At 74.0% G+C, this 52,412-nt stretch carries 48 protein-coding genes and 2 pseudogenes; 33 read left to right on the plus strand and 17 right to left on the minus strand.

The features are described from left to right. Positions 1-211: 211 nt before the first annotated feature. Positions 212-1,126 (minus strand): hypothetical protein, encoded by a 915-nt coding sequence (locus J4557_RS51375; protein ID WP_307800578.1) that lies wholly within the window; start codon positions 1,124-1,126, stop codon positions 212-214. Positions 1,127-1,170: 44 nt separating this feature from the next. Here J4557_RS51375 and J4557_RS45045 point away from each other — a divergent pair, with 44 nt between their 5' ends. Beyond that, a complete protein-coding gene (locus J4557_RS45045) occupies positions 1,171-2,007 on the plus strand; it encodes a 2,3,4,5-tetrahydropyridine-2,6-dicarboxylate N-succinyltransferase (protein ID WP_208273406.1) in 837 nt (278 codons plus the stop codon). Between the two features lie 56 nt (positions 2,008-2,063). Here the strand turns inward: J4557_RS45045 and J4557_RS45050 are convergent, their stop codons facing one another. Both J4557_RS45050 and J4557_RS45055 read right to left on the minus strand, forming a co-directional pair. Beyond that, positions 2,064-3,146 carry a hypothetical protein gene (locus J4557_RS45050; protein ID WP_208273408.1) on the minus strand — a complete coding sequence of 361 codons (1,083 nt, stop codon included), beginning with the start codon at positions 3,144-3,146 and terminating at the stop codon, positions 2,064-2,066. Positions 3,147-3,233: 87 nt separating this feature from the next. After that, positions 3,234-3,920 carry a 4'-phosphopantetheinyl transferase family protein gene (locus tag J4557_RS45055; RefSeq protein ID WP_208273482.1) on the minus strand — a complete coding sequence of 229 codons (687 nt, stop codon included), beginning with the start codon at positions 3,918-3,920 and terminating at the stop codon, positions 3,234-3,236. 40 nt (positions 3,921-3,960) lie between these two features. Between J4557_RS45055 and dapE the strand changes: the two genes are divergently transcribed. Then, positions 3,961-5,025, plus strand: a complete 1,065-nt coding sequence (gene dapE, locus J4557_RS45060) for a succinyl-diaminopimelate desuccinylase (protein ID WP_208273409.1) — start codon at positions 3,961-3,963, stop codon at positions 5,023-5,025. Positions 5,026-5,095: 70 nt separating this feature from the next. Here the strand turns inward: dapE and J4557_RS45065 are convergent, their stop codons facing one another. Then, entirely contained in the window at positions 5,096-5,671 is a 576-nt protein-coding gene (locus tag J4557_RS45065; protein ID WP_208273411.1) for a TetR/AcrR family transcriptional regulator, read from the minus strand. 99 nt (positions 5,672-5,770) lie between these two features. Here J4557_RS45065 and J4557_RS45070 point away from each other — a divergent pair, with 99 nt between their 5' ends. From J4557_RS45070 to J4557_RS45080, 3 genes are all read left to right on the plus strand, one after another. Continuing rightward, positions 5,771-7,216, plus strand: coding sequence for an MFS transporter (locus tag J4557_RS45070; RefSeq protein WP_208273413.1), 1,446 nt, complete (start codon positions 5,771-5,773; stop codon positions 7,214-7,216). A 29-nt stretch (positions 7,217-7,245) separates the two neighbouring features. After that, a complete protein-coding gene (locus J4557_RS45075) occupies positions 7,246-8,052 on the plus strand; it encodes a TIGR00730 family Rossman fold protein (RefSeq protein WP_208273415.1) in 807 nt (268 codons plus the stop codon). Positions 8,053-8,170: 118 nt separating this feature from the next. Beyond that, entirely contained in the window at positions 8,171-8,377 is a 207-nt protein-coding gene (locus tag J4557_RS45080; RefSeq protein WP_208273418.1) for a hypothetical protein, read from the plus strand. 49 nt (positions 8,378-8,426) lie between these two features. On the opposite strand, the gene J4557_RS45085 is transcribed toward J4557_RS45080, so the two are convergent. After that, positions 8,427-9,188 (minus strand): SDR family NAD(P)-dependent oxidoreductase, encoded by a 762-nt coding sequence (locus J4557_RS45085; RefSeq protein ID WP_208273420.1) that lies wholly within the window; start codon positions 9,186-9,188, stop codon positions 8,427-8,429. A gap of 574 nt (positions 9,189-9,762) precedes the next feature. On the opposite strand from J4557_RS45085, the gene J4557_RS45090 reads away from it, so the two are divergent. From J4557_RS45090 to J4557_RS45110, 5 genes are all read left to right on the plus strand, one after another. Next, positions 9,763-10,995 (plus strand): DegT/DnrJ/EryC1/StrS family aminotransferase, encoded by a 1,233-nt coding sequence (locus J4557_RS45090; protein ID WP_208273422.1) that lies wholly within the window; start codon positions 9,763-9,765, stop codon positions 10,993-10,995. 73 nt (positions 10,996-11,068) lie between these two features. Beyond that, positions 11,069-12,073, plus strand: coding sequence for an NAD-dependent epimerase/dehydratase family protein (locus tag J4557_RS45095; protein ID WP_208273423.1), 1,005 nt, complete (start codon positions 11,069-11,071; stop codon positions 12,071-12,073). Between the two features lie 218 nt (positions 12,074-12,291). After that, positions 12,292-13,509, plus strand: coding sequence for an MFS transporter (locus tag J4557_RS45100; RefSeq protein WP_208273425.1), 1,218 nt, complete (start codon positions 12,292-12,294; stop codon positions 13,507-13,509). A 51-nt stretch (positions 13,510-13,560) separates the two neighbouring features. After that, the gene (locus J4557_RS45105; RefSeq protein WP_208273427.1) at positions 13,561-14,151 is read left to right on the plus strand and encodes a TIGR00730 family Rossman fold protein; all 591 of its coding nucleotides are present in this window, start codon (positions 13,561-13,563) and stop codon (positions 14,149-14,151) included. Between the two features lie 175 nt (positions 14,152-14,326). Continuing rightward, on the plus strand, positions 14,327-15,643 hold the full coding sequence (locus tag J4557_RS45110; protein WP_208273429.1) for an alkaline phosphatase PhoX: 1,317 nt from the start codon (positions 14,327-14,329) through the stop codon (positions 15,641-15,643). 99 nt (positions 15,644-15,742) lie between these two features. On the opposite strand, the gene J4557_RS45115 is transcribed toward J4557_RS45110, so the two are convergent. After that, the gene (locus J4557_RS45115; RefSeq protein WP_243777380.1) at positions 15,743-16,090 is read right to left on the minus strand and encodes a hypothetical protein; all 348 of its coding nucleotides are present in this window, start codon (positions 16,088-16,090) and stop codon (positions 15,743-15,745) included. 54 nt (positions 16,091-16,144) lie between these two features. Here J4557_RS45115 and J4557_RS45120 point away from each other — a divergent pair, with 54 nt between their 5' ends. From J4557_RS45120 to J4557_RS45130, 3 genes are all read left to right on the plus strand, one after another. Beyond that, positions 16,145-16,612 (plus strand): hypothetical protein, encoded by a 468-nt coding sequence (locus tag J4557_RS45120; protein WP_208273431.1) that lies wholly within the window; start codon positions 16,145-16,147, stop codon positions 16,610-16,612. Next, the gene (locus J4557_RS45125; RefSeq protein ID WP_208273432.1) at positions 16,597-17,043 is read left to right on the plus strand and encodes an SRPBCC family protein; all 447 of its coding nucleotides are present in this window, start codon (positions 16,597-16,599) and stop codon (positions 17,041-17,043) included. Before J4557_RS45120 ends, J4557_RS45125 begins: the two co-directional genes overlap by 16 nt. A 79-nt stretch (positions 17,044-17,122) precedes the next feature. Further along, positions 17,123-17,698: a DNA-3-methyladenine glycosylase I gene (locus J4557_RS45130; RefSeq protein WP_208273433.1), complete on the plus strand. Its 576-nt coding sequence runs from the start codon at positions 17,123-17,125 to the stop codon at positions 17,696-17,698. A gap of 3 nt (positions 17,699-17,701) precedes the next feature. Here the strand turns inward: J4557_RS45130 and J4557_RS45135 are convergent, their stop codons facing one another. The 3 genes from J4557_RS45135 to J4557_RS45145 form a co-directional block, all read right to left on the minus strand. Further along, a complete protein-coding gene (locus J4557_RS45135) occupies positions 17,702-20,281 on the minus strand; it encodes an FtsX-like permease family protein (RefSeq protein ID WP_208273434.1) in 2,580 nt (859 codons plus the stop codon). Positions 20,282-20,286: 5 nt separating this feature from the next. Continuing rightward, on the minus strand, positions 20,287-21,051 hold the full coding sequence (locus J4557_RS45140; RefSeq protein ID WP_208273435.1) for an ABC transporter ATP-binding protein: 765 nt from the start codon (positions 21,049-21,051) through the stop codon (positions 20,287-20,289). 95 nt (positions 21,052-21,146) lie between these two features. Then, complete coding sequence (locus tag J4557_RS45145) at positions 21,147-21,932, minus strand: enoyl-CoA hydratase-related protein (RefSeq protein WP_208273436.1); 786 nt, start codon at positions 21,930-21,932, stop codon at positions 21,147-21,149. A gap of 355 nt (positions 21,933-22,287) precedes the next feature. Between J4557_RS45145 and J4557_RS45150 the strand changes: the two genes are divergently transcribed. Continuing rightward, a complete protein-coding gene (locus tag J4557_RS45150) occupies positions 22,288-22,455 on the plus strand; it encodes a DUF3117 domain-containing protein (RefSeq protein WP_083946426.1) in 168 nt (55 codons plus the stop codon). 116 nt (positions 22,456-22,571) lie between these two features. Further along, positions 22,572-24,032, plus strand: coding sequence for a leucyl aminopeptidase (locus J4557_RS45155; RefSeq protein WP_208273437.1), 1,461 nt, complete (start codon positions 22,572-22,574; stop codon positions 24,030-24,032). A 57-nt stretch (positions 24,033-24,089) separates the two neighbouring features. Here J4557_RS45155 and J4557_RS45160 read toward each other — a convergent pair whose 3' ends face one another. Together J4557_RS45160 and J4557_RS45165 are read right to left on the minus strand one after the other, a co-directional pair. Next, positions 24,090-24,683, minus strand: coding sequence for a hypothetical protein (locus J4557_RS45160; protein WP_208273439.1), 594 nt, complete (start codon positions 24,681-24,683; stop codon positions 24,090-24,092). Positions 24,684-24,893: 210 nt separating this feature from the next. Then, positions 24,894-25,496 (minus strand): O-methyltransferase, encoded by a 603-nt coding sequence (locus J4557_RS45165; RefSeq protein WP_208273441.1) that lies wholly within the window; start codon positions 25,494-25,496, stop codon positions 24,894-24,896. 253 nt (positions 25,497-25,749) lie between these two features. Here J4557_RS45165 and sigE point away from each other — a divergent pair. The 5 genes and pseudogenes from sigE to J4557_RS45190 form a co-directional block, all read left to right on the plus strand. Further along, positions 25,750-26,355, plus strand: a pseudogene (gene sigE, locus J4557_RS45170) (RNA polymerase sigma factor SigE); the annotation flags it as partial. Between the two features lie 295 nt (positions 26,356-26,650). After that, positions 26,651-27,253, plus strand: coding sequence for an anti-sigma factor family protein (locus J4557_RS45175; protein WP_208273443.1), 603 nt, complete (start codon positions 26,651-26,653; stop codon positions 27,251-27,253). Next, positions 27,250-28,443 carry a sigma-E factor regulatory protein RseB domain-containing protein gene (locus J4557_RS45180; protein ID WP_208273445.1) on the plus strand — a complete coding sequence of 398 codons (1,194 nt, stop codon included), beginning with the start codon at positions 27,250-27,252 and terminating at the stop codon, positions 28,441-28,443. Before J4557_RS45175 ends, J4557_RS45180 begins: the two co-directional genes overlap by 4 nt. Before the next feature lie 143 nt (positions 28,444-28,586). Next, positions 28,587-30,335, plus strand: coding sequence for a S1C family serine protease (locus J4557_RS45185; RefSeq protein ID WP_208273446.1), 1,749 nt, complete (start codon positions 28,587-28,589; stop codon positions 30,333-30,335). Positions 30,336-30,429: 94 nt separating this feature from the next. Then, positions 30,430-30,780 (plus strand): sec-independent translocase, encoded by a 351-nt coding sequence (locus J4557_RS45190; protein ID WP_208273448.1) that lies wholly within the window; start codon positions 30,430-30,432, stop codon positions 30,778-30,780. A gap of 75 nt (positions 30,781-30,855) precedes the next feature. Here the strand turns inward: J4557_RS45190 and J4557_RS45195 are convergent, their stop codons facing one another. Continuing rightward, on the minus strand, positions 30,856-31,995 hold the full coding sequence (locus J4557_RS45195; RefSeq protein ID WP_208273450.1) for an Mrp/NBP35 family ATP-binding protein: 1,140 nt from the start codon (positions 31,993-31,995) through the stop codon (positions 30,856-30,858). A 132-nt stretch (positions 31,996-32,127) separates the two neighbouring features. Here J4557_RS45195 and J4557_RS45200 point away from each other — a divergent pair, with 132 nt between their 5' ends. Next, positions 32,128-32,583 carry a MarR family winged helix-turn-helix transcriptional regulator gene (locus tag J4557_RS45200; protein ID WP_307800579.1) on the plus strand — a complete coding sequence of 152 codons (456 nt, stop codon included), beginning with the start codon at positions 32,128-32,130 and terminating at the stop codon, positions 32,581-32,583. Between the two features lie 91 nt (positions 32,584-32,674). Here the strand turns inward: J4557_RS45200 and J4557_RS45205 are convergent, their stop codons facing one another. The 3 genes from J4557_RS45205 to J4557_RS45215 form a co-directional block, all read right to left on the minus strand. After that, positions 32,675-33,163 carry a DUF1003 domain-containing protein gene (locus tag J4557_RS45205; RefSeq protein ID WP_208273452.1) on the minus strand — a complete coding sequence of 163 codons (489 nt, stop codon included), beginning with the start codon at positions 33,161-33,163 and terminating at the stop codon, positions 32,675-32,677. Further along, entirely contained in the window at positions 33,160-34,485 is a 1,326-nt protein-coding gene (locus tag J4557_RS45210; RefSeq protein ID WP_208273454.1) for a magnesium transporter MgtE N-terminal domain-containing protein, read from the minus strand. The genes J4557_RS45205 and J4557_RS45210 overlap by 4 nt, the downstream gene beginning before the upstream one ends. 126 nt (positions 34,486-34,611) lie before the next feature. Next, the gene (locus J4557_RS45215) at positions 34,612-35,028 is read right to left on the minus strand and encodes a cold-shock protein (protein WP_307800580.1); all 417 of its coding nucleotides are present in this window, start codon (positions 35,026-35,028) and stop codon (positions 34,612-34,614) included. 131 nt (positions 35,029-35,159) lie between these two features. On the opposite strand from J4557_RS45215, the gene J4557_RS52030 reads away from it, so the two are divergent. From J4557_RS52030 to J4557_RS50460, 7 genes are all read left to right on the plus strand, one after another. Beyond that, a complete protein-coding gene (locus J4557_RS52030; protein WP_208273455.1) occupies positions 35,160-36,470 on the plus strand; it encodes a sensor histidine kinase in 1,311 nt (436 codons plus the stop codon). Continuing rightward, the gene (locus tag J4557_RS45225; RefSeq protein ID WP_208273457.1) at positions 36,467-37,150 is read left to right on the plus strand and encodes a response regulator; all 684 of its coding nucleotides are present in this window, start codon (positions 36,467-36,469) and stop codon (positions 37,148-37,150) included. The genes J4557_RS52030 and J4557_RS45225 overlap by 4 nt, the downstream gene beginning before the upstream one ends. A gap of 94 nt (positions 37,151-37,244) precedes the next feature. Then, positions 37,245-38,171, plus strand: a complete 927-nt coding sequence (locus J4557_RS45230; protein WP_208273459.1) for an ABC transporter ATP-binding protein — start codon at positions 37,245-37,247, stop codon at positions 38,169-38,171. Beyond that, positions 38,168-39,706 carry an ABC transporter permease subunit gene (locus J4557_RS45235; RefSeq protein WP_208273461.1) on the plus strand — a complete coding sequence of 513 codons (1,539 nt, stop codon included), beginning with the start codon at positions 38,168-38,170 and terminating at the stop codon, positions 39,704-39,706. Before J4557_RS45230 ends, J4557_RS45235 begins: the two co-directional genes overlap by 4 nt. Next, positions 39,703-40,497: an ABC transporter permease gene (locus J4557_RS45240; RefSeq protein WP_208273463.1), complete on the plus strand. Its 795-nt coding sequence runs from the start codon at positions 39,703-39,705 to the stop codon at positions 40,495-40,497. Before J4557_RS45235 ends, J4557_RS45240 begins: the two co-directional genes overlap by 4 nt. A 125-nt stretch (positions 40,498-40,622) precedes the next feature. Further along, positions 40,623-43,853 (plus strand): FG-GAP-like repeat-containing protein, encoded by a 3,231-nt coding sequence (locus tag J4557_RS45245; RefSeq protein WP_208273465.1) that lies wholly within the window; start codon positions 40,623-40,625, stop codon positions 43,851-43,853. 102 nt (positions 43,854-43,955) lie between these two features. Further along, complete coding sequence (locus tag J4557_RS50460; protein WP_307800581.1) at positions 43,956-44,906, plus strand: TAXI family TRAP transporter solute-binding subunit; 951 nt, start codon at positions 43,956-43,958, stop codon at positions 44,904-44,906. Between the two features lie 43 nt (positions 44,907-44,949). On the opposite strand, the pseudogene J4557_RS45250 reads toward J4557_RS50460, so the two are convergent. After that, positions 44,950-46,314: pseudogene (locus J4557_RS45250) on the minus strand (sensor histidine kinase); the annotation flags it as partial. Between the two features lie 37 nt (positions 46,315-46,351). Then, on the minus strand, positions 46,352-47,065 hold the full coding sequence (locus J4557_RS45255) for a response regulator transcription factor (RefSeq protein ID WP_208273468.1): 714 nt from the start codon (positions 47,063-47,065) through the stop codon (positions 46,352-46,354). 200 nt (positions 47,066-47,265) lie between these two features. Between J4557_RS45255 and J4557_RS45260 the strand changes: the two genes are divergently transcribed. From J4557_RS45260 to J4557_RS45280, 5 genes are read left to right on the plus strand one after another with little or no spacing between them, the layout of a single operon-like run. Continuing rightward, the gene (locus tag J4557_RS45260; RefSeq protein ID WP_208273470.1) at positions 47,266-48,498 is read left to right on the plus strand and encodes an amino acid ABC transporter substrate-binding protein; all 1,233 of its coding nucleotides are present in this window, start codon (positions 47,266-47,268) and stop codon (positions 48,496-48,498) included. Next, positions 48,495-49,382: a branched-chain amino acid ABC transporter permease gene (locus tag J4557_RS45265; RefSeq protein ID WP_208273472.1), complete on the plus strand. Its 888-nt coding sequence runs from the start codon at positions 48,495-48,497 to the stop codon at positions 49,380-49,382. Before J4557_RS45260 ends, J4557_RS45265 begins: the two co-directional genes overlap by 4 nt. Positions 49,383-49,384: 2 nt before the next feature. Beyond that, positions 49,385-50,431, plus strand: coding sequence for a branched-chain amino acid ABC transporter permease (locus J4557_RS45270; protein ID WP_208273474.1), 1,047 nt, complete (start codon positions 49,385-49,387; stop codon positions 50,429-50,431). Continuing rightward, complete coding sequence (locus J4557_RS45275) at positions 50,428-51,183, plus strand: ABC transporter ATP-binding protein (protein WP_208273476.1); 756 nt, start codon at positions 50,428-50,430, stop codon at positions 51,181-51,183. The genes J4557_RS45270 and J4557_RS45275 overlap by 4 nt, the downstream gene beginning before the upstream one ends. Next, positions 51,180-51,896, plus strand: coding sequence for an ABC transporter ATP-binding protein (locus J4557_RS45280; protein WP_208273478.1), 717 nt, complete (start codon positions 51,180-51,182; stop codon positions 51,894-51,896). Before J4557_RS45275 ends, J4557_RS45280 begins: the two co-directional genes overlap by 4 nt. Positions 51,897-52,412: the final 516 nt, after the last annotated feature.

The raw sequence follows: 52,412 nt of genomic DNA on the forward strand, positions 1-52,412 counted from the left end.
GTACCGGCGGCAATCCCCCACCGCCCGATACGACGACACACCCCGTGACAACGAGCAAGACGAAGCGTAGAGACCGGCCAATCCGCCTGTCCATCAGGAAAGTCACCTGTGGATAACTATGGTCGGCGGGACATATCGGGCTGAACAGGCGAAGTGGTCACATGCCTGTTCGGTTCCGTCCTATTTTGGCCGGAATTGGCCCTGAAAAGGATCAGTGAATGATGACGTGGTCGCCTGGGGCGTTCTTGTCCGCGGTCCAGCCGTCGTGGCCGGCGTCGGACTGCCAGTGGCGGCCCGCGTAGCGGACCTCCTTGAGGCCGTACACCTGGGCGTGGGTGACGGCCCAGGCGGCGACGGCCCAGCCGGCGCGGGCGTTGGTGACCTTGACGCCGTTCCAGGAGTCCGGACGGGACGGGGCGCCGGCGGTGAGGGGGCCCGGGCCGTCCACCTGGAGGCGGGGGCCGAACGCGCGGCGCATCTCGCGGATCGCGTCCGGGCGGCGGGACTTGGTCTGCTTGTCCGGCGGGTACCAGCAGCGGGCCCCGGCGGCCTGGCGGCCGGTGAAGACCTGCGCCAGGAGCTTGCCGTCCGGTTCGTGCTGGGCGTAGGCGCTCCCGTCGGCGCTGTGCTGGACGCGCTGGGCGGCGTCGTGCACGTCGCGGTCAAGGTAGTCCTTGACCTTCACCAGGGCGTCGAAGAACTTGCTCGTGGACTGGACGGGGTCGCGCAGCTTGGCGGGGGTGCCCCAGCCCTGGGAGGGGCGCTGCTGGAACATCCCGACGGAGTCGCGGTCGCCGCTGGGGAGGTTGCGGATGTGCGACTCCTGGATCGCCGTCGCGTACGCGATCACCGCGGCGCGTTCGGGGAGCTGCTTGCGGAACGCCACGGCCGAGATCGTCGAGGCGTTCGCGGCCTGGTCGAGGTCCAGCGGCATCTTGGACTCGCCCACGGCGACCTCGCAGCCCGACCCGTGCAGGTAGGGGCGCGCGCGGTCGAACGCGATGTAGCCGCCCACGCCCAGCACGAGGACGAGCGCGGCCACGACGAACGGCCAGCGCCGCCGGTGGTGCCCACCGCCGCCCGGACCCTGTTCGGGGCGCGTCCTCAACCTCGACCAAACAGCCACGCGAAGAAAGTACCGGGAACCGGCGGCCAGTAAGCTCAAGGACCATGACGGAAACGTTCACCAGCCCGATTTCCCAGGTCATCGACCAGCTGTGGGAGCGGCGCGCCGAGCTCGGCCCGGACGACGCCGACGCGCGCGCGGCGATCGTGGCCGCCGTGGACCAGCTCGACGCGGGGGAGGCGCGCGTCGCCTGGATCGACCCCGCCACGGACGAGGTGGTCGTGGACGAGCGCGCGAAGCGCTCGATCCTGCTGAGCTTCAAGGTCCTCGGAATGGTGCGTTCGCAGGTCGGCGACTTCCAGTACCACGACCGCATCCCGCTGAAGAGCCGGTTCGACGGCGTGCGGGTCGTGCCCGGCGCGATCGCCCGGTGGGGCGCCTACCTGGCCCCGGGCGTGGTGCTGATGCCGTCGTTCACCAACTTCGGCGCCTACGTCGACTCCGGGACGATGGTCGACACGTGGGCGACCGTCGGGTCATGCGCGCAGATCGGTAAGAACGTCCACCTTTCGGGCGGCGTCGGGATCGGCGGCGTGCTGGAGCCGCCGAACGCCAAGCCCGTCGTGGTGGAGGACGAGGCCATGATCGGCAGCCGCTCGATGATCGTGGAGGGCGCGCGGGTCGGGAAGGGGGCCGTGGTCGGCTCCGGGACGAACCTGTCGGCGTCCATGCCGGTCATCGACGCGGAGACGGGCGAGGAGATCAGCCGGGGCCGCATCCCGGACTGGTGCGTCGCGGTCGGCGGCACCCGCTACAAGGAGTTCAAGGGCGGGACGTTCGGTCTTCCGGCGGTGCTGATCCTGAAGCGCCTCGACCCGGGGCAGCGGCACGACAAGGCGTCCCTGAACGACATCCTGCGCGACCACGGCATCAACACCTGACAGAGGTGCGATGCTCTGCGGCGCAGCCGCCCCTTCGGTAGCCCCGGTGGCCGGCATCAGGCCGGGTTCGGGTAGATCCTGATCTTCCAGGTGCCTTGGGCCTCCACATGGAGGAAGGCCGGGCCCGGCAGATGGCCGTCGGCGTAGGACTCGTCCTTGCCGGACAGGACCTGCGGTCCTCTCTCGAAGTCCGGGGTGAGTGCGGTGAGGGAGTAGCCGCCTCGATCGGCGTGGCTCATGTGGACGATCGCCGGGCCTCCCGAGTAGTGGAAGACGAAGGAGCCGCGCGAGGCGATGTGGTCGTGGACGGTCGGGACGGTGTCGAGAGGCTGGAGCCACGCCGTCCACGCGCCCCGCGATTCGATGCGGACGTGCACGTGCCTGTCCCCGGACACGGGAAGGGGTTCCACGACGCGGCTCCGCTGCTTGCTCTTGAGCAACACGCGCGCCTTCCCGGCTTCCATCAGCTCGACGGTGTTCCGGGGACCGCTGTGGAGCCGGACGACGAGCACCAAGGGCGCGCGTGGTTCGCGGTGGGGGAGTTGGATCTCTCGGTCGCCCGTTCCCTGGGCCTGCTGCGTCTTCCGGACGCCCAGTGGGCATGTCTTGAACGGGCCCGGCCCCCTGTGCGGCCGCTGGGGGGCGCGAGGCGCGGAGGGGCGCGCGGGCGGCCTCTGGGACGGGGACGGGTGGCGGCTCGTCATGATCGGCGGCATGCCGTCCGCGAGCCTCACCGCGTCGGCGGCGCACACGTCGACGATGCGGGCGGCGCCTCCCTCCGGGGTCCAGCTGACACGGTCGGCGGACGCGCCGTGGCGGGGATCGAAGAAGCACAGGGGGCGGCGGGGCGGGACGGGACGGCCCGCCATGCGGGCGTCGACGCAGGCGAGGGCGTGGCGGCCCTCGTCCAGGGCCTGCATGACGTCCGCCGCGTCCTCGCGGTCGCGGTCTCCGACGAAGGCCCGCTTGGCCTGCTCGTACGCGTCCAGGGCACGGGCGTAGTCCGCGAGGAGGTCCGCGTCGGCGGCGTGCCGCTCGGGCACGAGGGTGTGCCGCGCGAGCGCCTCGCCGAAAGCCGTGATCTCGGCGTCGATCGGTGCCAGCTCGTCGTCGCGCCGCCGCCGGAAGATCTTGAACAATGCCCCACCGCCATCCCCAGAATTCAGGCGATCCTACCTACGCTCCCGTGGCCAGGCCCTTGTCCGTGGGGACCGGAACGTCGCCGGTCAGGCGACCGGGGTTTCGGTGATCTTGAGGGGGCGGGCGGTGAGGACGGCGAGGGACGCGGCGTAGCCGGGGCCGGGGGTGAGGTCGGCGAGGCGGACGGGGGAGACCGCCTTGTCGTCGTCCCAGGACAGCACCTCGGCGGGTTCGCCGGGGGCGGAGACGTGGATGGCCGTCATGGGCGCCGCCAGGCCGTGGCCGGTGGCCTTGAGCAGCGCCTCCTTGCGGCACCAGTAGGCGTGGAAGCCGCGTCTGCGCTGGTCCGGGGGGAGCGCCATGAGGACGTCCCGTTCGGGGGCGCTGAGGACCATCTCGCCGAGCCGGTCGACGTCCCGGTCGCTCTCCTGCTCCACGTCGACGCCGACCTCCGGGCCGTCGGACAGGACGAGGACGACCCGCTCCGCCGAGTGCGACAGCGAGAAGTCCAGGCCGGAGCCGGGGAGGCGCGGCTTGCCGTGGGCGCCGCCGCAGTGCGGGCAGTCGGTGGTGAAGCGGATGTCGCGCGGCGCCAGCCCGGTCGCCTCCGACAGGACTGTGCGGGCCAGGAACCGTCCGGTGACGAACCTGGCCTTGTCCTCGGCGCGCATGAACCGCTCGTAGCGTTCGCGCTCACCGTCGTCCAGAAGGTCGCGCATATGCGCTTCGTCCGCGGGGACCGCCCAGTGGACGGCGCACTCGAGCACAGGCATCTCCACGCCCGCGATCATAAGCCGCGTACGCTTGCTGTCCATGCGGCTTGATCTGTTCTCGGACGTGGCGGACCTGACGGCGGCGATCGTCGACATCGAGTCGGTGAGCGGTGCGGAAGGGCCGTTGGCGGACGCCGTCGAGGAGGCGCTGCGCGCGCTCCCGCATCTCGCGGTGGAGCGCGACGGGAACAACGTGATCGCCCGCACGGACCTGGGGCGCGCCGAACGGGTCGTCCTGGCGGGGCACCTCGACACCGTGCCGCTGAACGGCAACCTGCCGTCGCGCATGGAGGGCGACCGCCTGTACGGCTGCGGGACGACCGACATGAAGAGCGGCGTCGCGGTCGCGCTGCGCCTGGCCGCGACCGTCACCGAGCCCACCCGCGACATCACCTTCGTGTTCTACGAGTGCGAGGAGATCGAGGCGGAGCGCAACGGGCTGCGGCGGCTCGCGGCGGCCCGCCCCGAACTGCTCGCGGGCGACTTCGCCGTCCTGATGGAGCCGACCGGCGCGCACATCGAGGGCGGATGCCAGGGCACCCTGCGCGTCGAGGTCACGGCGAAGGGGGAGAGGGCGCACAGCGCGCGCGCCTGGATGGGGTCCAACGCCATCCACACGGCCGGGCGGATCCTCGACGTCCTGCGCGCGTACGAGCCCGCCCGTCCCGTCGTGGACGGCCTGGAGTACCACGAAGGGCTCAACGCGGTGTTCATCCAGGGCGGCGTCGCCGGGAACGTCATCCCGGACGAATGTGTCGTCACCGTCAACTACCGGTTCGCGCCCGACAAGTCCCTCGCCGAGGCGGAGGCGTACGTGCGCGAGGTGTTCGACGGCTACGACGTGAAGGTGACCGACGCCGCGTCCGCCGCCCGGCCCGGCCTCACCCACCCGGCTGCCGCCGCGTTCGTGTCGTCCGTCGCGTCCGGCGGTACCGAGGTCCGGGCCAAGCTCGGCTGGACGGACGTGGCGCGTTTCTCCGAGCTCGGCGTCCCGGCGGTCAACTACGGCCCCGGTGAGCCGACCCTCGCCCACACCAAGGACGAGTACGTCGAGATGCCGCTGATCGCCGACTGCGAACGGCGGATGCGCGCCTGGCTGTGTTGAGGGCCGCCTAGGAGCCGCGTTACGGCCGACAGGCCGGGATTCCTGCTTGGAAGGCGCAGTCCTGCCACGGTCAGGACGGGGCTCGCAGGCCCTTGAGGATGACGTCGGCGTAGAGCTGGTGGGCGCCGGGCGGGGTGTTGGTGATGGCCATGGCGAGGCCGCACATCAGGGCGCGGAACTCATTGACGCCGACGTCCGGGCGCAGGACGCCGGCCGTGTGCGCGCGGGCGAGCAGCGCGGCCACCCTGACCTGCAGGTCGTTGTTCTGGACGGGCGAGTCCTCTTCGAAGAGCTGCCCCACATCGCCGAAGACCTCGCGTAGGCCGCGGTTGCGGACCATGATGTCCGCGCTGCGCCGGACGAACAGGGCGACCCCGTCCCAGGGGTCGGGCTCGGCCAGGGCGTCGGCGGCCTTCGCGGCGCCGTCGGCCATCCACTCGGCGGTCAGCTCGTCGATGAGCGCCTGCTTCGTTGGGAAGTGGCGGTAGATCGTCCCGACGCCGACGCCGGCCCGCTTCGCGATGTCCTCCATCTGGGCCTCGTTGCCGCTCTCCTCGAAGGCGGCGCGCGCGGCGTCCAGGACGCGGCGCCGGTTGCGGCGCGCGTCGGCCCGGAGCGGCCGGGAACTTGACGGGGCGGTGGTCATCCCCTCCAGTCAACCACGGATTGACAAACGGAATTGAGCTTCCGTATCGTCCGAGGCTGCAAGCGGAACCGGAATTCGACTTCCATCTAGGAGCCGCGCATGGCCGCCCGGCAGCGGGGGCTCGCCCTCGCCCTGCTCGTCACCGTCCAGTTCGTCCTGGTGCTGGACGCCTCGATCGTCAACGTCGCGCTGCCGTCGATCGGCCGCGACCTGCACTTCGACCAGGCCGACCTGTCCTGGGTCGGCAACGCCTACACGCTGACCTTCGGCGGGTTCCTGCTGTTCGGCGGGCGGGTCGCCGACCTCGCCGGACGGCGCCGGATGTTCGTCGCCGGGCTCGCGCTGTTCACCGCCGCCTCGCTGGCGGGCGGGCTCGCCCCCACGGCGGGCGCCCTCGTCGGCGCGCGGGCGGTGCAGGGCCTCGGCGCGGCGCTGGTCGCCCCCGCCGCGCTCTCGCTGATCATGACGCTGTTCACCGACGGCCCGGAGCGCAACCGGGCGCTCGGCCTGTTCGGCGCGGTCGCGGGCGCCGGCGGCGCCGCCGGGGCGATCCTCGGCGGGCTGCTCACCGACTGGCTCGGCTGGGAGTCGGTGCTGTTCGTCAACGTGCCGATCGGCGCCGCCGCGATCGCGCTGGCGCCCGTCCTGCTGCCCGAGGCCCGCGACCAGGAGGTGCGGGGGTTCGACCTGCTCGGCGCCGCCGCGGTCACCGGCGGACTCGCGCTGCTGGTCTACACGCTCGTCGACGCGAACAACGCCGGCTGGGACTCCACGGCGACCTATCTGCGGGGCGCCGGCGCCGCCGTGCTGCTCGCGGCGTTCGCCGCGGTCGAGGCGCGGGTGCGGCACCCGCTCGTCCCGCTCGGGATCTTCCGGCAGCGGTCCCTGCGCGGCGGCAACCTCGCGGCCGTCCTCGCCACGATGGCGATCTTCCCGATGTTCTACGTGATGACGCTCTACCTCCAGCAGGTGAAGGGCTACGGGCCGATCCGGGCGGGGCTCGGGCAGCTGCCCGTCGCGGTCACCATGGCGTTCGGCGCCGGCGCCGGGTCCCGGCTGATCACCCGGTTCGGCGCCCGCGGGCCGCTGGCCGCCGGGCTCGCGGCCGTCGCCGCCGGACTGGCGTGGTTCGCCGGGATGTCCGCCACCGGCCACTACGCGGCGGACGTCCTCGGCCCGGCGATCGTGATGGGCCTCGGCGGCGGGCTGGTGTTCGTGTCCGTCACCATCGCCGCCACCGCGGGCGCCTCGGCGGGGGAGTCCGGGCTCGCGTCCGGGTTGATCAACACGACGCAGCAGGTCGGCGGCGCGCTCGGGCTGGCCGTGGTGGTGGCGGTGTCGACGGCCGCCACCGAGCACTCCTCCGCGCGGGTCCCGGCGGGCGCGCTCACCGACGGATTCCAGGCGGGCATGCTGGCCTCCGCCGGGATCGCGCTGGCCGGGGCGCTGGCCGCGCTGCTGCTCGTCCCGGGCCGTCCGGCGGAGGCCGCCGACACACCGCCCGTCACCGTGCCGCCACCGAGCCGATCCGAAATCGGCGGCTGACGGTCGACGCACCGCACTACCGTGGGTCCATGACACGCGAAGCGAACCCCCGGACGCGCCGGCAGGGGCCGGCCACGCTGCGCGGACGCGCAGTCCCGCAGACCACCACCGACCAGCGGCTGCTGGACAGCCGCGGCCCGGTCGACTGGGTGCACGCCGACCCGTGGCGGGTGCTGCGGATCCAGGCGGAGTTCGTCGAGGGCTTCGGGCTGCTCGCGGAGCTGCCGAAGGCGGTCAGCGTCTTCGGCAGCGCCCGCACCAAGCCGGGGTCGGACGAGTACGAGATGGCCGTGGACATCGGCGCCCGGCTGAACGACGCCGGCTACGCGGTGATCACCGGCGGCGGTCCGGGGATCATGGAGGCGGCCAACAGGGGCTGCGACGAGAACGGGGGCCTGTCGGTCGGCCTCGGCATCGAGCTGCCGTTCGAGCAGAAGCTGAACGACCACATCGACATCGGGCTCGAGTTCCGCTACTTCTTCGTCCGCAAGACGATGTTCGTCAAGTACTCGCAGGCGTTCGTGGTGCTGCCCGGCGGCTTCGGCACCCTGGACGAGCTGTTCGAGGCGATCACCCTCGTCCAGACCAAGAAGATCACCCGGTTCCCGATCGTGCTGGTCGGCACGGAGTTCTGGGGCGGCCTGATCGACTGGGTGCGCAGCACGATGCTGCCGTCCGGCAAGATCTCCCCCGAGGACCTGGACCTGATCCACCTCACCGACGACCCGGACGAGGTCGTCAAGACGATCGTGGACGCGCACGTCGAGGCCGAGCGGCGCCTCCAGGAGGAGGCCGCCGTCCAGGCCGCCGGCGAGACGGGCATCGACGGCACCTGACGCGCGCACTCCGCGCCCGGTTCCCCGCCGCGCCACGGCGAGGAACCGGCCGGAGTGGAGCGCCTTCTGGCGGCTCGAACCGCGGCCCGGCGGCCGCCCGGCGCCCGACGGCCCCGTCATGGACGACCTGGAGGACAGGTTCGAGTTCGTCGCCGCCGGCGAGGCCGTCGCGATCGTGGCGGGCATCGGCGGCCGCAGGCTGCGCCCCGACCTCGTCCTGATCCCCCTGGAGGGGTCGATCCGAGCCATGTCGTGCTGGCGACCCGCGCGGGCGACCGCTCGGGCCTGGTGGCCGCCTTCCGCAAGTGCGCCGAGGCCCGCCTGACCACCCCGCCCGGCGCGGACCGCGGGACGGAGGCCCGAGCGGCGGACCGCTAGACGAAGACCATCCCGCCGTTGACGGTGAGGGTCTGGCCGGTGATGAACGCGGCGCGGTCGGAGGCGAGGAACGCGACGGCCTCGCCGATGTCGGAGGGCGCGCCGAAGTGGCCGAGCGGGACGCTCGCGGCGTACGCGTCGCGGGCGTCCGGACCGATGCCGTCGTGCCGGTCGGTCGGGATCCAGCCGGGCGCGACGGTGTTGACGGTGATCCCGTGCGGGCCGAGCTCGCGGGCCCAGCTGCGGGTGAGGCCGAGCTGGGCGGACTTCGCGGCGACGTAGGCGCTGGAGCGGGCCGGGCCGAGCGCGACGACGTCGGACCCGATCTGCACGATGCGGCCGAACCCGCGTTCCCGCATGCCCGGCACGGCCCTGCGGACGAGCAGCAGCGGGCTCTTGACGAAGAATTCGAGTTGATCGAGGACATCGCGCCAGCGCAGTTCCTCGACGGGCAGGTCCGGCTGCGGTCCGGTGGCGTTCAGCACCAGAATGTCGAGACTTCCGAACTCGGCCACGATGCGGTCGTACAATTCCTCCACCGCGGTCTCGTCGGTGATGTCGGCACGGAACAGTTCGGCACGTCCACCGGCCTCGGTTATTTGCGCGCGCAGTGTCTCGGCGGCGGTGCGGTCGCGCCGGTAATTGATCGCGACGTGGGCGCCGTCGCGGGCCAGCGCCGCCGAGATCGCGCCGCCGAGTCCGCGTGACGCGCCGGTCACCAGGGCCGTCCGCCGGCCGGCGGAGGGTGCCTCCCGCATCCGTCCCGCCACCTCGCCACCATCCACATGTTGTCGTGATCACGGCTCTGACCGGCACGGACGCGGCCCGGACGGCCGCGCGACGGTCCGGCGCGCGCCGAGGCGGGCGCCGGTGCGCACCGCCGTCGCCGTCACCGTACCCGCGCGCGGTGCGGCCATGCCGCGCGCGGCTCGCCCGGCCTTTTCCCTCTTGCTCCGATCCCGCGCGACATCGGGTGATATTTCCCTTGGACCGTCGAATTCGATATCAAGGCTTTACCTAACGCACTGTTTTGGCGGTGCCCGCCGTCGGCGGGTTACCATCTTCTTCCCTGACGTCGATACCGCTCGGGATCTGAGTTCAATTAACATCGGAGCACGGGCCGCACCGATGAGCTTTCCCGGTAGGCCGCGCCCCGTCATACCTTCAAACGAGATTTACCTTCGCCGGTCGATGCCGCCGTGTTCCGCGGGTCGCCGGGCTCCGGCGACGCATTGGCGCGGACCGTGCGCGGTCCCGCATGGGAGGCCGCGCGCCGGTCAGACCAATGACGAGCACACAGGAATGTCGATCACGGACCAAGGGAGAAGTGCCATGACCTACGTGGTGCCTTACAGCGGCATCTCGAACCGGCTGGGCGACGAGGAGATCAAGGCCGTCGGCGAGGCGCTGCGGCAGGACACGCTGGCCATGGGGCCGCGCGGCAAGGAGTTCGAGCGGCTGCTCGCCGAGCGGCTCGGCTCACCGCACGCCCAGGCGACGAGCTCGTGCACGACCGCCCTGTTCCTCGCCGCCCAGGTGCTCGAACTGCAGCCGGGCGACGAGGTCATCACCACCCCGCAGACGTTCTGGGTGACGACCTGGCCGCTGCAGGCGCGCGGCGTCGTCGTCAAGTTCGCCGACATCGACCCCGACACGCTCAACATCGACCCGACGACGATCGAGCCGCTCGTCACCGAGAAGACCAAGTCCATCTGGATCGTGCACTTCGGCGGCCAGGCCGTCGACATGGACCCGGTCATGGAGATCGCCCAGCGGCACGGCCTCACCGTCGTGGAGGACTGCGCGCACGCCGCCGGCGCCACCTACAAGGGCCGCGCCCTCGGGACCATCGGTGACATCGGCTGCTTCAGCTTCCACTCGCTGAAGAACATGACCACCGGCGAGGGCGGCGCGTTCGTCACCCGCCACGACCGCTACGCCGAGATGGCGCGCGCGCTCGGCACCATCCACAACTACGGCGAGATGGTCGAGCGCGACGACCAGCGCATCGGCCCGCACGCGCAGCCTGCCTACTACAAGGACGCGCACGTGCTCAGGTCGTACACCCACGACTACGCGGGGGGCCGCTACCTCGTCGGCAACAACTTCCGGATGAGCGAGCTGTCCGCCGCGCTCGGCGTCGTCCAGCTCGGCAAGCTCGACCGGCTCAACGAGCGCCGCCGGGAGATCGCGCACCGGCTCGACGACGGGCTCAACGGCATCCAGGGCATCGGCGTCCAGTCCGAGAAGCCCTACGCCCACCACGTCTACCACCTCTACACGTGCTTCTACGACCCCGAGGTCGTCGGCGCCCCGAAGGACGACTTCATCCGCCATCTGCAGGAAAAGGAGGGGATCGAGATCGTCATCCGGTACTTCCCGATCCACCTGCTCCCGGAGTTCCGGGCGCTCGGACATCGCTACGGGGAGTGCCCGGTCGCCGAGAAGACCTACTTCGAGCACCAGATCCAGCTGCCCATCTACGACCACCTCACCGACGCGCAGGTGGAGCACATGATCGCCGCGGTGCGCCGCGGCGTCGCCGAACTCGGCGGGGGCCGCTGACCCGGCCCCGCGCGTCCGCAGACCAACCCCCTCGTGCGCCCCGCAGGGTGCACATGACGTCTGGAGCCTCACCATGGGCAAGACAACGAACGGTACCCGCCCCCAGAGGAAGGTCGTGGCCGTCACCGGCGGTTCCGGCTTCGTCGGGAGCAATCTCGTCGCACGGCTGGTCGACGACGGCAACGAGGTCATCGTCGTCGACCTGGCCCAGCCCTCACCGGAGCTGGGCGCCCTCCCGGGCGTCCAGCACCGGCGTGCGGACCTGCGCGACTACGGCGAGACGCTGCTCGCGCTGCGCGGCGTCGACATCGTCTACCACCTGGCGGGCAACGCCAGCGGCACCCTGTCCGTCCAGAACCCGAGGTTCGACTTCCAGATCAACGGCCTCGGCACCTGCAACGTCGGCAACGCCTGCGTGGAGAACCAGGTCCGCCGGCTGGTGTACATGTCCTCGGCGATCGTCTACGGCACGCCGCAGACGTTCCCGATGACCGAGGACCATCCGATCGCGCCGTTCCTGCCGTACGGTGCGTCCAAGCTGTCCGGCGAGCTGACGCTGCGCAGCCTGCACGACGCCCTCGGCCTCCAGGTGATGATCGCCCGGTCGTTCGTCGTGTACGGACCCGGCGAGGACCCGCGCACCGCCGGCGGGGAGGTGTCGCAGTTCCTGCGCTGGCAGCTGAACGAACTGCCGATCCCCGTCGTCGGCGACATCGACCGCAAGACCCGCGACTTCGTGCACGTCTCGGACGTCGCCTCGGCGCTGATCACCATCGCCGAGAACGGGGTGCCGGGCGAGGTCTACAACATGGGCAGCGGACGCGAGGTCTCCATGCGGGCCCTCGCCGACGCCGTCGCGGTCGCCACCGGCAAGCCGTCCCGGCTGAAGCCGGACGAGTCGGAGCTGGCCGACAGCTTCCGGCTGGTGGCCGACATCTCCAAGCTGCGCGGCATCGGGTACGAGCCGAAGATCACGCTCGCGGCGGGGCTGAAGTCCCTCGCCGAGCACCTCGGCCCGTTCCCGGAGCTGCCCAGCGTGACGGTGGCCTTCAGCCGGGAGCCCGCCGCCCAGGCGTGAGCGCCGCCCCGCAGGCGTCCGCGCCGGAGCCGGTCGGCCCGGAGCCGGCCGGACCAGCGTAGGAACGTTCCAAGAAATTCGCTCCCGATGGCCCGCGCGAGCGTGCCCGGCCCCAGCCGGACCGCCGATCGCGCGGGCCCTCGGTTCGAGCCCGCGCGCCGCCGCGCCCGGCGGCGCCGCGGGCGGAGCACCGCACCCACACCCCAGGGGAGTCGAGCATGCCCAGAAGCAGGACACGAGGCGGGCCCCGCGCGGGCACCGACGACGCGGGAGCCGGCCCCCCGGTCCCGCGGCCCGCCGCCCGCGACCGCGCCGCCCGCGCCGGTGTCGGCGCGATCTTCTTCGCCAACGGAGCCGCCTTCGCCACCTGGGCCTCGCGCGTGCCCGACGTCCGGGACGCGCTGGACCTCACCCCCGGTGGCCTGTCGGTGGCGCTCACCGGGCTCGCCGCCGGGGCCTTAGCCGGGCTGCCGCTGGCCGGCCTGCTGGTCGCCCGGATCGGCAGCCGGCGCATCCTGGCCGGGGCCGGCATCTACCTCGGCGCGCTCCCGCTCGTCGGGCTGGCGCCGCAGCTGCTGTGCCTGACCGGCGCGCTCACCTTCTTCGCCATCACCAACAGCTGCGTGGACGTCGCCATGAACACCCAGGGCGCGCTGGCCGAGCGGCTCAGCGCCCGGCCCCTCATGGGCGGGTTCCACGCCAGGTTCAGCCTCGGCGGCGTCACCGGCGCGGCGGCCGGCGGGCTGGCCGTGCACTCCGGGCTGAACCCGGAGACGCACTTCCTGCTGGTCGCCGTGCTGCTGACCACCCTCTGCACCGTCGCGACCGCGTTCCTACCCCCCGACCCGCCGGGGGCGGGCAGACCCGGGCTGGGGCTCGTCCGCCCCGGGCGCGGCGTGTGGACGCCCGGCCTCGTCGCCTTCTGCGCCCTGATGGGGGAGGGCACGTTGAACGACTGGGGGTCGATCTACCTGCGCGACGTCGCCGGAGCGCCGACCTGGCTCGCCGCCGCCGGGTTCGCGGTGTTCTCGGCCGGGATGGTGACCGGGCGGCTCGTCGCCGACCGGATCCGCGCCGGCACCGGCTCGCACCGGTACCTGTTCGGCTGCGCGGCCCTCGCCGCGTCCGGCGCCGTCATCGCGCTCGCCCTCCCGTTCACCTGGACGAGCCTGGCCGGGTACGCGCTGATCGGGCTCGGGCTCGCCGCCGTCGTCCCGGTCACCTACAGCCATCTGGCGCGGCGGACGCCCGAGGCGCCCGGGCCCGCGATCGCCGCCGCGTCCACCATCGGCTACGTCGGGTTCCTGGCCGGGCCGCCGATCATCGGCGCGCTCAACCACGCCGCCGGGCTGCACGCGGTGATGGCGGTCTTCCTCGTCCTGATGATCATCGTGGTCGCCCTCGCGCCGCGCCTGCGCGACGAGCTCGCCGAGTAGCCGGCTCCGTAGAGTGGGCAGCGCCTCGTCCCCGACCGAAAGGCGTGCGCCATGCCCCTGGCCGTCTGCGTGTTCTGTTCCTCCAGCGCCAAGATCGATCGGCGGTACGTCGACCTCGCCGCCGAGGTCGGGGACGAGCTGGCCCGGCGCGGGCACAGCCTGGTGAGCGGCGGCGGCCGGGTGTCCTGCATGGGCGCCGTCGCCCGCGCCGCCCGGGCCGGCGGCGCCCGCACCGTCGGGGTGATCCCCGAGGGGCTGGTCAGCGTCGAGCTCTCCGACGACGACAGCGACGAGCTGATCGTCACGACCGACATGCGGACCCGCAAGGGCGAGATGGACCGGCGCAGCGACGCCTTCCTGGTGCTGCCCGGCGGCATCGGCACCCTGGAGGAGCTGTTCGAGATCTGGACCGCCCGGACGCTCGGCATGCACGACAAGGCCTTGGTGATCCTCGACCCGACCGGCGTGTACGAGCCGCTCCGCGAGCTGATGAAGGGCCTCACCGAGCAGGGGTTCGCCCGGCCGAGGATCTGGGACGCGATCGGCTGGACGTCCTCCGTGTCCGAGGCGTTCGACCTGCTGGAACGCTCCCAGCCGAAGATCGGGATGAGCTTCGAGGACTACGCCGAGGCCGAGCTCTGACCGCCCGCCCGCGCGTCCCCCACGGCCGTGTGGGGGACGCCCTCCGGCCCGGCGGGCGCCGGAAAAGACCAAATTGTCCTGGGGGTTTGCCATCCGGTACATGATCGTTCACCCCCGGTTCAGCGCCGGCCGCGACGCTCCTGCGTGATCCCCTCACGTTGAAGGAGACCGCACCATGTCCGTGACCCGTCGCGGTGTCATGAAGGGCGGCGCCGCCGGCGCGCTGTCCATCGCCCTGGCCGGAAGCCTCGACTCCGTCTTCCAGACCTCCGCGGGCGCCGATACCGGAGAGGCCTACGGCTACGGCCCCCTGATCCCCGACCCGAAGGGCGTCCTCGACCTGCCCAAGGGCTTCTCCTACAAGACCCTGTCGACGGAGGGCGACCCGATCTCCGACGGCGTCGTCGTCCCCGGCCACCACGACGGCACGGCCACCTTCCCGGGCAGCAGGCCCGGACGGACCCGGCTCGTCCGCAACCACGAGCAGAGCAACAACGGCACCCGCGCCGTCGCGCCCGCCGCCCTCACCTACGACCCGGCGGCCAACGGCGGCACCACCACGCTGGAGGTCGACAAGGACGGCGACCTGCTGTCGCAGTACGTCAGCCTCGCCGGGACGTCCACCAACTGCGCGGGCGGGCGCACCCCCTGGGGCACCTGGCTGACCTGTGAGGAGACCGAGGGCTTCAGCGGCCAGACCAAGAGCCACGGCTGGGTCTTCGAGGTCGACCCGCACGGCAGGCGGACCGAGCCCGTCCCGCTGACGGGGCTCGGCCGGTTCGCCCACGAGGCCGTCGCCGTCGACCCCGACACCCTCACCGCCTACCTCACCGAGGACGCGCACGGCCCGTTCGGCCTGTTCTACCGGTTCCGCCCGCGCGCGCACCGGGGCGACTACCACGCCTACCTGCAGGGCGGGCGGCTCGAGGCGATGAACGTCCGAGGCGTCCCGGACCTGTCGGTCGTGCAGGAGCCCGGCACCAGGCTGCACTGCCGCTGGGTGGCCGTGCCGGACCCGTCGGCGAAGACCGAGTCGACCCGCATGCAACTCGACGACATCACCCGCAGCCAGAAGCTCGAAGGCGCCTGGTGGGGCCACGGCAAGGCGTACTTCGTCTGCTCCTACTCCCACAAGGCCGACGGCGGCGCCGCCGAGCACGCCGGGCAGGTCTGGACCTACGACCCGCGCACCAACGAGATCGAGCTGCAGCTGGTGTTCAAGCCGGGCGGCAGGTTCGACGGCCCGGACAACATCACCGTCTCCCCGTACGGCGGCGGCGTGATGCTGGCCGAGGACGGCGACGGCGACCAGCACCTGGTCGGCACCACCAAGGCCGGCAAGCCGTTCGCGATGGCGCGCAACGCCCTCAACGGCAGCGAGTTCACCGGCGTCACGTTCTCCCCGGACGGCAGGATCCTCTTCGCCAACCGGCAGGAGGGCCCCGGCGTGACCTTCGCGATCACCGGCCCCTGGCACAGGCTCCGCGCCTGAGCCGGCCGCACCGCGCAGGGCTGGGCGAGGCCGGGCGGGCTGGGCGAGACCCCGGCGGGCTGGGCGAGACCCCGGCGGGCTGGGCGAGGACGAGGCGGGTCAGGCGAGGCCGCGGCGGGCGACCGACGGGGGGCGGGTGCCGCGGATCGAGGCGACCATGTCGAGGACCTGGCGCACCCCGTCCGCCTGCGACGGCGGCACGCGGAACACGCTCGCCCCCAGCCACGCGTAGACGGACGCGGCGGCCATCAGCCAGGGATCGGGCTCCGCCGCGTCCGACTCCAGCGCCACCATGACGGCGCCGGACGGCCCGGCCCGCCCGACCAGCTCGCTCACCCGGGCCGCCGGGGGCGCGGTGCCCGCGTCCACGGTCCCGTCCGGCGCCCGCTCCGGCCCGGTCAGGATCAGGCCTTCGCGCGACCCGGCGCGCTCCTCGTGCAACCCCATGCGCCCAAGCGTGGCACGATCGGGGGTGCGGAGTCGTGAGGAGATCGGAGCGAGATGTTGGTCGTGGTCTTCGTGCTGGCGGGCCTGGCCGTGCTGGGCTCCGTCGTCGTCCTCGCGATGGGCCGGGGCGGTGAGCTGACCGAGACCCATCCCGACCATCCGCCGCTGCCGCTCGGCGACGGCCGGTACGTCGCGCCCCGGACCGTCCTCTCGCTCCGGCTGCCCCGCGCGTTCTGGGGCTACCAGGCGCCCGTGGCGGACCAGGCGTTCCGCGACCTCGCGCGGGCCCTCGCCGAGCGCGACGCCCGCGTGGCCGACCTGGAGCGGCAGGTCGACGACCTGCGCCGCGGCGCGACGGTGGCGCCCGAGCCGGAGCGGATCGGCGCGCTGCACGGCCTTCAGGACCCGCACTTCCCCGAGCAGGAGGCCCCGCCGATCCGGATGCGCAAGGACGGCGAGCCGCAGGACGAGGGGGACGGCGACCCGGAATCGGGCAAGGACGGGCCATGGGAACTTCCGTGAGCGAGGTCGCCGTCCACGCCGAGGCGCTCTCCGACGCACCGCCGAAGCGGCTCTTCGAGGTCCTCACCGACTGGCCGAGGCACGCCGAGTGGATGCCGTTCACCCGCGCCGAGGGCGGCCGCGAGGCCGGCGCCGAGCTGAGGGCGTGGACGGGCGTCGGCCCCGTCGGCTTCCTCGACACCATGGTCATCACCGACTGGCGGGCCGGCCGGTTCGTCGCCGTCCGGCACACCGGGCGGGTCGTGCGCGGGGAGGCCTGGTTCGAGGTCCTCCCGTACGGGAAGGGCAGCCGCGTCGTCTGGGCGGAGCGCGTCGACCTGCCGCTCGGCGTCCTCGGACGTGCCGGATGGCTGGTCCTGGGCCCGGTCGTGAAGGCGTTCATGGGCCTCGGGCTGCGGCGGCTCGCCGCGCTGGCGACCGGCCCGTCCTGACCCGGTCCGCTCTGCTTGGGCCGTCCTGACCGGGCCGCCGGGGGGGCGTTCTGTCGGAGGCATGAGGTAGAACGGGCCGGTGAGCACCGCTATCCGAGGCGAGGACGGGCTGGCCCGCTGCCCGTGGGGGCTGTCGGCCCCCGACTACATCGCCTACCACGACGAGGAATGGGGCCGTCCCGTCCGCGACGACCAGGGCCTTTACGAGCGGCTGTGCCTGGAGGCGTTCCAGTCGGGGCTGTCCTGGCTGACGATCCTGCGCAAGCGGGAGGGGTTCCGCGCGGCGTTCTGCGGCTTCGATCCCGAGAAGGTCGCGGCGTTCGGGCCGGACGACGTCGCGCGGCTGATGGCCGACGCGTCGATCGTCCGCAACCGCGCCAAGATCGACGCGGCGATCGCGAACGCGCGCGCCGCGCTCGACCTGCCCGGCGGCCTCGCCGCCACGGCCTGGCGCTTCGCCGACCCCGACGCCCCCGCCTATGCCGACACGTCCGACGTCCCCGCCACCACCGACGGCTCGAAGGCCCTCGCCAAGGAGCTGAAGCGGCACGGCTTCCGGTTCGTCGGCCCCACCACCGCGTACGCCCTGATGCAGGCGTGCGGCCTCGTCGACGACCACCTGACCGGGTGCCATCGACGAGGCGCGTACACGTGACGGTCACTCGGCCTTGGCGGCCTCCAGGACGGGGATCGTGGAGGCCCGGCGGGCGGGGAGGGCCGAGGTGGCGAGGGTGACGGCGGCGGCGCCGGCGGCGACCAGGACGAACAGCCACCAGGGCGGGTCCGGGGTCAGGAAGGAGCTGCCGGTCCCGGCGTGCAGGACGGCGACGGTGCCGAGGGCGGCGCCGATGCCGAGGAGGCCGCCGAGCAGGACGACCGTGGCGGCCTCCCAGCGGACGATCGCCCTGATCTGCGTCACGGTCGCGCCGACGGCGCCGAGCAGGCCGAACTCGCGGGTCCGCTCGGCGACGCTCATCGAGACGGTCGTGGCCATCCCGAACAGCGACAGGACCAGCGACATCCCGATGAACCCGTAGACGACGCTCATGCCCTTGGTCATCGAGCTCGCGGCCCGCTCGACGTAGGCGCCCCTGTCCATGACCTCGACGCCGGGCAGGCCCGCGACCGCGCGCGACAGCGCCTCCGCGGACCCGCCGCTGACCAGGATCGCCTGGGCGGCCGCGTCCGGGTCGAGGCGGTCCATGGTGGACGGGGCGACGAGCGCGCCGTCGGCGAACAAGTGGGACGGGTCGTGGTAGGCGCCCGCGACGGTGAGCGGGACGCGGCCCCGCGCGCCCCGGACCACGATCCGCTGGCCCTCGTGCAGGCCCTTCGCCTTCATGATCGTGGACGTGAGCCCGATCCGCCCGTCCGGCAGCGCCGGCAGGTGCCCGCCCAGCCGGAGCACGGACGGCAGCGCGCCCTGGTCCACGCCGGTCACGGCGATGTAGGGCGACCCGCCGTCGTCGCCGCCGGACTTCGGTTCGGGCGAGACGAGCTTGACCTGGGAGGCGGTGAGGGCGGCGGCGTGCGCGACGCCCGGGACGGCGGCGGCCTTCGCGGCGAGGTCGCGGGGCAGCGGGGCCGGTCCGTCGGCGGTCCTCCCGGTCGCGGCGATGGCGTGGTCGGCCCGCATCACCTGCCGTCCGGCCTCGTCGAAGCGGCCGTTCGCCGACATCACGATCATCGCGGTCGCGCCGACGAGGGCGACGCCGAGCATCAGCGACGAGGCGGCGGACGAGACGCGGCGCGGGCTGCGGGTGATCGTGGCGCGGGCGAGCCGCCCGGCCTCACCGCTGACGGCCATCCCGATCCGCCCGACCAGGCCGCCGAGGGGGCCGACGAAGAACGGGCCGAGCACGGCGAGGGCCGCGACCGTCGTCATGCAGCCCATCAGGATCAGCACGGCGATCCCGACGGTGCGGTCGGGGCCGGGCGGCTCCTCGGCGCGGATCGCCCAGACGGGGCCGAAGAACATCCACGCGCAGGCGAAGACCGCGAAGGCGCCGACGAGGCGGGGCCAGCGGCGGCCGGTCGTGTCGGCGCTCGCCGCCCTGAGCGCCTGCATAGGGGAGATGCGCGCCGCCTTCCGGGCGGCCCGCCACGCGGCGAGCTGGGTGACGAGGATCCCGACGGCGGCCGGGACGGCGAGGGCGATCCAGCCGTACTGCGCGTCGGCGGCGGTGACGTCGAAGCCGTCCTGCGCGAACAGCCTGGTCAGCAGCTCGGAGACGGCGTAGCCGAGCAGGACGCCGCCGGCCGACGCGACGATGCCGAGGACGAGCGCCTCCAGCCGGATCAGCCGCTTGATCTGCCGCGGGGTGGCGCCGATCGCGCCGAGCAGCGCGAGCCGCCGGGTCCGCTGCCGGACCAGGGTGCCGAAGGTGTTGGACACCACGAACAGGCCGACGAACACCGCGACGGACGAGAGCATCCCGATGGCGCCGCCGACGGACGCCCCGGTGCCCTGGAGGTCGGCGGACTGCGCGTGCCGGACGCCGCTCGCCGTCCGGACGGTCGCCGCGGAGCCGAGTGCGCGGGTCAGCTCGCCGCGCAGCCTCGCGGGCGCCACGCCGGGCGCGGCCTTCACCCAGGCGGACTGCCAGGTCCCGGCGGGCAGCCCGGCGACCTGCTGGACGGTCGGGGGCGGCGCGAGGATCAGGTCGCCGCTCGCGACGGCGCCGTGCCCCTGCACGGTGACGATGCCGACGACCTTCACCGTGAGGGCCTGCCTCGGCGTCATGACGGTCATGGTGTCGCCGGTGCCCAGCTTCCCGGCGCGGGCGGCGTGCCGGGTGATCGCGACCTCGCCGCCGGCGGCGGGCGCGCGCCCGGACTCCAGGTGGTACGGGTTGAGCGCGGCCTCGGACGTCCACGGCCGCAGCAGGGTCCGCGCCCCGGCCGGCGGCATGATCGTCTTGTGGCCGGCGCCGCTCGCGGTCACCGGGACGGAGGCGTCCCCCGCCACGGCGGCGACGCCTGGCCGACCCGTGACCCGCGCGAGCGCGACCCGGCCGTCCGGGACCGCGTACGGGTCGTCGGGGTCGACCGAGCCGCCCTGGACGAGCACGTCGGCGCGCGCGTACTCGCTCGCGTCGCTGCCGGAGACGGCCTCCTGGGCGCGCAGCGTGAACTGCAGGGAGCCGGCGATCAGGCCGATGGAGAACAGCGCCGCGAGCATCGTGGCGGCCAGCCGCAGCCAGCCCTCGGTGAACGAGCGTCGCGCGATGAGCCACATGGGGATCAGCCGCCCATCCGGCGCATCACGGCGTGCACCTGGTCGATGGTCGGCCCGGCGAGCTCGTGGACGATCATCCCGTCGGCGAGGAACAGCACCCGGTCGGCGTGCGCGGCGGCGGCCGGGTCGTGCGTCACCATGACCACGGTCTGGCCGTAGGAGTCGACCGCCGAGCGCAGGAACCCCAGCACCTCCGCGCCCGAGCGCGAGTCGAGGTTGCCCGTCGGCTCGTCGGCGAACAGCACCTCGGGCCGGGTCAGCAGCGCCCGCGCGACCGCGACGCGCTGCTGCTGCCCGCCGGACAGCTCGCTCGGCCGGTGCCCGAGGCGCTCGCGCAGGCCCAGCGCGTCCACGACCGTGTCGAACCACCGCCGGTCCGTGCGGCGGTTCCCGAGCCGCCCGGTCAGCCGGATGTTCTCCTCCGCCGTCAGCATCGGCAGCAGGTTGAACGACTGGAACACGAACCCGAGCCGGTCGCGGCGCAGCTTGGTCAGCCGCGTCCGGGACAGCCCGGTGATCTCCACGCCGCCGATCAGCACCGAGCCGGACGTCACCGTGTCCAGCCCGGCCAGGCAGTGCAGGAAGGTCGACTTGCCGGAGCCGGACGGCCCCATGATCGCGGTGAACTGGCCGCGCGGGAACGAGGCCGAGACGCCGCGCAGCGCGGTCACCGCGCCGTCGCCCGTCCCGTACGACTTGACCAGGCCGGACGCGACGGCGACGTGATCGCGGACCTGCCCCGCGGGCGGTGCGGCGGATGCTGGTTTCATGCCCTCAAGCCAACCGCCGCGGGCCCTCCGGCACATTGGCGCGCGCTCCAGAAACGGGGGTGGGGCTGCCCCCACCCCGCGCGCGCGTGGAGCCCCTAGCGGCCCTCGAAGGCGGGCTTCTGCTTCTTCAGGAACGCCTCGGTCGCGTTCTGGTGGTCGGAGGTCGCCGCGCACTCGTCCTGCAGCACGGCCTCGCGCTCCAGCGCGGACGCCAGGTCGTGCGTCGCCGCGTGGGCGAGCGCCTGCTTCACCGCCGCGTACGCCGCGGTCGGGCCGGCCGCGAGGCGCCGCGCCAGCTCCACCGCCGCGGGGGCCAGCTCGTCCGCCGGGACGACCCGGTTGACCAGGCCGAGCTCCAGCGCCTCGGGCGCCTTCAGCGGGTCGCCGAGCAGCAGCAGCTCCGCCGCCTTCGAGCGGCCGACCAGCCGCTGCAGCGTCCACGACATGCCGCTGTCGGGCGCCAGGCCGATGCCGGTGAAGGCCGTCGCGAACTTCGCCGTGTCGGCGGCCACCGCGAGGTCGCAGGCGAACGCCAGCGCCGCGCCCGCGCCCGCCGCCACCCCGTTCACCGCCGCGACGACCGGCTTCGCCATCCCCGCGAGCGCCAGCACGATCGGGTTGTAGTGCTTGGTGACGGTGCCGTCGAGCCCCTTGCCGGCCGCCAGGTTGTCGGCATGCTCGCGCAGGTCCTGACCTGCACAGAAGGCCCGCCCGGCGCCGGTGAGGATTACTGCGCGGGCCGACGTGTCCGCCGCCGCGCGCCGGACCGTCTCCAGCAGCGCGCCCTTCATCTCCGCCGTCAGCGAGTTCATCGCCTCCGGACGGTTCAGTGTGATTGTTCCCACACCGTCGGTCACGTCGTACAGCACGGTCTCGGACATGCGGCACCCTCCCGGTCCTCGGTAGATCTTCCCCGGCAACCATCGACGAACCGGGGCGCGGCGGGCAAGTGCGGTCCCGTTCCCGCGCACCCGGAGTGACCGTCCTGCGGCCTTGGTGCCGGTCCTTCCGCCTCGCTCCCGCCGACCGGCCCGGTGCCGGTCGATCAGCGCCGGAGTGCCCCGTACGCCTGCAGTCCTCCGATCTGGAGGCTGATCGTTACCACTTCGCGCCCAGGAGACGAGATAATGGACCACTACTGATGACGCGGATGCGACAGGCGGCCACGCGGCCAACGGTGCCCGGAGGCTCCAAACGGCCCCAAGCGGGGCCTTTAGGCAGGAAGGGGATGCACGCATGGCGGCGATGAAGCCGCGGACGGGAGACGGTCCGCTCGAAGTGACCAAGGAGGGGCGCGGAATCGTCATGCGGGTCCCGCTCGAAGGCGGCGGCCGCCTTGTGGTCGAGCTCTCCGCCGACGAGGCCAAGGAACTCGGCGAGGCCCTCAAGGGCGTCGTGGGCTGACGGCTCCGCCGTTCCCGGCTCTCCGGCGAAGGTCCCGGCGTGCTCGCCGGGACCGTCGCCGTTTCCCGAACACCGCACCATCCGGTAAAAGCTCAGCTCAGGGGGGATCCGTCGCCATGCCCATCGAGACCCGCATCCACGGCGCCGGCGGCACCGTGACCGGCACCGCGGTCGACCTCGGGGCGGAGGCGGTGGCGGTCCCCGTCCGCTCGGGCCCGGTCGCCCCGGACGCCGAGGTCGCGAAGCCCCTGCCGTTCACGCTGGACGAGCTGCTGGCGCTGCACGGCGCCAAGGGCGAGGCGGGCGAGATCGTCGCCGCGCCCGTCCAGGTCGGCGGCGAGCTCCGCGAGCTGCTGCTGTACGGGGTGGGCGAGGCGACCCCCGCGGAGCTGCGCAAGGCCGGTGCGGCCCTCGCGCGCCGCGGCCGCGGCCGTGCGGCCCTCGTCGCGGGCGTCCCCTCCGGCGACCTCGCCGCCTTCGTCGAGGGCGCCCTGCTCGCCTCCTACGAGTTCCGGATCGGCGCCGCCGCGCCCAAGCGCCCGCTCGGCACCCTCGCCGTGCTGACCGAGGCCGGGCCCGACGCGGACGCGCCCGCGATCGAGCGCGGCACCGCCCGGGCCCGCGCCACCGCCCTCGCCCGCGACCTCACCAACACCCCGTCCGGCGAGAAGGACCCGTCCTGGCTCGCCGCCCGCGCCGAGGAGGTCGCCCGCGAGGCCGGCCTGACGGTCCGGGTCCGGGACGAGAAGGAGCTGGTCGAGGGCGGGTTCGGCGGCCTGCTGGCGGTGGGCTCGGGCTCCGCCCGGCCGCCCCGCCTGATCGAGCTGTCCTACGCACCCGAAGGGACGCCCGACCGGCACGTCGTGCTCGTCGGCAAGGGGATCACGTTCGACAGCGGCGGCCTGTCGCTCAAGCCGAACGACGGCATGAAGACCATGAAGACCGACATGGCGGGCGGCGGCGTGGTCATCGCCGTGATGAGCGCGCTGCGCGGCCTCGGCGTCCGCGCCCGCGTCACCGGCCTGGTCGCCGCCGCGGAGAACATGCCGTCCGGCGGGTCGATGCGGCCCGGGGACGTCATCGCCCACTTCGGCGGCAAGACCTCCGAGGTGCTGAACACCGACGCCGAGGGGCGGCTCGTCCTCGCCGACGCCCTCGCCTACGCCGACGCCGAACTCGACCCCGACGCGGTCGTGGACGTCGCGACCCTCACCGGCGCCGCGAAGGTCGCGCTGGGCCTGCGGCACGGCGCGCTGTTCAGCAACGACGACGCCCTCGCCGGGGCCCTGACGGCGGCCGGGTCCGCGGCGGGCGAGCCGCTGTGGCGGCTGCCGCTCGTCGACGACTACCGCGAGGCGATCGACTCGGACGTCGCCGACGTCAGCAACATGGGCCGCGGCGGCTTCAACGGCGGCGCGATCGCGGCGGCGCTGTTCCTGCGCGAGTTCGTCGGCGACCGCACCTGGGCCCACCTGGACATCGCCGGGCCCGGCCGGGCCACCGCCGACGACGCCGAGGTCACCCGCGGCGCCACCGGCTACGGCACCCGCCTCCTCCTCGACTGGCTCACCGCCTGACCTGCGGCGACGTGCGCGCGGTGCCGTTACGGGCCGCCGATGACGCGCCGCACGCCGTCAGCGGGTGCGGCGGTCGATGACGGGCACGCGGCGGCGGCGACGGGCCTCCTTGACGATCCCGGGGAGGGCCGCGTCCCAGCCGGGGCCGACCGCGAAGCACCACGGCACCGCGGCCGCCGTCGCCGGGACGTCCCGCATCGTCAGCGCCACCAGGACGGGCCGGTCGGACGTGCGGGCCATCTCCGCCAGCTCGGGCGTCGGCAGGAACACCACGTAGTCCTGCTCGCCGCGGCGGGTGCCGGGGACGCCGCGGCGCAGCGCCGTGATCGCCGCCACCTCGTCCCACGGCAGGAGCCGCCCGGCCCGGCGCGGCAGCGGCCAGCGCGCCGGCCGCCGCACCCCCGAGGCGTCCAGCTCCAGGACGGGGCGGCGCGCGACGAGCCCGCCGAGCGAGACGGCCAGGCCCGCGCCGAACAGCAGGAAGCCCGCGACGCCGATCACCATGAACGTGATGCTGCCGACGCCCGCGCCGCGGATCACGCCGCCCGCGACGAACCCGATCGACGCCACGAACAGGATCAGGAAGGCGGTGAGCCGCCAGACCGCCCGCCACGTCACGCGGTCGCGTACCGCGAATACCTCGGCGGGCACGTCCGGCGCCGCCCCCCGCTCCGGCTCGGCCGGGCCCGAGCCGGGCTCCGGGCCCGCCGGCTCCCCGGGGGCGTCGGCGGCGGTCTCAGGGGCGTCCTCAGAGGCTGGAGGCCGGTCGGCGCCCTCCTGGGGCGACGACCCCCCAGGCCCTGCGGAAAGGCCGGCCGACCGGCGTTCCCCGTTCCGCTGGCGCTCCACTCCGGCCACCGGTCAGTCGCGCTTCACCGCGCACAGCAGGCCGTCGCCCACCGGGACCAGCAGGGGAACGAGCCGCTCGTCGTCGCGGATCGCCCGGTGCACCTCGCGGATCGCCTCGGTCTCGGGGTCGCGGACGTCCGGGTCGGCGACGCGGTCGTGCCACAGCGCGTTGTCGAACGCGACGACGCCGCCCGGCCGCAGCAGCCGCAGCGCCGCCGACAGGTACTCCGGGTACTCGTACTTCGCGGCGTCGCAGAAGACCATGTCGTAGGCGCCGTCGGTGAGCCGCGGCAGCACCTCCAGCGCCGGACCGATGATCATCCGGGTGCGGAACGCGGAGAGCCCCGCCTCGCGGTAGGCGAGCTTCGCCAGCCGTTGGTGCTCGGGCTCGATGTCGACGCTGGTCAGCACCGCGTCCTTCGGCATCCCCCGCATCAGGTACACGCCGGACACCCCGCAGCCCGAGCCGACCTCCACGACCGTCCGGGCGCCCAGCAGGGACGCCAGGAAGCGCAGCGCGGCGCCGCCCGCCGGGCCGATCGGGGTCGCGCCGATCTCGTGGCCGCGCCGCCGGGCCTCCAGCAGTGGCTCGTCTTCGGGGAGGAAATCCTCCACGTAGGCCAGGGTGGCCTGAATGGCGTCGATGGCTGCCTCCTCGCGGGACCCCCGCCTGGCTCATGCTGGAAAGACCATATCGCTGACCGGGAACCATCCGGAGTTCCAGCGCGTTGCAGCAGACGTAAGCACCTGCCGTCCGGTGGGTGGAGCCACGAGCACCGAACCGGTCCAGAACCGCCCCAGCCCAGGCGAGACCGTGCCGTTCCAAGGCGAAGAGTCTTGGCTCACCAGAGAGGAACAGCCCGGCACCATGGGAGTCGCAGCACTGAGTTTTAGAGGCGCTGTGGGGGTCGGCCCCAGGCAGGGGCTGGGAAACGCCGCGCGGGAGAACGCCCCCGAGGCCGAATGGGCGCCGCCGTCATGGGACGAGGTCGTCCGCGAGCACTCCGCGCGCGTGTACCGGCTCGCCTACCGGCTGACCGGCAACCAGCACGACGCGGAGGACCTCACGCAGGAGGTCTTCGTCCGCGTGTTCCGCTCGCTGTCGAACTACACGCCCGGCACGTTCGAGGGCTGGCTGCACCGGATCACCACGAACCTGTTCCTCGACATGGCGCGGCGCCGCCAGCGCATCCGCTTCGAGGGACTCGCCGACGACGCCGCCGAGCGGCTGCAGGGCCGCGAGCCCACGCCCGCGCAGGCGTTCGACGACACCAACTTCGACGCCGACGTGCAGGCGGCGCTGGACGCGCTGGCCCCCGAGTACCGCGCGGCCGTCGTGCTGTGCGACATCGAGGGCCTGTCCTACGAGGAGATCTCCGCGACGCTGGGCGTCAAGCTCGGCACGGTGCGGAGCCGCATCCACCGGGGACGGGCGCAGCTGCGGGCCGCGCTGGAGCACCGGGCGCCGACCCGGCGCCGCCCCGGGACCCGCAACGACTGGCAGTCCACCGAGGCCGCCGCGGTGGGGGAGCGGGCCGATGCGGCGATCTCCGGCACCGGTAGCGTGCGGGCAGCCGACGGCGCCGACCCGAGCACGGCCGGTGACATCCGGCCGCAGCCGGAGGGCGTGTAGCGACCGCGCGCGTGGCAGCGGGGCCGCGCGCGGAGGAGAACGGAACGAACAGGGGCGTCATGACCAGGCGTAGCAAGGGCATCCATCCGGGGGCCGCCGGGGGGCGCGGGGGGTCGTCCCTGCGTGAGGAGGCCGAGTGAGCTGCCTTGGTGAGCGCCTGACCGCTCTGATCGACGACGAGCTGGACCCCGCCGAGCGCGACCGCGCCCTCGCCCACCTGGCGGGCTGCGCCGCCTGCCGGGCCGAGGCCGACGAGCTGCGCCGCGTCAAGGGCCGGCTGCGCGGGCTGAGCGCGGTCCCCGCCTCCGACGGCGCCGACGACCTGCCGTCCGGCGACTTCCTGAACCGCCTGCGCTCCATGGGCGCGGACGCCGGCTCCGCCCCGGAGCCGCCCGCGACCACCCAGCCGATGCGTCCCGCGCCGCCCGCCCGGCCGCTGCGATCATCCGCCCGTCCCGTCCGGACGGCGCCCGCCGGCCGTCCCCGCGACACCCGGCCGGGCGCCCGCGCCGCGGGACTGACCCGGCACCGCCGCCGCTACCTCGTGGTGGGCGCCGCGACCCTGTTTATCGGGCTCGGCACCGCCTCCTACGCGGCGGGCGGCCGCCAGCAGGCCCCGACCGTCACCCCCGCCTTCGACCGGTTCGCCGTCGAGCACGCGCTGACCACCGGCGACGCGCCCGTCACCGACCCGCTGACCGACCCGGCGAACCAGATCAAGACCGCCCCCGGGCCGTGACCGGGACGCCCTCGACGGCCTGCCACCGCCGGGGACGGCGCCGCACGCTCATCGCCGGCGGCCTCGCCGGGGCGGTGGCCCTCGTCTGGGGGCTGGCCGGGGACCCGGGCGCCGCGCGCCGCGCCCGCAGCGACCCCGGCGCCGTCGGCCTGCTGCGCGCCGCCGCCGACGCCGCGCGCCGCGTCCCCTACGAGGGGCGCCGCTTCCTGACGACCTGGAACCGCGGCCGGTCCGCCACGTCACGCGTCACCGCCGTGCACACGCCCGGCGACGGCGTCCGCTACACCTCGCCCGCGGGGGCGGAGGGCTACCTCCCTGACGCGTCCGCAGGGGACACCACCGGGTTCACCAAGCGGACGCTCGACCTGCTGACCCGCAACTACACCGTCGTGCGGAAGCCCGACACGTCCGTCCTCGGCCGCCGCGCCTGCGTGGTGGAGGCCCGCCGGCAGGACGGCACGGCCGCGGGCCGGTTCTGGCTGGACGCCGAGACCGGCCTGATGCTGCACCGGGAGCTGATCGACGCGACCGGCCACCCGGTGATCACCAGCGGGTTCACCGAGATCAGCTTCGCCGTCCCGGCCGCCGGCGGGGTCGCGCCGCGCCCCGGCCGCACCCGCGGCTCCGCCGTGGACGCCCCGGCCGTCACCGAGGCCCCGGGCGCCACCGGGACCGAGGCGGAGGGCCCGACGAGCGCCAACGCCGCCCCCAACAGCGCCGCCCCTAACAGTGCCGCCCCCAACAGCGCGGCCACCTCGATCCTGGAGGTGCCGCTCGACGCCCGCGCCCTCGACGGCCTGAAGCGCCGGGGCTGGCCCGTCCCCGACCGGCTGCCCGGCCACCTCACCCTCTACGACGCGCGCCGCGAGGCGGGCGGCGCCGTCCACCTCAGCTACTCCGACGGCCTGGCCTCGGTGTCGGTGTTCGTGCAGCGCGGCGACCTCCCGAGCGGGTCCCTGAACGGGTGGAAGAAGGTCGTCCGGCGGGGCCGGACGGTGTTCTGCCGCGAGTCGCTGCGCCGCTGGGCCGTCACCGCGGGCGGCGGCTACGTCTACACCGTCCTCACCGACGCGCCGCAGAGCACGGCGGAGGCCGTCGCCTTCGACCTGCCGCGCGCTCCCGACCCGTTCTGGACGCGGCTGGCGCGCGGCGCGCGCCGGCTGGCCTCGGCCGCGGACCCGTTCAAGTGAGCTGAACCGGGGAACGCCCAAGTCCGTCCAAAGCGGGAGGACCCGAGGGGCGGTGCGGGGCGGTTCTGCCTTACGCTCGCCACATGCCCAGGGCGGCACGATGAGCACGGATGACGAGACCATGCTCGGTAGGAGAGATGGGGATGACGGAAGACAACCGCCGGCCGGGGGACGAGGACGCCGTTCCCGGGCAGGAGCCTGAGCGGCAGGACGCGGCGGCTCCTCCCGAGACGGTGACCGACCAGGAGATCCCCGCGGAGACGCCGGCGGCGGAGCCCGAGCCGGACCGGGAGCCGGGCGGCACCGACCGTCTCGTGGCGGGCGGGCGAGCCGAGCGGGCGGGCGGGTTCGCCCCGCCGGACGCGCCGCGCGCCGACGCCCCGCCGCAGGACGACGCGCCCCGGGAGGTGCCGCTGCAGGACGCGCCCCCGCGCGACATGCCGCAGCCGCCGCCCCCGGTCCCGCTGGACAAGCCGATGGGCGAGCCCCAGCCGATGGGCGACCCGCAGCTGATGGACGGGCCCCAGGACCAGCGTCCGCGGCCCGGATTCGTCCCCTATGACCAGGATCCGCGGGCCATGCACGGCCAGCCGCCGTACGGGGGCTGGCAGCAGGGGCCGCCGCCTCCCGGCGGCCGCCCGCCCATGGGCCCGCCGCCCCCCGGGGCGCCGATGGGCCCGCCGCCTCCAGGCGGACCCCGCCCGATGGGGGCGTTCGGGACGCCCGGAACGCCAGGGACCGGCCCGAACTGGGCGCCGATCCCGGCACCGCCGCCGTCGTCCGGCCGGGGCCCCGGCCTCGGCCTGCTGGCCATCGTGGCGCTGATCGTCGCGCTGGTGGCGGGGGCCGTCGGCGCCGGGATCGGGGTGATCGCCACCGACGACGGCGACGGGAGCGGCGGTTCCGTCAGCCTCGGCGGCGGCAGCGGCAGCGACAGCAAGGTGCAGAGCCGCCCGCCGGACTCCGTCGCGGGCGTCGCGCAGCGGGTGCTGCCCAGCGTCGTGATGATCCGCGTGGAGTCGTCCCAGGGCGAGGTCGGCGGCACCGGCTTCATCGTCAACGGCGGCTACATCGTCACCAACAACCACGTGGTGTCCGAGGCCCGCCAGGGCGCCCAGATGCAGGTGATCTTCAACGACAAGAAGACGCTGCCCGCCACGGTCAAGGGCTCCGACCCGTCCTCCGACGTCGCGGTGGTGAAGGTGGAGGGCCAGCACTCGCTGCCCGCGCTGCAGCTCGGCGACTCCACCAAGCTCGCCGTCGGCGACCCGGTGATCGCGATCGGCTCGCCGCTCGGCCTGCAGGGCTCGGTGACGACCGGCATCGTCAGCTCGCTGAACCGCGCGGTGCCCACCCAGGGCGAGGGCGGCGGCGACGCGTCCTACCTCAACGCGATCCAGACCGACGCCGCGATCAACCCCGGCAACTCGGGCGGCCCGCTGGTGGACGCCAAGGGCCGGGTGATCGGCATCAACACCGCGATCGCCACGCTCGGCGGCCAGTCGCTCGGCGGGGGCGGCCAGAGCGGCAGCATCGGCCTCGGCTTCGCCATCCCGATCAACCAGGGCAAGCGGGTCGCCGAGGAGATCATCAGGACCGGCCAGGTCAAGATGGCCAAGCTCGGCGTGCTGCCCGACCCGCAGTACCAGCAGGGCGGCGCCCGCATCATGCAGCAGCCCGCGCAGGGCCAGGACCCGGTGACCAAGGGCGGCCCGGCCGACAAGGCGGGCCTCAAGCCCGGCGACGTCATCACCAAGGTCGACGACCAGCCGATCGAGGACGCGACCGACCTGATCGCGCAGATCCGCAGCCGCGCGCCCGGTGACCGCATCAAGGTCACCTACCAGCGCGGGGGCAAGGAGACGACCGTGGAGGTCACGCTCGGCTCGTAGCGCGGGATGTTAAGGCCGGGTTCATCCCGGCTGGGGATACGCTGGGGGGGCCGGTCCGCGCAGGGCCGGTCCCCGGTGGCTTGTGGAGGACGGGTTGTTCGACGTCGGACTCGGCGAGATGGCGGTGCTGGTCGTCCTCGCCCTGGTCATCTTCGGTGACAAGCTGCCCCAGGTCGCCGGGCAGGCCGGACGGATGCTGCGGCAGTTCCGCCAGATGGCCAACTCGGCCAAGGCGGACCTGGAGGCGGGTCTCGGCCCGGAGTTCAAGGACTTCGACATCGCCGACCTGAATCCCAAGACGTTCGTCCGCAAGCACCTGTTCGAGGACGACGACGGTTTCCTGAACGGCAAGCTCTTCGACGACGACGAGCCGTCCTACGTCCCGTCGTCGCCTGCGGCCCTCGACTACGGCGAACGCCCGCCGTTCGACAACGAGGCGACCTGACCCCGCAGGTCCCGGCGTACGCGAAAGGCCCCGCCATCGGCGGGGCCTTTCGCGTACCTACGTGCGGATGCTCGGCTACCGGCCCTTGGGGGAGATGCCGAGGGACATGCCGGCGAGGCCGCGGCTGCGGCCGGCGAGCTTGTCGGCGATGGTGCGCAGCTCCTTGGCGGCGCCGGCGTCGGGGTCGGCGAGCACCAGCGGGACGCCGTTGTCGCCGCCCTCGCGCAGCCGCGGGTCGATCTCGACCTGGCCGAGCAGCGGGACCTTGGTGCCGAGGGTGCGGGCCAGGGCGTCGGCGACGGTCTGCCCGCCGCCCTCGCCGAAGATGTACTGGCGCTCGCCGCAGTGCGCGCAGGCGAGGTACGACATGTTCTCGATCACACCGACGACCTGCTGGTGGGTCTGCGCGGCGATCGCGCCGGCGCGCTCGGCGACCTCGGCGGCGGCCTGCTGCGGGGTGGTGACCACGAGGATCTCCGCGGACGGCAGCAGCTGCGCGACGGAGATCGCGATGTCGCCGGTGCCGGGCGGCAGGTCCATGAGCAGGACGTCCAGGTCGCCCCAGTAGACGTCGGCGAGGAACTGCTGCAGGGCCCGGTGCAGCATCGGACCGCGCCACACCACCGGCTGGTTCCCGGCGGTGAACATGCCGACGGAGATGACCTTCACGTCGTGCGCCGACGGCGGCATGATCATGTCGGCGACCTTGGTGGGGGCGTCGGTGACGCCCAGCATCCGCGGCACCGAGTGGCCGTAGATGTCGGCGTCGACCACGCCGACCTTGCGGCCCTGCGCGGCGAGGGCCGCGGCCAGGTTGACGGTCACCGAGGACTTGCCGACGCCGCCCTTGCCGCTCGCCACCGCGTACACCTTGGTCAGCGAGTTCGGCTTGGCGAACGGGATCTCCTTGGCGGGCTCGCCGCCGCGCAGCTTGGTCTGCAGGTCCTTGCGCTGCTCCTCGCTCATCACGTCCAGGTCGACCTGGACGGAGGTGACCCCGTCGAGCTTGGAGACGGCCTCCGTGACGTTCTTGGTGATGGTGTCCCGCATCGGACATCCGGCAACGGTCAGGTACACGCCGACGCGGACGGTGCCGTCCGCCGCGATGTCGACGCTCTTGACCATGTCGAGCTCGGTGATGGGCTTGCGGATCTCAGGGTCGTTCACCGTGGCGAGGGCCGCGGTCACCTGCTCGGTCGTCAACTGGTGGGCCATGCGTCCATGGTATGAACCCCGCGGCGGTATCGGCCAATCGGGTGCCGGACCTCACACCGGGCGCGCGCGGGGACGCGCGACACCCGCCCTCGGCCCCTTCGCCCGCGGCCCCCGGCACCGTAACATCGGGGGGTGACATCGCAGTCCAGCACCATGTCGCCCACCGAGCTGGCGGTGTGGCGCACGATGCTCCGCGCCCAGGTCCAGATCTCCCGCCGTCTCCAGGCGGACCTGCTCGCCGACCACGATCTCGCGCTGGGCTCCTACGACGTGCTGATGCATCTCGGTGAGGCGCCGGACGGGCGGCTGCGGATGAACGATCTCGCCGACCGGGTGCTGCTGTCGCGCAGCGGGCTGACCCGGCTGGTCGACCGGCTGCAGCGGGACGGGCTGGTCGTCCGGCAGTCCTGCACCAGCGACGCGCGGGGCCTGTACGCGGTGCTGACCCCGGCGGGCCGGGCGCGGCTGGCGGATGCGACCCCCACGTACCGGCAGGGCGTGCGCGAGTACGTGCTGAGCCGGCTGGACGAGCCGGACCTGCGCACGTTCGGCGACATCCTCGACAAGCTGGCCGACGAGACCGTCTGAGCGGGCCACGGGCCGCGGGCGGTGGTCTGCGGGCGGTGGTCTGCGGGCGGTGGCCCGCGGCGCCGGTCCGGGACGGCCGGGACGGCGTCGGCTAGGACAGCGTCGGGTGCTGGTCCTTGGCGTCCAGCTCGCGGATGATCTGCTGGAGCTCCGAGCGCAGGAAGTCGCGGGTGACGACCTCGCTCAGCGCGACCCGCAGCCCGGCGATCTCCCGGGAGATGTACTCGGTGTCGGCGATGCTGCGCTCGTTGCGGGAGCGGTCCTGCTCGTACTGGACGCGGTCCCGGTCGTCCTGCCGGTTCTGGGCGAGCAGGATGAGCGGTGCCGCGTAGGACGCCTGCAGCGAGAGGATCAGCGTCAGGAAGATGAACGGGTACGGGTCCCACCGCAGCGCCGGCGGCGCCAGGAAGTTCCAGCCGATCCACACGACGATGAACACCGTCATGTAGACGAGGAACCGGGCGGTCCCGAGGAACCGGGCGAACCGCTCGGACAGCCGGCCGAACGACTCGGGGTCGTAGTGCGGCCGCGGCACGATCGTCCGGCGGATCTCGCGCGGCTGGTCCAGACGTGTGGTCATCTCGCCCCCTCGGCGCCCCGGAGTGCCTCTTCCTCGGGATCCGCGGACGTCTCGGCGGCGGCGTCCATGGCGGTCTCCCGCCAGTCCTCGGGCAGCAGGTGGTCGAGGACGTCGTCGATGGTCACCGAGCCGAGCAGGTGCCCGTTCTCGTCCACCACGGGCGCGGCGACCAGGTTGTAGGTGGCCAGGACCATCGCGACGGCCTCCAGGGTCATGGTGGGCCGCAGCGGGTCCAGTTCGGTGTCGCAGATGCCGCTGACCAGGGTCGGCGGCGGTTCGCGCAGCAGCCGCTGGAAGTGCACGGTGCCGAGGTAGCGGCCGGTCGGGGTGGCGGTCGGCGCCCGGCACACGTACACCTGCGCGGCCAGCGCCGGGTTCAGGTCCGGGTTGCGGATCAGCGCGAGGGCCTCGGCGACGGTCGCGTCCGGCGGGACGATCACCGGGTCGGTGGTCATCAGGCCGCCGGCGGAGTAGTCCTCGTAGGTGAGCAGCCGCCGGACGGGCGCGGCGTCCTGCGGCTCCATCAGCGTCAGCAGCTGCTCGCGCTGCTCGGTGGGCAGCTCGCCCAGCAGGTCGGCGGCGTCGTCGGGGCCCATGGCCTCCAGGACGTCGGCGGCCCGGTCCGCCTCCAGCTTGCCGAGGATCTCGATCTGATCGTCCTCGGGCAGCTCCTCCAGGACGTCGGCGAGGCGCTCGTCGTCGAGCGCGGCGGCGACCTCGGTGCGCCGCTTCGCCGGCAGCTCGTGCACGATGTTGGCGAGGTCGGCGGCCTTCATCTGGCCGAACGCGGCGATCAGCCCGGCGGCGCCCTGGCCGTGCTCGACGGCGGAGAACCCCTCGACGTCGTCCCAGTCGACGACGAGGCTCTCGCCGCGGCGGCGCAGCCCGGGGCCGCGGCGCAGCCCGCGGGCCCCGCCCCGGCGGACGGCGATCTTGCCGACGAGCCAGTCGCGGGTGCGGGTCGGCTCCATCGACACGTCCACGACGGCGACGGGTTCGCCGGTCTCGCACAGCCGGACGGTGCGGTCGAGCATCTCGGCGATGACGAGCGTCTCGGACTCGCGCTTGCTGAACCGCCGCATGTTCAGCCGGCCGTCGAAGATGATCGCGTCGGCCTCGATGACCTGCACCCGGGTGATCGGCACGAACACCGGGCGGCGGGGGCCGACCTCGACGACGAGGCCGAGCACCCGGGGCGGCCGGGGGGCCAGGCGCAGCGCCACCACCACGTCGCGGACCCGGCCGACCTGGTCGCCGGCCGGGTCGAACACCGCGATCCCGGCGAGCCGCGCGATGAACACGCGTGTCGGAGCTCCGCTCATGGGCCTGACACTACCCAGGTCTTACCGGGCGATTCGGTGCGGGCACGGGGGCCCGCCGGTGACCGGCGGGTGAAACGGCGGTGCCGGAAGTCGCGTTCCGGGCCCCGGCGGACCGCGCCGCGGACGTCAGGCCTCGACCCAGCCGTGCTTCTTGGCGAAGCCGAGGAAGCTCTCCCGGATGCTGACGATCTGCCGTCCGGTCAGGTCGGGCGTCCCGGACAGCAGCAGCTCGGTGATGTCCTCGCGCAGCTCCGCCGGTTCGAGGACGTCGCACAGCCCCTCGTCCAGCAGCTGGGAGGACGACGACTGCCGCGGCGACGACGAGGTGGAGGACGACGCCCGGGACAGGATGCGGACGCCGAACGCCTTCGGGCCCCGCTCGCTGTCGACCGTCTCGAACTCGACCGTCGTGCCGGGCGTCAGGCCCGACTTGTCGTCCAGCACCTCGTTGGCGTGGACGAACACGTCGTCACCGCCGCCGTCGGGGACGATGAACCCGTAGCCGCGCACCCCGTCGAACCGCAGAACTCGTCCAGTACGCACCAGAACCGACCAACTCTCCACACCGCGAAACGCGAACCAGCACTACCTGTTCCAATCTAGCGCGCCCGTCCCCCGCACCCCGGGAACCGGCGTCGCCGCCCGAGGGTGCTGCATAATGCGCCTGTGGACCTGTGGACCGCGCGGGCGCCCGGCGCGACGGACGGGCCGGCAGGACGGTGCGGGCCGCCGGACCCCCGCTGCCGGTGGCGGCGGCCTGCCTCGCCGTCCTGGCGCTCGCGGAGTCGGCCGCCGGGCTGCTGCTGGACGGCCGCGGCCCGGTCGCGCGGCTGGTGATGGACATGCCGGGCGCGCGGGACGGCCACGGCGGCGTGCGCGTCCCCTTCGTCGCGCTCATGGTGCTGCTGTGCCTGTGCGCGACACTGCCCGCCGCTCTTCCGCGCCCGGCGGTCGCGGCGTTCGCCGTCTCGGCCGCGAACGCGGTCTCGCTCGGCCTCGTCCACGCGGCGACCGTCGCGGGCTCGGCCGCGCTGCTGGCCGCCGCCCACCGTGCGGGACGGTCCGGGGCGCATCTCGCCGCCCTGGTCATCGGGCTGCCGTTCCCCGTGCTGGCGCTCGCGGGCCCCGGAACGGCGGAGGTCCGGGTCCGGGCGGTGCTGCTCGCCTCGCTGGTGCCGGTCGCCGCGCTGGCCGGCGCGGTCCGGCGGGCGCGGGCCGAGGCGCGGGAGAGCACCGCCGCCCGGCGGGCGATGGCCGGGACGCTGCTGGAGAACACCGCGCGCGGCGAGCGCGCCCGCATCGCCCGCGAGCTGCACGACGTCGTCGCGCACCACATCTCCATGATCGCGGTGCAGGCGGAGACGGCCCGGCTCGCCACCCCCGGCATGCCCGAGGCGGGCGCGAAGCGGCTGCTGGACATCGGCGACACGGCACGGGCGGCGCTGACGGAGATGCGGCGGCTCCTCGGCGTGCTGCGCGAGGACACCCGGCGGCCCGAGGCGCGGAACGCGCGCCCGGCCGCGGAGCGGCGGCCGCAGCCGGGGCTCGTGCAGCTCCTCGACCTGCTCGACGAGGTCCGCGACGTCTCCGGCGCGGCGGCCCGGCTGATCGTGCACGGGACGCCGGACCCGCTCGACCCCGGCGTGGAGCTGGCCGCGTACCGGATCGTCCAGGAGTCCCTGACCAACGCGCGCCGGCACGCGCCCGGCGCCGCCGTCGACGTCGAGCTGCACTACACCGCCGACGCGCTGCGGGTGCGGGTCCGCGACAACGGCCCCGGCGCCCCCGCCTCCCCGGCCCCCGGCCCGCGGGCCTCCGGCGGGCACGGGCTGCTCGGCATGCGCGAACGCGCCGCGGCCGTCCGCGGCGAGGTCCGCACCGGCCCGGCCGCGGGCGGCGGCTACCTTGTCGAGGCCCGCCTCCCCGCCGGCACGGGCCTTCCCGCTGGGACGGACCCGCCCGCGGCACCGGAAGGACCACGATGAGCGAACCGCCAACGATCAGCATCGTCGTCGCCGACGACCACCCGGTGGTGCGCACCGGCTTCGCGACGCTGCTGGACGCCCAGCCCGGCTTCACCGTCGCCGGGACGGCCGAGGACGGCGACGAGGCCGTCCGGGTCTGCGCGGAGCTGTCGCCCGACGTGGTGCTGATGGACGTCCGGATGCCCGGGACGGACGGCATCGAGGCGACCCGGCGGATCGTCGCGTCCGGCGCGGACCGGCCGCGCGTGCTGATCCTCACCACGTTCGACCTGGACGAGTACGTCTACGACGCGCTGCGCGCCGGCGCGGGCGGGTTCCTGCTCAAGGACGTCACCGCCGAGCGGCTCTTCGACGCCGTCCGGGTCGTCGCGGCCGGGGACGCGCTGCTCGCGCCGGCCGTCACCCGCCGGCTCATCGACGAGTTCACCCTGCTCAAGCCCCGGCCGGCCGGCCTTCCCGCGACCACGCTGGACGTGCTGACGCCGCGGGAGAAGCAGGTGCTGCGGCTCGTCGCGGACGGCCTGTCCAACGCGGAGGTCGCGGCCCGCCTGGTCGTCACGGAGGAGACCGTGAAGACGCACGTCAGCCGCATCCTCACCAAGCTGGCGCTGCGCGACCGGACGCAGGCCGTGATCGTCGCCTACGAGACCGGCCTCGTCGTCCCGGGCTCCAAGGCGTAGCTCTCAGGAGGGACGCGGGGCTCCCTGGCGCGGGGGACGAGGATCGCTCGGCGCCGTGACGACCGGGACGCCGTCCGCTATCTACGCTTCCGGCATGGAATCGACCATCGAAGTCGACGGCCTGCGCAAGCGCTTCGGCCGCGCCCTCGCGCTGGACGGCATGTCGTTCGCCGTCCGGCCCGGGGAGGTGACCGGGTTCGTCGGGCCCAACGGGGCGGGGAAGTCCACCACGATGCGGGTGATCCTCGGCCTGGACGCGCCCGACGAAGGCCGCGCGCTCGTCGGGGGCCGCCCGTACCGCAGCCTGCGGGACCCGCTCCGGCACCTCGGCGCGCTGCTCGACGCCGCCGCGCTCCAGCCGAGCCGCACCGCCCGCAACCACCTGCTGTGGCTGGCGCACTCGCAGGGCCTCGGCGCCGGCCGCGTCGACGAGGTGATCGGCCGGGTCGGGCTGGACGGCGCGGCCCGGCGCAGGGCGGGCGGCTTCTCGCTCGGCATGCGGCAGCGGCTCGGGATCGCGGCGGCGCTGCTGGCCGACCCGCCGATCCTCATGCTGGACGAGCCGTTCAACGGGCTCGACCCGGACGGGATCCGGTGGATGCGGGGGTTCCTGGCGTCGCTGGCCGCCGAGGGCCGCGCGGTCCTGGTGTCCAGCCATCTGATGAGCGAGCTGCAGGACACCGCCGGCCATCTCGTCGTGGCCGGGCGCGGCAGGGTCGTCGCGGACGCGAGCGTCGCCGAGCTGCTCGCGGCGGCGTCGCGCGGCCGGGTCACGCTCCGCACGTCCGCCCGAGCGCGGGCGATGACGGTGCTGGCGAGCGCGGGCGCCACCGTGACCGTGGACGGTGCCGAGACGCTCACCGTCTCCGGGCCGGGCGCCGAGGAGATCGTCCGGCTGCTGGGCGGCGCGTCGGTGCCGTTCTCCGAGGTCGCCGCGCACCGCGCGACGCTCGAAGAGGCCTACATGGAGCTGACGCGCGACGCCGTCGAGTTCGGTGCCGCAGAGCGGGCGGCGTCGTGACCGCGGTCCTCCCGCCGCCGCCGCCGCGGACGGACCGGCGCCGCGCCCTCGACGGCTTCGCGCGGGTCCTGCGCGCCGAGTGGACCAAGTTCCGGACCGTCCGGGGCTGGGTCATCGGCATCGCCGTCGCCGCCCTCGTCACCGTGCTGATCGGGATCCTCGCCACGGCGGGCCCCACGCTGAACCACCGGCCGGACGCCATCCCGAGGGGGCCGGACGGACGGGCGGTGAACGACGCCTTCTACTTCGTCCACCGGACGCTGCGGGGCGACGGCTCGATCACGGTCCCGGTGACGTCGCTGACCGGCATGATCAGCGCGGGCCCGGACATGCGGCGCGGCGTCGAGCCGTGGGCGAAGGCCGGGATCATCGTCAAGGACGGGCTGCGGCCCGGCTCGCACTACGCGGCGATCATGGTGACCGGCGGCCACGGCGTGCGGATGCAGCACGACTACGTGCACGACACCGCCGCCCCGCGCGCGGTCGCGTCCGCGCGGTGGCTGCGGCTCGTCCGGTCCGGCGAGACGGTCACCGGCTACGGCTCCGCCGACGGCGCGCGCTGGACGCGGGTGGGCTCCGTCCGGCTGCCCGGCCTCGCGACCGAGGTGCGGGCCGGCGCCTTCGTCGCGTCCCCCATGGACATGGCCCCGACCTCGCACGGCGCGACCTTCGACCCCGCCGTCGCGACCGCGACGTTCGGGACGGCCGTCCTGACCGGCGGCTGGACGCCCGGCGCCTGGAAGGGCGGGCAGGTGGGAAGCGCCGGAACGTCCGGCAGCTACACCGACACGCTCCACGGCGGGTTCACCGAGTCCGGGCGGGGCCTCACCGTGACGGGCGCCGGCGACATCGCCCCGATCGTCGGCGGCCCGGCGCTCGGCACCGGCTACGCCGTCGAGAACCTGCTCGTCGGCGCGTTCGCCGGCATCCTGCTGACGGCCGTCGTCGGGGCGCTGTTCGCCTCCGCCGAGTACCGGCGCGGCCTGATCCGGCTCACCTTCGCCGCGAGCCCGCGCCGCGGGCGCGTGCTGGCCGCGAAGGCGCTGGTCATCGGCCTCTCGGCGTTCCTGACCGGGCTGGTCGCCGCCGCCGTCGCCATCCCGCTCGCCACCATGCGGGCCCGCGGCCACGGCTTCTTCGTCCTGCCGGCGTCCGCGTGGACCCAGGCGCGCGTGGTGGCCGGGACCGCGCTGCTGTTCGCGGTCGCGTCCGTCCTCGCGCTCGCCGTCGCGACGCTGATCCGGCGCGGCGCGGCGGCCGTCACGATCATCGTCGCGGTGCTCGTCCTGCCCTACGTCCTGGCCACGGGCGGGATGCTGCCGGACGGGCCGTCGGCGTGGCTGCTGCGCGTCACCCCGGCCGCCGGCTTCGCGATCCAGCAGACCCTGGTCCGGTACCCGCAGGTCGATACCGTCTACACGCCGTCCAGCGGCTACTTCCCGCTGCCGCCCTGGGCGGGCTTCGCGGTGCTGTGCGCCTACACCGCCGTCGCGCTCGCCGCCGCCGCCCATCTGCTCCGCCGGAGGGACGCATGACACGGCCACGATCGTTCGGGCGGGCGCTCCACGCGGAGTGGACGAAGCTCCGCACCGAGGCGGGCCCCGCCTGGCTCCTGCTCGCCGCGATCGCCTCGACGGTCGCGCTCGGCGCGGGCGCGGACGGCTCCGCCCGCTGCGCGCCGCCCGACTGCGCCCCGGACGTCACGCGGATCAGCCTGACCGGGGTGATGCTCGGCCAGGCGGCCGTCGCGATCCTGGCCGTCCTGGCCATCGGCAACGAGTACGGCACCGGGATGATCCGGACGACGTTCACCGCGGTCCCGCGCCGGGCCGCCGTCCTCGCCGCGAAGGGCACCGTGCTCGCCGGAACCGTCCTGGCCGCCGGGGCCGTCGCGGTCCCGGCGTCCCTGCTGGCCGGGCGGCTCGTCCTGCCCGGGAACGGGTTCACGGTCGCGAACGGCCGCCCGCCGATCTCGCTCGCCGACGGGCCGACGCTGCGCGCCGCCGCGGGGTCCGTCCTCTATCTCGTGCTGGTCGCGCTGCTCGCGCTCGGGGTGGCGGCCGCCGTCCGGGACTCGGCCGCCGCCATCGGCACCGTCCTCGGCCTGCTGTACCTCTTCCCGATCGTCATCCACGTCATCGGCGACCCGGCGTGGCAGCGGCGCCTGGAGAAGATCGCGCCGATGCCCGCGGGGCTGGCCGTTCAGGCCACCACCGGCATCGGCGACCTTCCGATCTCCCCGTCGAAGGGCCTCGCGGTCCTCGCCGCGTGGGCCGCCGCGGCCCTTCTCGCCGGGACCGTCCTGCTGCGCGCCCGCGACGCCTGACCCGGCCGACCGGACGACGGGGCCGGACCGGGGTGAACATTCTTGTGGCATCGAGGTGAGTAGGCGCGGGGGAGAAGGTGAGAGACATTCGGGTTCTGTGCTCGTGGTGACGGCGGGAGCCTGGTATGCGCATGCGACCGGTGGTGGCGATCCTCATGGCGGGCCTGCTGGCCTGGGCTCCCGCCGCGTTCGCGGACGGCGGGTTCCCCGCGTCGCCGCCGGACGATCCGGGCTACGCGAGCGCCGAGGTACCGGGCTGCGGGAACGGCGTCAACGGGGAGCAGCACGCGCTCTACTCCTTCATGCCGAAGTGCGCGCCGAACGCCAGGGACCCGGAGAACGCGTCCGGGATGTCGGTCGACAAGGCGTGGCGCGAATACACCATCGGATCGCCGGACGTCGTGATCGCCTACGTCGAGGGCGGGATCAACTGGCACAACGGCGACGCCGCCGAACTGGCCGACAAGGTGTTCCTCAACACCGGCGAGCTGCCCGAGCCCGAAGGGTCGTCCACGTACGACAAGGACGGCGACGGCGTGGTCACCGCCGCCGACTACGCCGCCGACCCCCGGGTGAAGGACGCCAACGGCAACGGGCGCATCGACCCCGAGGACCTGATCGCCGCCTTCTCCAACGGCAAGGACGACGACGGCAACGGCTTCACCGACGACATCTCCGGCTGGGACTTCTACGAGCGCCAGAACGACCCCGCCACCTACGACTCCACCTACGGGCACGCGAACGGCCAGATGAAGACGATGGCCGCGCAGACGAACAACGGCGTGCAGGGCGCCGGGGTGTGCCCGCGCTGCCGGATCCTGCCCGTCCGCGCGGGCCAGGAGGCCCTCGACCGGACGGACGACCTGGCGCAGGCGTGGCTGTACGCGGCGCACATGGGCGCGAAGGTGATCGTCAGCACGACGGCGGACCTCGGCTACTCCTCCTACATGCGGCAGACGGTCGAGAAGCTGTGGCGGGACGGCGTCGTCATGGTCGAGTCGAGCAACGACTTCGACTCCACCGACCACCAGGGCGGCATGTTCTGGCCGCACGTCATCCCCGGCAACGGCCTCGTCCCGAACACGGCCGGGGTCCCCGACCCCCTCGCCAACACGCTGACCACCACCTACCGGACGCGCTCGGACGAGACGTCGTTCGGCGCCAAGGCGATGTTCTCCGTCGCCACGCAGGGCGGATCGACGTCGGAGTCGACGCCGACGACCGGCGGGGTGTTCGGGCTGCTGCTGTCGTACGGGATCCAGATCGGACGGCCGCTGACGAACGAGGAGGCCGTCCAGGTGCTGCGGGCGACGGCCTCCGACATCGACGACCCGTCCCTGCCCTGGCCCGGCAGGCCCGGGTGGGACCGGCAGTACGGGTACGGGCGGCCGAACGTCGCCAAGGCCATGCAGGCCGTGAAGGACGGGAACGTCCCGCCCGTCGGCGCGATCACCGGCCCCGACTGGTACTCGCTCTACGATCCGGCGTCCACCAGGTCCGTCGACGTCACCGGGTACGTCGCCGCGCCGCGCTCGTCCGGGTACCGGTACGAGCTGGACTGGGCGCCGGGCATCGAGCCGTCCGCCGCCGCCTTCCGAAGCGCCGGCTCCGGCTCGGGGGCGTCGCCCCATGACGGCCGCATCGGCACGCTCGACCTCTCGCAGGTTCCGAAGTCGGTGTGGGAGGCGCAGTACAGGCTGTCGGACGACAAGGCCCTCTCGGCCAGCGAGCAGTACACGGTCACGCTGCGGCTCCGCGTGTGGGACGCGTCCGGGCGCATGGCCGAAGAGCGGCGCGCGATCGCCGTCCACCACGATCCCGCGCTGCGCACCGGATTCCCCAGGCGACTCGGCGTCGGCAACGAGAGCCAGCCCGCGATCACCGAGCTCCAGGGGCGGAAGGCGATCGTCTACGCCGACGGCGACGGCCGCGTCCACGCGCTCGACGGCGCGTCCGGAAAGGAGCTGCCCGGCTGGCCCGCCACCACGCGGCCGACCGTCCCGCAGCACGCGTATCCGGGCATCGACCCGGGCCACGAGCCGGTCGTGGCGCCCGTCGCGGTCGGTGACCTGACCCACGACGGCCACCGGGAGGTGGTCGCGACCAGCACGACCGGCCGTACCTATGTCTTCGACGCGTCCGGACGGCTCCTGCCCGGCTGGCCGAAGACCCTCGACGCGGGCGTGGCGCCGCCCCCGGTCCCGCGCCCCGCCCTGAAGTACACGCGGCTGCCGGTCCAGGGTGCGACCGCCTCGCCCGTCCTCGTGGACCTCGACGGCGACGGCGGGCTCGACATCGTCCAGGCCGGCTGGGACGGCCGCGTCCACGCCTGGCGCCCGGACGGCTCCGACCTGCCCGGATGGCCCGTCGAGGTGCGTACGGGCAACGGGCCGCCCGACGGATACATCCGGATCGACGACCACAAGCTGCCCGGCACCCCGGCGGTCGCCGATCTCGACGGCGACGGCCGACCGGAGATCGTCGTCCGCTCCCAGCTGTCGGACAGCAAGGGCGGGGGAGAGCAGTTCTACGGCGCGAACTACGCGTTCGCCTACCACGCGGACGGCGCCCCCGTCGCCGGCTGGCCCGTCCGGATGGCCTCGGTCATGACGTTCTACGGCAGCGCGCAGGAGTTCATCACCGAGGGCGTCAACCAGCCCGTCACGGCCGACGTGGACGGCGACGGCAAGGACGAGGTGGCCACCGGCCCCTCCTTCGGCCCCACCTACCTGATCTCCGGGACCGGCAGGATCCTCCGCGACTACGGGCCGCTCGCCAACCCCGCCCTGGACCCGTCCGCCGTGCTCGGCGGCCACCTGCCCGCCGACGTCCCGCTCTCCTTCACCACGTCCGGCGCGTTCGGGCGGTTCGGCCCGCTCGGGCGGCTCGGCTACACGGAGGGCGGCTCCGGCGCGGCGTCCCTGGTCGCCGCCCTGCTGTTCCCCGGCAGCGGGCAGCCGATCGGCAACTACCAGCGCGGCTACGACGCCGCCACGGCCCTGCCCGTGCCGGGCTTCCCGCAGCGCCGCACCGGCCTCGCCTTCCTCGGCTCCCCGATCGTCGCGGACGTCACCGGCGACGGCCGCGCCGAGGTGATCGGCGGCGGCGACACCTCCACCCTGCACGCCTTCACGTGGACCGGCCAGGCCGCCGGCTTCCCCCTGTTCACCGGCGGGTGGACGATCTGGTCCCCGTCCGCCGGGGATCTCGACGGCGACGGGCGGACGGACCTGGTCGCCACCACCCGCGAGGGCTACCTGTTCGCCTGGAGGACCCAGGGCAGAGCGGACGCCGTCGAGTGGCCGACCTACCACCACGACGATCAGCGCACGGGCCGTTACGGACAGCTCCGCTGACAGGCGCCCACGGCGGAACAGGCCGACCGGACGCGGCTGACATGCACTTTCGCGGCGCAGAGGATGTTCTCCGGGCCCGGCGGCAGCGTACGGTTAGCCGCTGTGAGATGGGTCATGGCCGTGGTCGCGGTGGTGCTGCTGTCCACGGTGTCCGGATGCGGCGGCGGCCCGGCGCGGCCGTGGCGCCTCGTCATCGCGGCGGGCGGCCGGAAGGCGGTCTACTACGCCTACGGCCAGGGGATCGCGCGAGCCGCGGCGGCGCACCTGCCGGGCGCGCGCCCCCAGGTGCTGGCCACCGCCGCCTCGCTGGAGAACCTGCGGCTGGTGTCCACCGGACGCGCCGACGTCGCGTTCACCCTCGCCGACTCCGCGGAACTGGCGTTCGAGGGACGGCCGCCCTTCACCAGGCAGGAGCCGGTCGTCGCCCTGGCCCGCCTCTACGAGAACTACACCTACCTCGTCGTCGCGGCGGACAGCGCCATCCGCAGGCTCACCGACCTGCGCGGCAAACGGGTGTCCCTCGGAGCGGACGGGTCCGGCACCGAGCTCATCGCCACCCGGCTGCTCACGGTCGCCCGGCTCGACCCGGCCAAGGACGTGCGGGCGAGCCGGACGCAGCTCGTGGACGCGGCCGCCGCGCTGCGCGCGGGCCGCCTCGACGCCTTCTTCTTCTCCGGCGGGCTGCCGATCCCGCAGATCGTGGAGCTGGCGAAGCAGATGCCCATCAGGATCGTCGGGCTGGCCGACTACGCCGCCCCGCTCCGCAGGAAGTACCGGGCGTTCTACGAGGAGCAGTCGATCCTCGCCTCGACGTACGGCCTCGACGCGCCCGTGCAGACCATCGGCGTCCCGAACTACCTGGTCGTCAACGCCTCGATGCCGGACGACCGGGCCTACGCGCTGACCCGGCTGCTGTTCACCCGGCGGGACGACCTCGCGGCGGCCCACCCCGCGGCGCTCTACCTGGACCGGAGATCGGCGGTGTCGACGTATCCGCTGCCGCTCCATCCCGGGGCGATCCGCTACTACCGGGAGACCAAGGGCGAGGGATGAGCGGGCCGGGCCGCGGCCCCGTGCCCGCCGCCGCCGGCAGGACGACCCGGACATGCAGGCCGTGCGGCCGCGCCGGCATCAGCACCATCCGCCCGCCGGACGCCTCCGCGAGCGCGCCGACGATGCTCAGCCCCAGCCCGGTGCCGTCCACGTTCTGCTGGCCGGCGCCGCGCCAGAACCGCTGCGCGGCGTGGGCCAGGTCCGGCTCCGGCAACCCGGGGCCGTCGTCCACCACGTCGATGGCGACCACCGGGTCGTCCGGCGCGTCAGGGAGCACGCGCGGCCGCGACACCGTGACGGTGACGGTCGCCCCCTGCCCCGCGAACTTGACGGCGTTGTCGATGAGCGCCTCCAGGATCTGGCCGACGCCGCCCTGCACCGCGTACGCGGCCGCGTGCGCCGCGCCCCGGCAGCGGATCCGCACGCCCGGGGAGGCGTGCCGCCGCGCGTCCACCTGCTCCCGCGCCACCCGCCCGCAGTCGACCACGCTGATCGGGTAGTTGCCGCCCTCGGCGCGCGCCAGCGCCAGGATGCCGTCCAGGATCCGGCCCAGCCGGGTGACCTCGTCGACGGCCAGCGCCAGGTCGCCCTCCCCGTCCGGCGGCACGTGCGGCGCGAGGTTGTCCACCCGCAGCCGCAGCGCCGCCAGCGGGTTGCGCATCTGGTGCCCGGCGTAGGAGACGAACGACCGCTGCTGCTCCAGGACGTGCCCGAGCGCCGCGACCATCTCGTTGAAGTGCTCGCCGAGGCGCCGCAGCTCCGCTGGCCCCGTCGTCACCGGGACCCGCGCCTGCCACTGGCCCGCCGACAGCTCCCCGGTCGCCACGTCGAGCTCGCGGACCGGGCGCAGGAACCAGCGGGCGAGCGGGACGGCCGCCAGCCCGAACACCAGCAGCGCGCCGAGGCCGGCGGCGGCCAGCTCCGACCACCGCCGCACCGTCCGGGCCCGCACCCGCGTCGTCGGGGCTATGGTGACGACCGCGGCGACGACCCGGCCGCCGAGCCCCACCGGCTCCGCCACGACCAGCGGGTCCCGCCGCCACGGCCACACCACCTCGTCCACGTCGGAGCGCTCGCCGGACAGGGCGTCGCGCAGCCGCGCCCCCGCCCGCCGGCCGATGTCGGCCCCCGCCCGCGACGACAGCACGACGTCGCCGTCGCGGTCGACCACGGCGGCGATGATCCCGTAGAGGGCGTCGTAGCGGCTGAGCTCCGCCCTCAGCGCCACCGTCTCGCCGCTGCGCAGCGCGGGCTCGGCCAGGGACGCGAACCGGGCGGTGTCGTTGAGCTGGTCGATGAACAGGTTCTGCGTCTGGCGGCCCGCGAACGCGACCGCCAGCGGCACCTCCAGCGCGGTGAGCACCACCAGCAGCAGGGACGCGTAGAGCACGAGCATGCGGCGCAGCATGCCGCTCACCTCCCGGCCCGGTGCGGCCGGGGCGCCGTCACGGGTCCGTCGCCGCCCCGCCCGTGCGGGCGGCCGCGGCCCGCCGGGCCGGCTCGTCGTCGGTGGCCAGCCGGTAGCCGACCCCGTGCACCGTCCTGATCAGCGCCGGGTCGCCGAGCTTGGCGCGCAGCGTCGCGATGTGCACGTCCAGGGTGCGGCGCGCCCCCGGCCACACGTTGTTCCACACCTCGATCAGCAGCCGCTCGCGGGTGACGACCAGGCCGGGCTGCCGGGCGAGCGCGGCGAGCAGCTCGAACTCCTTGCGGGTGAGCGCGACCGGCGACCCGTCCGCCGCGGTGACCTCGCGCCGCGCCGTGTCGACCCGCAGCCCGCCCGCGGCCACCACCACCGGCCGCACGACCGGCCTGACCCGGCGCATCACCGCGTCGATCCGGGCGGCCAGCTCGGCGACCCCGAACGGCTTGACCAGGTAGTCGTCGGCGCCGGTGCGCAGCCCGAGCACCCGGTCCCGCTCCTCGCCCCGCGCGGTGACCGCGATGATCGCGACGTCGCCGCCGGCGCGCAGCCGCCGGCACACCTCGATGCCGTCCAGGTCCGGCAGGCCGAGGTCCAGCAGCACCAGATCGGCGGGCGGCGCGTCCAGCGCCGCCGCCCCGGTCGCGGCCCGGCGCACCTCGAAGCCCTGCCGGCGCAGTGCCACCGTGAGCGCGTCGGCGAACCGGTCGTCGTCGTCGACGAGAAGGATTCGCATGGTGGGGACAGCGTAAGAAGTCGGGCGTGCGCTGCCTACCGGGCAGATCCTAGAAGTTCCTCAAATTTGCCGCTCCGCTCTCCGGCCCCGGCCCGCCGCGCGCCTACCTTCCCGGCAAGGGCGCGCACCGCGTCCCCGGGTCGCGCCTTCGACGGGGCGGATGGCCGGCCGTCCCGGACCGAGAGGAACAGGCGATTCCGATGCGAACCAGGAAGGCGGCGGCGCTGGCCGCCGCGGTGGCGCTGATCGCGGCCGGCTGCGGATCGAAGGGCGAGCGGCAGAGCGGCGGCGACGCGGACGCGCTGACGATCGGCGCGTCGCTGTCGCTGACCGGGTCGCTGGCCCGCGAGGGCGGCCTCACCAAGGAGGGCTACGAGCTCTGCAAGAAGGCGGTGAACGCCAAGGGCGGCGTCGCGGCCGGCGGCAAGCACCTCAAGCTCGACATCAAGTACCAGGACGACACCTCCAAGCCGGACACCGCCGCCCAGCTCGTCGACCAGTTCAACGACAAGGGGATCAAGCTGATCCTCGGCCCGTACGGCTCGGCGACCACCGAGGCCGCCGCCGCCGTGATCGAGCGCAACGGCCAGGTGATGGCCGACAGCTCCGGCGCCGACGACAAGATCTTCCAGAAGGGGTACCGGCGCACCTTCGCCGCGCTGTCCCCGGCGCACTCCTACGCCGCGTCCATGGTGCAGGCCATCGCGGAGATGGCCGACCCGAAGCCGCGCACGATGGCGTTCCTGTCCGCCGACGACGGGTTCTCCAAGACCGTGGCCCAGTCCGGCGCCGACGAGGCCCGCAAGCTCGGGTTCACGGTCGTGGCCACCGAGTACTTCCCGAGCGGCACCTCCGACGTGTCCGCCGCGCTCACCAAGATCAAGCCGATGAGGCCGGATGTCGTCGTCGGCTCGGTGCACGTCGCCGAGGGCATCGCGATCATCAAGCAGGCCAGGGAGCTCGGCGTCACGCCGTCCGGCGGCTTCGCCGAGACCGTCGCGCCGCCCACCCCCGACTTCGCGAAGTCGCTCGGCGCCGACGCCGAGAACGTGCTCGGCTCCACCCAGTGGACCGACAGGACCGCGGGCAAGGACAAGTGGATCGGCACGGCCGCCGACTACGGCCAGCAGTTCGCCGCCGCGTTCGGCGGCCGCGCCCCCGAGTACCACGGCGCCGAGGCGACGGCCGCGTGCATCGCGCTGGTCGACGCCGTGGAGAAGGCCGGGAGCACCGACCCCGACAAGGTGCGGGACGCGCTCGCCGCGCTGGACGAGCCGACCTTCTTCGGGCCGCTGAAGTTCACCGCCGAGGGCCAGAACCTGACCAAGACCATGCAGGTCATCCAGGTGCAGAAGGGCAGGCCCGTCACCGTCTGGCCCAAGGCGGCCGCCGAGGCCCCGATGATCTGGCCGGGCACCGGGAAGCGGTCATGAGCCAGTTCCTGCAGGCGACCGTGTACGGGGTGCTCCAGGGCGGCCTGCTCGCACTGGTCGCCGTCGGCTTCTCCCTGGTGTGGGGGGTGATGAACGTGATCAATCTGGCGCACGGGTCGTTCGTCCTCGTCGGCGCGTACCTGGCCTTCGAACTGAACCGGCGGATCGGGCTCGACCCCTTCGCCGCGATGGTCCCGGCCGCCGCCGCCCTGTTCGCCGCCGGCTACCTGGTGCAGCGCTGGCTGATCAACCTGGTGGTCAAGGCGCCGATCTTCATCACCCTGCTGCTCACCTTTGGGCTGAACCTGCTGCTGGTCAACGGCCTCATCCTGGCGTACTCCGGCGACTACCGCTCGGTGACCACCGGCTACGCCGCGGACGGGTTCGCCCTGCTCGCGGGCGTCCGGGTGCCGCTCGGGCGGCTGCTGGCGGCGGTCGTGGCGCTGCTGCTCACGCTGGCCCTCGTCATGGTGATGCGGCGGACCCGCACCGGCCTGGCCATCCTCGCCACCGGCATGGACCGCGGCGCGGCGCGGCTAATGGGCATCCGCGCCCGGCACGTGTACGCGCTCACCTTCGGTCTCGCCGCCGCGATGGCGGGCGCGGCCGGCGCCGCGGTCAGCGCGGTCGGCACCTTCAGCCCCGCCGACGCGGGCCGCTTCACCTTGTTCAGCTTCGTCGCCGCCGTCCTCGGCGGGCTCGGCAACATGTACGGCGCGCTGATCGGCGGGATGGTGCTCGGCCTCGTCGAGGCGTGGGGCGGGCAGTTGCTGCCCGGCACCCTCGTCAACGCCGTCGCGTTCGCCGTCCTGGTGATCGTGCTCGCCGTGCGGCCCCAGGGCATCGCCGGCCGGGCCTTCTACGCCTCCCGGGTCGAGGTGTGACGATGGCCGAATCCAGCACCGCCGCGCCGGCGAAGGAGACCGCCGGGGCGGCCCGCGGCCGCCGCCCGCGCCTGCCCGCCTGGTGGCCGTGGGGAGGCGGGCTCGTCCTGGTCCTCGGCTGCCTCGGCCTGCAGAGCCAGCTCTACTCGGGCCAGGAGCGGACCGTCACGACGGTCTTCATGTTCGTCGCGCTCGCCGCGGCGTGGAACCTCATCGGCGGCTACACCGGCTACGCCTGCTTCGGGCAGGTCGGCTTCTTCGGCCTCGGCGCCTACACGGCCGTCGTCCTCATGGCCCACGCGAGGCTGTCGTTCTGGATCGCGCTGCCGGCCGCGGCCGTCGTTGCGGCCCTGTTCGCGGCCCTGATCGGGCTGCCGCTGCTGCGGCTCAAGGGCCACTACTTCGCGGTCGCGACCCTCGGCGTCGCCGAGGGCCTGCGGGAGCTCGTCACCAACGTGCCCCGCTGGACCGGCGGCGGATCCGGCGCGACGATCCCGTCCACCGGCGGCCGGGCCGTCACCCCATGGCTCGGGAACGACGGCTTCTACCTGCTGTTCCTCGGCATCGCCGTGGTGTCGGCGGTCGTCGTGGCGCTGATCGCGCGCAGCCGCACCGGCTATGCGCTGCGCGCCGTCAACCAGGACGAGGACGCCGCCGCCGCGATGGGCGTCAACACCACCGTGGCCAAGACGGCCGCGTTCGCCGTCTCCGCCGCGCTCACCGGCGCGGCCGGCGCCGCCTACGCGTTCCAGCAGGTCACGATCTACCCGCAGCGGCTGTTCGACGTGGACATCACCGTCCTGATGATCGTGATGGTGGTGCTCGGCGGGGCCGGCACCGTGCTCGGGCCGATCCTCGGCGCCGCCGGCATCGCGATCGCCTCGGAGTACCTGCGGCAGCACCTGCCCGAGGCGCACGACCTCACCCTCGGCGCACTGATCATCATCGCGGTGGTCCTGCTGCCCCAGGGGGTGGTCAACTTCGCCCGGGACGCGGTGCGCACCCGGGACTTCTCCCTGCTGTCCAACGTACGGAGGTACCGGCTTTGAGCGGCGACACCCCCGTCCTGCGGGTGCAAGGGCTGCAGCGCCGGTTCGGCGGCCTGATGGCGGTCTCCGACGTCGACCTGGCGGTGCCCGCCGGGCGCGTCCTCGGCGTGATCGGCCCGAACGGGGCGGGCAAGAGCACCCTCGTCAACCTGATCAGCGGCCATCTCCGGCCGACCGCGGGCGCGGTCATGATCGGCGACGCCGACCTCACCGGGGCCCGGCCGTGGCGGATCGCGCAGGCCGGCGTGGCGCGGACCTTCCAGATCGTCAAGCCGTTCCGCGGGCTCACCGTCGCCGACAACGTGACGGTCGCGGTGATGTTCGGCCCGGCCCGGATCCGCTCCCGCGCCCGCGCCCGCCGGGAGGCCGAGGAGGTGCTGGAGCGGGTCGGCCTCGGCGGCAAGGGCGAGCTGCCGCCCGCCGAGCTGCCGGTCGCCGACGCCCGCCGCCTCGAGCTGGCCAAGGCGCTGGCGCTGCGGCCGCGGGTGCTGCTGCTGGACGAGGTCCTGGCCGGGCTGCGGCCCGCCGAGATCGACCCGGCGCTCCGGCTCATCGACGAGCTGCGCGGCGAGGGCCTCACCCTGCTGGTCATCGAGCACATCATCCAGGCGATCGCGGCCGTCTCCGACGAGGTCCTCGTGCTGCACCACGGCGCGGTCCTCACCCAGGGCCCGCCGGACGAGGTGCTGGGCGACGAACGGGTCATCGAGGCGTATCTCGGCCACCGGTACACGAGGAAGAGCGGCTCATGATGCTCGAGATCGACCGGCTCACCGCGGGCTACGGCCGGGTGCGGGTGCTGCACGAGGTGTCGCTGTCGGTGGACGAGGGGGAGATCGTCGCGCTCGTCGGCCCGAACGGCGCCGGGAAGTCCACGCTGCTGCGGGCCGTCACCGCGATGATCCCGGATCGGAGCGGGTCGGTCCGGGTGGCCGGCCGCGAGCTGATCGGCGTGGCCGTCGAGGACGTCGCCGCGGCCGGGGTCGCGCACGTCCCGGAGGGCCGCCGCCTGTTCCCGGGGCTGACCGTCCGGGACAACCTGCGGCTGGGCGGCTGGGTCCCCAGGAACGGCGATCTCGGCCCGGTCCTGGAGCTCTTCCCCCGGCTCGCCGACCGGCTGAACCAGGTCGCGGGCAGCATGTCCGGCGGCGAGCAGCAGATGTGCGCCATCGCGCGGGCCCTGATGGGCCGGCCGCGGCTGCTGCTCATCGACGAGCTGTCCCTCGGGCTGGCCCCGCTGGTCGTGGACGAGATCCTGGAGCGGCTCGCCGGGATCGCCGGGACCGGGACGGGCGTCCTGCTGGTCGAGCAGGACGCGGGCGCCGCCCTGGAGGTCGCCGACCGCGGCTACGTGCTGGAGCTCGGCCGGATCGGGCTGTCCGGGACGGCCGCCGAGCTGGCCGCCGACCCGCGCATGCGCAGCGCCTACCTGGGCGGGGACCCGCCCGCGGAGCCCGTCTCCTGACCGAGGGAACCTCTGCCGTGAAGCGGGGCGCGCACCGGAACGCCGGAGCGCGCCCCGCTTTACGTTCCCCTTCCGTAGGGGCCCCTTCTGCAAAGGCCGGGCCCAGGGCCGGCGGGGGACGGAGCCCAGGCCGTCCCCGAGGGCCTGCCAGGGTGCTTGGCGTGGGCCGCGGCTCCGCCTGCCCAAAGGGCCCGCCAGGGCCTGTCCCAGGGCTGCTCCCGGCCATCCCAAAGGCCTCACCAGGGGCCTGGGACAAGGCGAAACCCCTGCGCAGCCCGTGGCCTGGGCCACTCGGAAGATGATCCACATGTCCGGATCCCGGCCCGCTGGAGATCCTCCCGAACTTTTTTTGGGTCGGGAGAAGTGGGCCTGAGCCCTTGCGTTTGCGAGGTTTTGGGCGCTCTTTGCAGGTGGGGCGGGTGCTTGGGGCGTGCTTTGCGAAATATGGGGCCCCTTGAACCTGTTGTGGATGTGTGACCGACGGGGAAGCCCGCCGGAGGCGCCCGACCAGATCAC

The organism is Actinomadura nitritigenes (assembly GCF_017573545.1).
In the GTDB taxonomy this organism is placed as follows: domain Bacteria; phylum Actinomycetota; class Actinomycetes; order Streptosporangiales; family Streptosporangiaceae; genus Spirillospora; species Spirillospora nitritigenes.

Coding starts and splice junctions, on each gene's coding strand:
- J4557_RS45045 (WP_208273406.1), top strand. CDS start 1,171: ATGACGGAAACGTTCACCAGCCCGATTTCCCAGGTCATCGACCAGCTG.
- J4557_RS45055 (WP_208273482.1), bottom strand. CDS start 3,920: ATGCCTGTGCTCGAGTGCGCCGTCCACTGGGCGGTCCCCGCGGACGAA.
- dapE (WP_208273409.1), top strand. CDS start 3,961: ATGCGGCTTGATCTGTTCTCGGACGTGGCGGACCTGACGGCGGCGATC.
- J4557_RS45065 (WP_208273411.1), bottom strand. CDS start 5,671: ATGACCACCGCCCCGTCAAGTTCCCGGCCGCTCCGGGCCGACGCGCGC.
- J4557_RS45070 (WP_208273413.1), top strand. CDS start 5,771: ATGGCCGCCCGGCAGCGGGGGCTCGCCCTCGCCCTGCTCGTCACCGTC.
- J4557_RS45075 (WP_208273415.1), top strand. CDS start 7,246: ATGACACGCGAAGCGAACCCCCGGACGCGCCGGCAGGGGCCGGCCACG.
- J4557_RS45080 (WP_208273418.1), top strand. CDS start 8,171: ATGGACGACCTGGAGGACAGGTTCGAGTTCGTCGCCGCCGGCGAGGCC.
- J4557_RS45085 (WP_208273420.1), bottom strand. CDS start 9,188: ATGCGGGAGGCACCCTCCGCCGGCCGGCGGACGGCCCTGGTGACCGGC.
- J4557_RS45090 (WP_208273422.1), top strand. CDS start 9,763: ATGACCTACGTGGTGCCTTACAGCGGCATCTCGAACCGGCTGGGCGAC.
- J4557_RS45095 (WP_208273423.1), top strand. CDS start 11,069: ATGGGCAAGACAACGAACGGTACCCGCCCCCAGAGGAAGGTCGTGGCC.
- J4557_RS45100 (WP_208273425.1), top strand. CDS start 12,292: ATGCCCAGAAGCAGGACACGAGGCGGGCCCCGCGCGGGCACCGACGAC.
- J4557_RS45105 (WP_208273427.1), top strand. CDS start 13,561: ATGCCCCTGGCCGTCTGCGTGTTCTGTTCCTCCAGCGCCAAGATCGAT.
- J4557_RS45110 (WP_208273429.1), top strand. CDS start 14,327: ATGTCCGTGACCCGTCGCGGTGTCATGAAGGGCGGCGCCGCCGGCGCG.
- J4557_RS45115 (WP_243777380.1), bottom strand. CDS start 16,090: ATGGGGTTGCACGAGGAGCGCGCCGGGTCGCGCGAAGGCCTGATCCTG.
- J4557_RS45120 (WP_208273431.1), top strand. CDS start 16,145: ATGTTGGTCGTGGTCTTCGTGCTGGCGGGCCTGGCCGTGCTGGGCTCC.
- J4557_RS45125 (WP_208273432.1), top strand. CDS start 16,597: ATGGGAACTTCCGTGAGCGAGGTCGCCGTCCACGCCGAGGCGCTCTCC.
- J4557_RS45135 (WP_208273434.1), bottom strand. CDS start 20,281: ATGTGGCTCATCGCGCGACGCTCGTTCACCGAGGGCTGGCTGCGGCTG.
- J4557_RS45140 (WP_208273435.1), bottom strand. CDS start 21,051: ATGAAACCAGCATCCGCCGCACCGCCCGCGGGGCAGGTCCGCGATCAC.
- J4557_RS45145 (WP_208273436.1), bottom strand. CDS start 21,932: ATGTCCGAGACCGTGCTGTACGACGTGACCGACGGTGTGGGAACAATC.
- J4557_RS45150 (WP_083946426.1), top strand. CDS start 22,288: ATGGCGGCGATGAAGCCGCGGACGGGAGACGGTCCGCTCGAAGTGACC.
- J4557_RS45155 (WP_208273437.1), top strand. CDS start 22,572: ATGCCCATCGAGACCCGCATCCACGGCGCCGGCGGCACCGTGACCGGC.
- J4557_RS45185 (WP_208273446.1), top strand. CDS start 28,587: ATGACGGAAGACAACCGCCGGCCGGGGGACGAGGACGCCGTTCCCGGG.
- J4557_RS45195 (WP_208273450.1), bottom strand. CDS start 31,995: ATGGCCCACCAGTTGACGACCGAGCAGGTGACCGCGGCCCTCGCCACG.
- J4557_RS45205 (WP_208273452.1), bottom strand. CDS start 33,163: ATGACCACACGTCTGGACCAGCCGCGCGAGATCCGCCGGACGATCGTG.
- J4557_RS45210 (WP_208273454.1), bottom strand. CDS start 34,485: ATGAGCGGAGCTCCGACACGCGTGTTCATCGCGCGGCTCGCCGGGATC.
- J4557_RS45225 (WP_208273457.1), top strand. CDS start 36,467: ATGAGCGAACCGCCAACGATCAGCATCGTCGTCGCCGACGACCACCCG.
- J4557_RS45230 (WP_208273459.1), top strand. CDS start 37,245: ATGGAATCGACCATCGAAGTCGACGGCCTGCGCAAGCGCTTCGGCCGC.
- J4557_RS45240 (WP_208273463.1), top strand. CDS start 39,703: ATGACACGGCCACGATCGTTCGGGCGGGCGCTCCACGCGGAGTGGACG.
- J4557_RS45245 (WP_208273465.1), top strand. CDS start 40,623: ATGCGCATGCGACCGGTGGTGGCGATCCTCATGGCGGGCCTGCTGGCC.
- J4557_RS45255 (WP_208273468.1), bottom strand. CDS start 47,065: ATGCGAATCCTTCTCGTCGACGACGACGACCGGTTCGCCGACGCGCTC.
- J4557_RS45260 (WP_208273470.1), top strand. CDS start 47,266: ATGCGAACCAGGAAGGCGGCGGCGCTGGCCGCCGCGGTGGCGCTGATC.
- J4557_RS45265 (WP_208273472.1), top strand. CDS start 48,495: ATGAGCCAGTTCCTGCAGGCGACCGTGTACGGGGTGCTCCAGGGCGGC.
- J4557_RS45270 (WP_208273474.1), top strand. CDS start 49,385: ATGGCCGAATCCAGCACCGCCGCGCCGGCGAAGGAGACCGCCGGGGCG.
- J4557_RS45280 (WP_208273478.1), top strand. CDS start 51,180: ATGATGCTCGAGATCGACCGGCTCACCGCGGGCTACGGCCGGGTGCGG.